Source organism: Enterobacter cloacae complex sp. IR5450 (assembly GCF_049238665.1).
GTDB classification, from domain to species: domain Bacteria; phylum Pseudomonadota; class Gammaproteobacteria; order Enterobacterales; family Enterobacteriaceae; genus Enterobacter; species Enterobacter hormaechei_C.
Window position 1 is genome coordinate 1 of record NZ_JBMKIC010000034.1, and the last position, 53,810, is coordinate 53,810.

Below are 53,810 nucleotides of genomic sequence, written 5' to 3' on the forward strand. Positions count from 1 at the left end.
AGGGACAGCTGATAGAAACAGAAGCCACTGGAGCACCTCAAAAACACCATCATACACTAAATCAGTAAGTTGGCAGCATCACCACCTCGCTGAACCTTGCCATATAAGCATCGTACTCAGCCTGGTCTTCAGGAGATAAAAAATTTGGTGGGAGGAGCATCAGAATCCTTTCATCCTAGCTTGTATACCTTCTTCGTAGGCCAGCTCGCCATTATCGGTAAAAGATGGTTTTTGATGTTTATGATAAAGCTTAATTTTTCGTCAGGCTTGATAGCGTTACCGGAGAGATTTGATCTTTTCTCTTCAACTCGCAATACTGTTTATACATACAGTACAAGAATTCGAGTGTAGCTATGTCTGTTATCCTTGAGCACATTAGCAACAAGCCTTACGAAATGGCACCTTTTTTCAGTGATTTACTAAGCTGTGGAGTGATGAGTCCGTGCGCCGGGCATGAAGATAATGAATTAAATTTGCATGAATATGTAGTCCGCAACCGCCCCTCAACCTTCTTTGTCAGGGCGGCGGGCCTCAGTATGATCAATGCCGGTATCAATGATGGAGCAATACTGGTTGTGGATCGGTCTTTAACAGCACGACACGGCTCTATCGTCGTTGCGCTGGTGGATGGAGAGTTTACGGTAAAGATCTTACACACGTATCCTGAGCTGCTTTTGATGCCTTCTAATCCAGCCTATAAGCCGATACGTGTAAATCCTGAATCCCTTGAGATATGGGGCGTCGTCACCTTTGCACTGAATCAGTTCAGCCATGTACATGCACGTTGATATTAACGGAGCCTATGCGGCATTTGAGTGTGCGATGGATCCCAAGCTGTCAAAAAAGCCGCTCATCATAGCCAGCAATAACGATTCGTCCGTCATTGCAATGAATAAACTGGCTAAAAGCGTTGGTATTAAGCGTGGGACCCCAATTTTTAAGTGCAGGGATTTGATTCAGCAACACCGGATCGAAGTCCGGAGCTCTAACTTTACTTTGTATGAAGACTACTCAAATCGCTTCCATGAAACGCTGGAAAGCTTCGCGCCTCAATCGAGTCGATATAGCATAGATGAAAATTTCATGTTATTGAAAAACATGAACAAGATAATAGATTATGAAGATTACGGCCGGTTGATCAGAAGTACACTTCTTCATAATCTGTCCCTTACCTGTGGTGTGGGTTGTTCAAGCACCAAAACCCTCGCTAAATTATGCACCTATGCGAGCAAACGATGGGCAGCTACAGGCGGGGTTGTAGTTTTGACTGATCAGGCCAGGATCAGGAAGCTCCTGAGCCTGATCAGTACCAGAGAAATATGGGGTATTGGTCGAAAGATTAGTGAACGCCTGTCGGCTTTCGGGATCATCACTGCCGGTGATTTTTATAATAGCGACGTTCGCTTTTTACGTAAAAGCTTTGGCGTTGAAATCGAGCGTACCTGGCGGGAACTGCATGGCGAACCATGTTTCCGGCTGCACGAGTCTCCTCCTGTCAGGCAACAGATTATCGTTTCCAGAAGTTTTGGTCAGCGCCTTAATGAGATAGGCAAGCTACATGAGGCAGTTTCATTTTTTACCGCCCGGGCGGCAGAGCAGCTGCGCAAGGATGGCTCGTGGACCCGTCAAATCACAGTCTTCATTCAGAGTAGCAATTATGCGCAAGGTGAAAACCGCTACAGCAATTGTGGTATCGAGCCGCTTACCGCTACACAGGACACCCGCGATCTGGTTGATGCAGCCATGACCATCCTGAACCGCATTTACAGACCCGGGATAGCGTATGCGAAAGCAGGGGTAATGCTCTCCGCTATGACTGACGGCACAGAGCAACTCAGCCTGTTTGATACTCGCCCGGCCAGGCCTGGCAGTCAGGCACTGATGAAAGTTATGGACCGGTTCAATAAAGAAAAGCGCGGAGCTCTGTTTTTACTGGGGGAAGGCATTCAACAGGATTTTCGTATGAAGCAGGCCATGCTATCACCGAGATATACGACCCGCTGGGATGAATTACTCGTTGTAAAAGCGTAGCGGCCATGACCGGCATGGCCGTACTCATCAAATGTGAAAGTAACTTTAGGCCCCGCGAGCTTTTTCGATTGCGCCCTGCAAAGTTGCTGCGTCCATAGCCCCGGGGATAAATGTGGTAGTCGCCGCATTCGGCTTTTTCATATTCATAATGATGAAACCGGGTGTGCCGGTGATCCCGAGCGCTTCGCCCAGCTGCATATTGCCGGAGATCACGTTTTCATACCGGTTTTTTTCCCTGTCAGAAAACGTGCTGTTAAACCCTGACTTTTCCACCACAGTATTAAAGTCAGTGAGTTCGAATTTGCGTTGAGAGGTCATGAAGGTATGAGCCACAGCCATCAGGTTGTTGTGGTACTTACGATAGGCTTCAGCACCGAAATTCTGATAGACGTGCAGACCCGTAGCGGCCCCCATGGCAGATACAGGTTTTGAACCGGCAAAAATCGGGAATTCTTTAAAGAAGAATTTTACATCTTTGCTCTGATTCATTACCGATTCAACAACAGGTGTAACCCGCATGCAGTAAATACACTGATAGTCGAAGAACTCGATTACCGCGACGTCGGCGTCATCAGGGCCGATGTTTGGCGTCTCCTTGGTATCCAGCAGAGCTGGCGCATATGGAATTATTCGTTCCACTGAGGCACTCACGTTCTGATTTTCCAGCGCCTTACCTGCTTCCACTAAATAATGGGGATTTTTTACCAGGTAAGTAGCGGCAATTTTGCCAATTTCTTCCTCACTGAGCACCTTCGGTTTAAAATAAGTTGCCGTGATTAACGCCGAGGCAGCGGTAGCAATAACCGCAGAAATTAAAATCGTGGCCATCGGTTTTAAATAAAATTCTTTAGACATAGCTACCTTTATGCTTTTCAGCCTGTTAGTTATTAACCTGCGATGGATTATACTGGCCCGGTAAATCGGAATTATTCGTGAAACAATGCTTTTTGGAGATTAAAGGATGATTAGGCAGGGCTTTATACTCACAACCGCAATGCTTTTGAGTGGATGCGGATATCATTTCGCAAACCAGGTAGATGCGTACGATCTAATGCCTCGTCCTGTTACAAATAAAAGGTTTCAGATAGTCCCTCCGGACGAAAGTATTCAGTCCAGAATGTTTTCAGGCCGTTTTGCTGATGGATTAGCAAAAAAAGGAGTCATTATTTCCACTCACCAGCCAGATTATGTGCTCAGGTTCCGAATCAGCAGCTCACAGGAGAACATGCAGTATAGCGAGCAGCTTCTTACTGGGGTGACAGGCTACGTTGTAGATAAAAAGACAACGAGAACTGACAAGCATGGCGAATTGCATACTGACTATGACTACAAGCCAGTCGATGGGGTAATAGGCACTGAGACGATGTCGCAGATGCACTATATGCGACAGCTGGATGTCGAGGTATACCCGTCAGCGAAAGGAGCAAAGCAGGTTCTGAAAGTGAGTATGCAAAGCAATGCACCTGTGCCGTCAGACAGCATTGCTTATTCAGCAATGATCGACGCCTTTACTGATAAATTTGATGCGCCGCTGCGTTCCGGAAATTATGTTGCAGTGATCCCCTGGAACTGAAAGCAGACGGCGGGAAGAGAATGTTCAAAAGTGACTTTTGGACACGCACATTAACGTGGCTATCGCCCTCCCCCATTAAAATCATAAAGTCGGTAAAGATCGCCCATCGTGATGGAATTGGGCTTATTAATGAACAGATACTGTAACTGTTCTTTATGTTGAGTACTGGCAGCTGCATTCATAAGCACTTCCAGGTAGAACTTGTAGCCTATGCTTCGCTCTGAATACATATACTGGAACTGCATCAGTAAAATGCCTGACATAACATACAACAGCAGCAGACTGAGTAATACAGTGCTATCAGGCTGTTCCAGTGCCATACTGACATACCCTGAACCCAGAATGCACAGAAGCCACCCCGTCATTAGAGCAGGCACCCTACGACTCAGACGTTTATAACAACGTTTTATTACGGGATCCCGGAGATACTTTTTGTCAGGTATCCCCGTTGCTCTGATGACGAAGCTACTGAGTATCGACATCTTTTTTCCTTCTGGACGCTCTCAGTCAATAAATCAGGCCAGGCGCTCATTGAAAGCTACCACGAGCTGCGAATCGGGATTTTTTACCAGTTCGGGCCGGATAACTTTTAGTTGCCTCGTTGGGGCGAGCTCATCTGTAGGCCTGATGGTGGTATTACCCGGCCCCTTGCGGGTACTGTCGGTGTTTACCTTGAGCTTTTTATTTCCCAGGTAGCTTTCCATCTTTTTAGAGATGGTGTCACCTGTGGTCGCAACACCAGAGAGTTCCTTTAGATGTTCACCTTTATCCATTTGTACCGATGACATCAGAAATCCGATTCCGGGATCGTTTTCCGTTCCACAGGCTCCGTACTGACATTGTGCAGCGAAAACGGGCTGTACACCTACAGCAACCAGCATTAACGTACTCAGTAAAGTAGATTTCATACACACCTCTTACAGTCGGAAAAGTTACTTTTGCGCAGCGCCCATTTGGGTCACCAGGTTTTCCGGGCTCAGCCACCCCGTAAATAACTGCGGTTTGCCGCTTAGTGTCACCATGGTAGGAGTACCTTGCAGCGGGATTGTTGAGGCCACCTGGAAATGCGATTTGATAATGTTTAAGCAAGCCTCATCAGGACGTCCTTCCGGGATAGTTGAAACCGGATTCATCGCTGCATCCAGAGCTTCGTTTGGCTTTGCTGAACACCAGATTTTGGCCATGTTCCCGGCTACTACCGAGTTCAGTCCTGCACGTGGGAATGCAAGAAACTTAATCGAAATACCGGCATCAAGATAAGACTTCAGATCATGATGCAGTTTTTGGCAGTATCCACAGGTTATATCGGTAAAGATAGCAAGCCGGTATTTTTCGTTTGGTGATTTGTAGTCGATGGATTTTGTTTTGGATGCGAATTCCCGGACGCCCATTAAAATGGCCTGCTCAGTGGTGTTTACCACATCTTTACCTTTCACGTGGAATAAGCTTCCGGTAAAAATGTAATCTCCGTCTTTGCTCACGTAACTTACCCCCTCCCTGGAAATCACCGTAAAAATATCTTTTACTGGCGAGGGTTCGACGTGCTCGATTGAAAGCCCAATGGCTTTGAGCTTATCCCGGGCTGCATCTGGCAGTACCATTGTATTAACCGGCTCGGCATTCATCGTGAAGGCGGTACTTAATGAAAGAAGTAATACCGATGCCTTAATAATTTTTTTCATTTCCGCTCCTTAAATCGAGCACTAATATTATCACGCCCCAAAATTCCAGAATTTTGCTTAAACGCTTAAATCAACGGGTAAAGCCGAAAGAAAGTCGATAGATATATGGGAGAATAGATAAAACGTAGATTCAGTGGAGAAATCGTTGTGTTTACACCACCAGCAGATGATGTGAAACCTATTCCCGTTCCTGATGAGATTTACACTCAGTGCATTACGGATGCCGCCCGCTACTTCGGAATTGATGCTGAACTGGTTTTTACGTTGTTTGACAATGAAGGCGGTAAGGTTGGTACTTTCAGCAGGAATACTAACGGCACTTATGATATTGGCCCAATGCAGATCAACTCATCCAATCTACCTGAAATAAAAAAGCATTTCCCGACGGTAACGTGGCGGGTTCTGGCTTACGATGCTTGCGCAAGTTTCTGGGTTGGAACATGGTGGCTCTATAGAAAAATTGTTGATCGCAAGGGCAATGTGTTTGAAGGGATTGCAGATTACAACAGCAAAACCCCAAAGGTACGTGCAAAGTACATATTTAACTTCATGGTAAAGTACAATCGCCGGATCCAGCAGCGTAACGGGATGGGTGAGCTTTATCAATGGACCCAGCAACCTCCTCGATACAATGGCCATATAGCTAAAAATGTCCCGGAGCAAAACCCGACTCCTGTTGTTAAATAAATACAACCCGATATTACAGAAGATCATCGAGTGGCTTGGGTAAACCACCACAAATATTTCACACTGACTCAGGAGTAATATATTGTCTTCTTCTGCAAGAAATTTATTTAAGATTCTCTCTTCTTTCTTGATCCAGAAAAACCCTCATCATGAAGAAGTATGTGTTCATGAAGAAACAACAGCTGGTTTATGGGCCCCTCTCCCTGATTCGCATGTCGTGCTTTTCTTAGATTTCGATGGGGTTTGCCACAGGTGTAAAAATGAAACCTTTGAGCGAATGCCACTGTTAGAGAAATTGCTGGATAACTGCCCTGCCATGGTGATTGTTATCTCCAGCTCATGGCGTGAGTGCGCTAATACAAGTTATCTGAAATCTCTGTTCCGGGTGCCTTATAGAGACAAAATCATAGGTGCAACCGGTTCGGTATATTTAAAACACGGACAGACTGGTGTGCGGGCTGCCGAGTGTGAGGACTTTGTCTTTTCACATCGAGTTAAAGCATTTATCTGCCTTGATGACGACGAATCATTATTTCCGGCCGGTTATCCGCATTTGCACAAAACCGATTATTACACGGGCCTCACCGAATCTGACCTTGCAGCTCTTAACGCAAGGTACCATCAGCTCATGGGACGCTGATGAACAAAGTAACTTTCCTTTTACCCTGTCACTGCTGATCTCGTACGCCCATCCACTTTAGGATTGATTGTTTTATACCATACGCAATAATGTCTCATATGAATTCGACAAGAAAGGGACATTATGCTGCATCACTGTCAGGCTAAGTCACTGGATGACATATACCTTGAGGATATTCCCCACATCATACATCCGGCCACGGCGGTACATGACCTCGAAGATACCGCCCTGCCAAACCGGATTATTCAGGAATGGAATTTACCGCAGGGATATACACAGTTTGTCAGCCGGTATCACCAGTTCCACCATCAACGCCCCTGGCTCGCTTACCGCGATACGCTTGACGACATCAGATACGGTAAGATCGTTCTGCTTAGAAAAGACATAACCGGCAATGCCGGGCCGGGGGTTATATCAAATGGCAACCTACGCAATGACCTGCCCCTGTCCCTCTTTACCCGTCTGCGCGATATCATCTCTCGTCAGTTGAAACGCCCGGGGTATTACGTTCGATCAACGACACCAGCACAGCACGCCCAATCAACAAAAACCATTAATTCCAAAGCGGCTGGTCGTCTTCTCGCAGCTGGCGGGCTTTATAATGGAAATGTGGAGGGATTTCGACATACGGCTGAACAACTTGGCGGCGAAGCTGTTGAAGGCTATGACCAGGTATTGAACGAAACAACTTCAGGTATGCTGGTTGCAGCGGCTTCACTTCTGGTTATCCGAAATCCAAGGTCTGCGGATGAATTGACAAGTTATCTCGGCAAGTACAAAAAAGCACACGTTTTGCTCGATGATATGAATGTTAGCGAATTGAACTACATGCGCCGAGACAGAGCTGAATATTTAGCTCTCCGTGGACAATTCAACAATACTGTACGCCCTAACTTCCTTAAATCACTTTCAGACCACCCAGATGCCCTGGCTACGTTTGAACCTAACGATTTGATGAAACTTGCAACAGGCAAGGTCCCCTCTGGGTGGCAGGTTCACCACAAGATCCCTCTTGATGATGGTGGCACAAACGCTATAGACAACCTGGTACTTATTCAGAATTCACCATACCATTCAGCACTGTCGAAAGCACAATCCATCATTACGAAGGATCTACCGTATAATTCAAGCACCAAAGTTCTATGGCCATCGCCGAACGGTGTTATCTACCCGGTAGGAAAGTAAGAGGCGCTCATGAAAGATTTAACTCAACTACTCAGCAGCTTAAAGAGGTTGATGGTTGCAGATCACTACCCTTTAGCCAGCCCGGTAGCCCCGGAAGTCTTGAAAGACTTAATCTGCAATCCGCCTCCAGTGGAGTGGGCAGATCACAAAAAGAGCGCCTATATAGATATACAGAAACTCATTAAAACCAGGCTTGATTATGCCCAAGTGTTTAATGCTATGGATGGTTTTGAGTACAACGGACTTACGTTTTATAACCTTGTTCAGGCAGAGAACGAAAATCTATTGTGGTCAAATATTTACATACGCAACTTTGAAGCACGAGACAATGAAATCTACGTTGACCCAAATCTCACTGATAAGGTGTTAATCGGAGAAGATGGCATGTCACTTTTCGCTTATAGTTTTGCAGACGACTGCTTTCAGATAAGAGACAAAGCATCTACTGATTATGTTATTGAATCTCATACAGAGTTTGATAGATTTTTGTCTTCACTGATTCAAACCGTCAGTTGAATGTTCCGCAAGAGCGGTACTTCTGAAAAAAAGGCCGCAAACACATACTTTGCGGCCTTAATTGTTTAGCAGTAATTTACAATCTATTGATAGTCATTTCAGGAGGTTATATTCAACCTCCCTTATTTTTTATTTTCATTAAGCCACTGATCCGCTTTATCGACACGTGACTGGTAAGGCTCATTTGTGTTGCTCAGCTCTGACTTCATGTACTGAATGAATTCATCTGCTTTCTGAGGCCCAAAGCGTGGGTCATCCGTCAATTGCTGCCGGATAGCCCTTTCAGAGTTCTGCGCTGCATTCGCATAAGTCGAAACGCCGTCGCTGCTAATACTCTGATACCGGTCACTTACAGCTGCGACGCCATCAGACATCTGCATGTGATTAAGGACTTTACCCTGGAGAGAATCAGGCATATTTGCAGGGTTAGAGGCATCATTTGCTATCGATGTCTGGGTTTGAAGGATGCCCGCTCCCGTAAGCATCTCATTTACCGGTTTCGCCCCAACGCTGGTTAGCGTATCCGAAACAAATTGCTGGCCCCCGAGTAGCGCACCAGAAATCGCGCCCCGCTCAGTGTTGGCCTCTATCTTTTCCCCAACCAAGCGATCTGTGACGGTCTGAGTGCGGTTACCAACGAGACCACCGCCCGACCCACCTTCTCCCAGGTTTGCCCGTACGACTGACTCAAGTGAACCATCAGCTCTGTTATGAGTGTTGAAACTGCTATGGATGCTCTTAACGTCATTCATACTCCAGTTAACGTTATAGTTACCCAGTTCATTAAGGATCTTCTGGGTATCCGCTTTGAGCTGCTCTCTTTCGGCACCGGTAGCCATGGTGCTGGCACCATAGGTAAAGACAGCTTGCTGTGCCAATTCAGCTCGCTTATCGTCCCGGCTTAAGTTCGGGTTGTTGGCAACACGACTAAAGTAGTTATCAGTGTTATTAGATAAGCCACGAACTTGCCCGCTCTGATACATACTGTTCAAAGCAGTGGCTCGTTGATCCATTCCATCACCAACCACCCGACCTCCAACCTTTTCCAGATCGTTAAATGTGCCTTCTGCATTTCTGACATCCTGACCCGAATTGACGACTTTCTCTACACCCTGATTATTCAGTACAGGTCCATTCTTTTCGAGAGAATTAAGCACATTCCTTTCTTCATCAGAATAAGTGCGGCCCACGTTGTTGTTATGTATTCCCTGAATATCGCCTTTGCCCGCGTTATCAAGGTTATACGGAGTAAAGCCAGCTTCACTTTTTCCAGGGACATGCTGTGTCGCGTCCTGAGCGTTGGAGGAAAGACCGAGTTTAGCCTGCGAATCTACACTTCCACCCAGTTCCCCTACGCGTGACGCACTCATCACGCCAGACGTATTTACGCTGTCAGGAGTTCTATCCTGTGCCTGAGTGATAGTATTAATTCCTGACCCGTCACCTGAAATTCTGTCGAGCTGATTGGTGATAGGTAGCAGCTGCTGTGCATTACCACCGAAGTCGGAAACCAGACTTTTAAGCAGGCTGGAGGTTTCACGGAGATCCTGTTTATTACTTTCGGCCGTCTCTCCCCGGGCGGTATCAATCGCAATTTTTTGCTCACTGAAATCTCGGGTTGCAGCCACAAGCGCGTCAGTACGTTGAAGCTGCGATCCAAGCTGATTACTGGCCTTGAAGGTATCGTTATAGGAGTTGAATTTCTCCATAAACGCATTCTCATCCAGCCCATTCTTACGAGCAAAATTCCTTACATCATCATCACTGAAGTTTTTGTTGCGAATAGAATCGGAGAACCTGTCCAGGTTAATGCTTTGTTTAGAATCAAGGCTCATTCCACTATTGGAGCTTGCGTTAGTCGAAACCGATGTAGAAATATTTTGCGCCATCGTCTGTGTCGCCTGGTTCATTTTCGACGATGCTTCTTTAAACGCATTAGTATTGGATATCTGATCGCTGCTTACCTGAGACGCCGCTTTACTGAACTGGTCAGTTAACGCAGAATCCTGGCTAAGCTGATTCGTGATTGCTTTTGAAAGGTCATTTGAAAGCGAGTCACTGCCTGTATTGGTCTTAGATGCACCGCTACTCAATTGCCCTGCTACAGCCGCTTTCAGCCCGGCTCCATTGCCAGTTCCAACACCTCCATTAAGCCCAGCGTTGAGAATAACATTTGAAGCAATGCTGGCCATCTGAGACGCACTCACCCCATGTTTCGTTGCAATACCTTCTGCTACAGAGGCACCAATCTTATCCGAGATCTGCTTCATTGTTTGCAGGTTGGTTGAGAACTGCTGGCTCGACTGTCCTGACCTTCCAATTTCGCTCATCTGACTGTAACCAGCCTGGAATGAATTACTTGCCGCACTCATAACTGATGAGGTTACAGCTGATCCTTGTCCCTGGCTGTTAGCGATACTTGAACCAGCATTCCACATTCCAAGACGGAAATTACTTGAATCAACTGCGCCGCCATCGCTGTATCCCTGACCGGTACTGGTTAAGGCGGTTCGTGTCACGTCACCAAATGAAGATTTACCGCTGTTAGGGCCATCCCATACTTTGGGCGTTACATGACCAGTATCCACCGGCGCATCGGGGGTCACTCCCTTAACCGCATTCATCATCGGGTGAATCGACTGTGTCATCAGGAATAATGTGAGTACCGGAATCAGAGCATAGAGGGCGGAAGCAACAGACAGGTATGAACTGTATGTTTCCGCAAGCCCTGGGAGTCCCATCCACGTGACGGCATTATTCTGGCTGTTGAGGGTGCTCCAGGTATCCAAGTCGGCCGTCGCGACTTTCTTCACATACGCGTTGACCATTACTGCCGTAAGCGGCCACATATTCACGAAGAGGATAAGTTGCAAATATTTCGCCGCAGCGGCAACACCATTACCACCTAACGCCAGCAGCATAAGCAAAGCAAATGGAGCAACCATATAAGCAAACATTTCAAGGAATGCGATTGCTGCTCCCGACAGTTGTAACCACAACTGGCCCTGTGAAGCCATTGTGTTGGTTCGCTTCAGAGAAGCCTCAAACAACTGCATATCGGAAGCCAGACCGAGTGGGGTCTTATATTTGCTTGCGCCATTTCTGAGCTCATTCATAATGAACAGGTTCAGGGTGGCGTCATACGAACCAATAGCCTTACCGTACATACCATTTGCTGACGCCATAACATCAGTAAAGCTTGCGCCGGTAGGTGCACCATTTGCTTCGTCTGGAGTAAGGATGCCGTTTGTCTGTCCTATAAGGGAAATAGTCTGGCGAGCTTCAGCTGTACTGGTAACCTGTTTCACAGTTGACCAGACCTCATCACACGTACCAGATTTTGAACCGTTAGCGCCAACAATACTGGCAGAGGCATTCTTCAGTGCGCCTTTCATCGCCTGATTAATCCGGTCCATGCTATCTGCCAGATTAGCTGAGAAAATATCGTTAAAAATAGTTTCTTTACCGGCAATATTTGCGCTTGAGTTTTGGGTAGCCTTCAGGCAGTTGTATGCAAGAGACTGAACGGTAGCACATACGTTCATTGGCCCTAGCCCGCTGGCCGGTTCAGGAAATGCGGAACAGTAGCCCTGGCTATCGCCGCCCCATTGCAAAAACTTCACGAATCGGATCATCGGACCGAGGGTGATGTCATCGTCCAGAGTTGTTGCAGACAGGTCCACCGGAGAAAGCGGATCAAACGCTGTTTTATAATCCTTCAGCAAACCCTGGCTTAAGTTAGTGGTGACGGTTGCCATCGCAGCAATAAAAATTGGAATTCCGTCGACGTTTCTGACCTCTCCCGACTTTACAGATTCAATAGTTACATCCACTCGAACCATTGCCATCATGAAAAGGATCAACCCCAAAAACCAGGAGAAAAACGGTAATTCATTTTTGGTCGGAGCCTGAAGCCATAGCCACGTTTTATAGAATAGGCTCACACCTGCTACAACGGCGGCCGTGGTCAGGAACTCTTTTACACCAGTATATTGAGAAAAGATCAGGGCAATACCGGTAAAAGCCGACCAGACAAAATCAATATCACCCAGGGTATATATGTTGTAATCCATGTCAGACCTCAGTTACGTGTGCCACGAATACTTTCAGTGAAAGCCTTCCGTTGCAGGCGACGGTTATCCCAGGTTGAAATGACGTCCGAGCTGGTACCGACCTGGCTGTGCGATAGCTCATAGGCGGCTTTAACCTGTTTTGAGAGATTGTCTGTTAATCGGTTGAGATCATCCCTTTTACCCGACAGCGACTCACTCGGTATGCTCATGGTTGAAATTTTGGCCTCAACCTGGCGCAACATGTTGATTACGAGGCTCGTCGCAGCAATAGTGCTGATGTCCTGAATGTATGCGTACCCTTCCGGTGCTTCGAATGTTTGCAAAGAGTCGATAATGGTCGGGATGCCGATATAGGAGATAATGCGTAATTCATCATCTGAAACACGAACGTCGTTGATGATTTTTTTCTGTACGTTTAAAAGAAGATCAGAAATGGTATCCTTCAATCCCTTAAAACCACCGTCATTAACTTCTGACATGACAAGGCACTGAGCCTTTCGTGGGGATGATGGATCTGGTGCCGGAGAACACTTGAGCATTTTAATTGATCCGCCAGCTGGTGGCCCCATGATGTAATCCGTGACAGTCATGGTAGACGGGCGGACTTCCATTCCCGCTTTTTCGCCTTTGCTATCCCAGTTGATAATGACAGTACCTACGAGAGACATAAGTTGTTCTGCCAGTTTATAACCGGATAACTCCGTTACCCCTCCGATGTTCATCGTTCCCTTATCAATATCCATGAACGACATATAGAAGAGGTTACCACTGAATTTTTCAGCGAACTCTTCGGGATCCTTTGCTTTAACCTGAGAAGTGACAGCTTCAGGTGACTTTGTCATCGATGAGCCAAAATCAGGAATAAGACCATTAATCGATCCCAGAATTGAGGCTGGTCCAGAGCTAACTGAGTTAGCGAACTGGCTTGGCGTACCCACGTTTTCAGAAAGGAAAGAGTAAGTTGCATTGCATGAATCTTTCGCAAATTTATTTAGCGCTTGCAGTTTGTTTTGGATGTCATTAATCGTTGCAGCACAGTCAGCACAAATAGCTGAAACAGCAACGTTAAAAGCATAGATAGCCGCACCCTGGGCAATACCACGGGCCACCTGCACAAGCTGGTCCCCGTTGATCATGCTGAAGGACCCAAGAAAAACGTCAATACCGTTACAACCGACAGAAGCTTTTGGAAACGACATGGAAACAAGGTTGGTATTAACGTTTGTTGTTCGGTAAGACATTGACCCGCCAACTATGCCTGTACGGGTTGCTGTGGAAAAGGTGGCCGGGCTGGTAGACGTCATCATGCCATTGAAAATGTTACGCATTGCGTTGTCTGCATTTGCAGTCGGGGCTAAAATTGCAGCACAAACAGAAAGAGACAAAAGTAACTTTTTGAAGTTGAAAACGGCATTACTGCGCATAAGTGCCTCCAAAACTGCCGCCAGCATTGAGATAATTGACCGGATCGGCCGTAGGCATGTCATAGCCTTCGAGTTTTTGGTCCATTATTTTTTGAAGTAGGAATGGGTCTGATTCCATTTCGGATTTATTAACGGTAATAACGCCATCATCGCCGATGGTATATTGCCTTTTAATATCTAGAGTTGACTGGAACGAAGCGTCATCGATCAGATTCATGCCCTTCGCGGCAAGTATAATAGTGTTCTTTAATTCATCAGCGGAGATCATGCCTTCACTAATGCGCTGAGCTGATGTCCCATCCTTTGAAACCAGGAAAATTGTAGGTACCTCTCGAATTTTAAATTGATCAATAATTTGTGCGTTGGGGATGTTAAAATCCTGAAAAAGGCCATTATGCAATGGCCTTCCATCCATACTGATTGGAAGAATATCTACCGAATAATAGTTCTGCATAAATTGAAGTATTTGGCTTTCTTCGTGGCAAAACTGGCAAGTACTCTGGAAAAAGAAAAATAAACCTGACTTAGTAAAGATATCTTTCATTACCGTTTGCTGATTTTTTTCAACAACAGTGCGGTGAGCATCCAGTGCCACCTTTTCCACTGGTTGCCTGCGTTTTTCAGACATCATCGGGTTTTTAAGAAAATAATCTTTTGATTTGTCAGAAAAACGCGTACTGATATCCAGCATTAACCTTTGCGCCGTGTAATAACGTGATAGATTTTCTGCGGTAGGGTTATCCATTGCCTGCGTTAACAGTCGAGGCATATTCTCTTTTAGCCATTTTGAATTTAAATCTACCATTTCCTCTTTTGAAGGCGAGCTAGCAGCACCGGTTGGTGGCAAAACCTCTTCTTCTTCAGCTTCGCTTTTTTTAGCAGGATCGTCATACCAGAAGAAACCCTTCTTATAAGCCTGGCCAGATACAAAGGGCGTATCTTTTATTAGGGGTTGCTCAGGGCTGGCGTGGGCACCAGTAATTACCAAAGACATAAGCAAAACCATCTTTGAAGGCGCTAATGCAATACGAGTCATAGACCGTTCTCCTTTTCTGATGCGGTTATGATGGCATACAAAAAAAAGGTTAGAGCTCGTATAGCATGGTCGTTTTTATGTTGAAAAGGACGGAAAAGGAGTGCTGACTAAGAAGATAGTCTCGGTGATGGAAAGATCATCCATCTTGCACGTTGTCAAAAATCCGGTGTAACAAAAACATGGTTTTATCGAATATCTAAAAGCAAATATTGCTTTGAAAACAGGTGTATTTAGAGCTGAAAAAAATCATCACAAGTAATGCTGTTTCTATATTTCAAAAAAGGAATAGCTAAGGATCAAAGAAGCGAACTTAGACAAGAATATAAAATATATTAATTGAAAGCGATTAAGAAGTCGTCATGCATAGAAGGTTTTGAGAACCTAAGTAGTTTTACGTTTTCAACAGAAAAAAAGGTGCACATTTTTGGAACGAAGAAAAACTGAATAAAGAAAAATCAAATTATATCTTTACTTGTCAAGAGTTGATATTTAAGTTGTAACTAATATTTGATTGTAAAGCAAACAACAGAATTTGACTTAAGTCAATATTTAGATTCAGACAAGGCAAGTTTCGCGATATCTTTTTTAAATTTAATCTAATTCTTCTTGAGAATACCTCTCTATGGCTGAAGCAGTTGAAGATAATCTGCAACGTGGACAATGAGCATCATTTGTCACTGGCACAATGTATGGGCGTTTACATTTTTCGCAGGCACCTAGTTCTTCAATTTCTTTCATAGAAGTAAGGATTTCTATTATTTTATTAACTTCCGGTGCGCATACAAAGTATCCCAGATTATGAAGGACACTCATTATTCGGTTGAAGTCAATTTGCCGAAAACTCGCTTCCGGATTTATTGGATCAAAACCAAAATAGTTAACTGCGACATCAATAACAGCAGAAAAGGCTCGGCGGTTATCTGTGCGTTTGCTCCAGCCCCGGATACCTTTTTTGAGTTTTGTTTTTGCACCAGGCTCAAAATCGATATTTTCAGCAACATGATTACCGTACAAAATTCGTATTGTATTTTTATTTGCCCCAAGCGACATAGTTCTTGCTGCTCGCAATAGAGCATTAGCTTTTGTTTGATCGACCTTTGCCATATCAATAATCCTTTAACATAACTTTATTTGTTAAAGTGTTGAACACATCCTGACGGTGACTGGTGAACATAGTGTCATAACGTAATAGTTCCATCAAATCATCACTAACTTTTCCTAACCGGATGTCAGCAGACAATTCATAAGCCCAGGCAAAAACTTTCGTTTTAAGTGAAACACTCTCTTCAATATGCCCTTGTGAGAAAGCAATTGTACGTGGGAAAAGAACGACATCGTTAATTGTTTTTAACGATGAATAACCAATGTCTTTAATAGCATCAGCTGTAGTTGGTTTTAAACCAAAGAAAATACTTACAAACTCTGGTGCGAGCATTGAGATAAAGAACACCTGCATAAAGTAGTCATTCTGTATATCAACACATTTAGAACGCAACTCATGAATCTTCTTGGGATTATAGATATCCACTGTACCATTCAGAAAAGTCACTTTTTCACCGGCATCGTAAATACCATAGTCAATATCATTTGTATCATATTCACGAATTACATTGGAATCACCGTCCAAGACCGCAGAAAAAAACCTCTCCCATGTAATTTCCTTTCCGAGTGTACGCGGAACCAAAAAACTACCTGGACGTGTTTCCACTTCAAAAGCTAAATCAGCGGCTGTACTAAATCCTTTCCCAAATAGGCGACGCTGGAGAAGAGGAGTCCCAGTTTGATATGCAGAAGATCCATGCACAGGCAATAACATTAAAAATGCACGGTAACTACGAATAAGCGAAATCTCAGTGCGGAAAAGTTTACCGAGTAAGCTACGAGTTAAATTATCAGATTCTGACATGTGCTGATTGTCCTTGCGCCATTACAATTGTTCAAATCTTCAACATGGATTTTTTGTTAGGTGTTCGGTAGGGTGAAAAGTAACTTTTAGTATTTTCTTAAGGCTTGAATAAGCCTTAAATCTATCCCTTCAACCACACCGCTTACTTGTAACACTTTTTAACCAAACTAACCAGAATTTTATCAAAAATTCCTGCGCATGCTAACGAAATGTGAAGCGATTAAAAAAAAACCTAAATCCAGCCCCTCCCAACGTTGGATTAGAATAACGACGTCTTTCACTGACCGTCATAAACTGACATTTTTACTTTTCATCAACCTCATGCTTACATAGGATCACTAAACAAAGAAAAGTGACCCTATGAATGCCTCACATAGGGTCACTTATGTTTGAAAAGTGACCCTATGTAATGTCGTCATAGGGTCACTTTTTATAAAAGTGTCACTATGGACAAAGTTCCATAGGGTCATTTTTTTTGGAAAAGTGGCACTAGATATATGTATAACTTTAATAGAGCAATGCACATTATCAAAAGCAATAATCCACAATGGTCATTCTGTCAAAAGTAACTTTAGGGGGTAGCGATGGAAGTGAGGCTAAACTCGCTGTTACTGTTTCTGAAGGCCCCTCCCGAATGGGGGAAACAGCGAGTGCATTACATCTGTTCAATTCCCTCATCAAAGAGCATTCAAAAATCTTCTGTTCGTGAAAAAAAACGGAAATTTCCTCCGGTATAGTAATTTCACATCAGGAGGCGTCATGAGTAATTCAAATCTTATAAGTTCTATAGAGCTAACACGTAAAAATTTACGTGCTCAGATTGAAGGTTTGCGTGTTGAGGCTGAAGATCTCATTACAAAATACTGGATCAAGTGGAAGGAACGAAACCACCAAGAGATTAACCTTACCCGACATAGCAAAGTTCCAAAGAGGGAGTACCTGGGTTCTTACGCACCAAAAGTTGAGCTAATTGGTAATGCCAGAAAAGTAACGATCACTTGGCATCAGTTCAGCCCTTATAAAACAAGAGCGCCTAGCCACATGTCAAAACGGGTGCAACCAATGAAAAGTGGAAAATATTCTAAGAACTGTTTTGTAAACCATGCCAGCTGGGAATACGAAATGATTTCTGAAACGGAAGCATTGCTGGAGCCTTACAGAGAAATGCTTGAGCTCTATCATTCAGCATATATCGAACTTGGACGAAAAATCCGTCAATACTCAAAAACTAAGGTGGCACAATGAACGACGCAATTATCACGGACAATGAGCGTATTAACATTGAACCAAAAGATGTAATGGTAAAAGGTTCAAATAAAAAGCAAGGCGTAAACGCTCAAACTTCTACTCAACGTAGACCAGAGCACCAGGGTATGGCCAAAGTTATTATTAACCCCGGCACCCCAGACTTTAACCGGTTTTTAACTGCCAGAAATGGAGCAGTCATCAGAGGTTTTGATGATGTGAGTATCGCTATTTCCTCTCTCTTTAAAACGGTTGATGCAGTTAAACATCCTGACCTTGTTCAGGCTATTCAGGATTGGTTCAACGAGCTGCATGAAGAAAACAATAAGATGAAAGAAAATCTTGTTGCTTATATTAAGTCAATTGAGTTCGACAAGAATGACTCATTCATGTCATCAACTCAGTTTGTACCTTTCAGTTTTGAACCAGTACAACTCAACTTCAATAACCACAACACCATGAGGTTTTACAAGTACATCTTCGAGATGAACCAGCTCATGAACACAATGTATGAGTACAACTCATTGGGTTTACTGGCTGTAAGCGACTATCCGGTTATGTCTCACAACATTATAAAGAGTATTAATTTATATGTTGAGAATGTGAAAAAGACTCTGAATGTTTCTCGCCGTAAGGATGGGCCATACAGTCCAGCAGAGTTCATCACCAAAGTAATGCAATATAAAAGTGTGCAGGCATACATTGCAGCCGAACTGTCAGGCAAACGTCGATAAGGTATGATGATGAATTTCAGGGCGCTGTATTTATGTATTAAACGGATTTTGGGGATATTCTCATCTCAGGAGAATGATGCAACCTCTGTAATGATTGAGGATATATCAAGCCTCTCTCCTTTTGCGCAGATTCTAGGAGATCAGAAGTACACTGTTCCTGATCATCCAAATCCAGAAGTCCTGAAATTCATCGAGTATCCAACTCGTCCGACGGGCATACAGACATTTAATGAACAGTCAATCCTGTCTCTGTATCGGGAAAAGCTGCACTCAATTTCAATGATGTTAGCTATCAGCGATAGCGACATCAGGGACGATGCATATACATTTACTAATTTAGTTTTAAAGCCCTTGGTTGAATATGTTCGCTGGATACATCTTTTGCCAGCTTCCGAAAATCATCATCATAATGGTATTGGTGGGTTACTTTCTCACAGCCTGGAAGTGGCCATACTCTCTTTAAAAAATGCGCATCACTCAGAACTGAGACCAATCGGATATCAAGATGAAGAAGTAGTCCGTAGAAAAGTATATCTCTATGCTGCGTTTATCTGTGGTTTAGTCCATGATGCCGGAAAGGTTTACGATCTCGACATTGTAAGCCTGAATTTAGCTAGTCCGATCATTTGGACGCCAAGCTCACAAAGTCTTCTTGACTGGGCACGTGAAAATGACGTGGTTGAATACGAAATCCACTGGCGAAAGCGTATTCATAATCAACATAATATCTGGTCCAGCGTTTTCCTTGAGCGAATCCTAAACCCGGTATGTCTTGCATTTTTGGATCGGGTAAATAAAGAACGTGTTTATTCAAAAATGATCACCGCCCTAAACGTTTATACTGATGGGAATGACTTTTTGTCTAAATGCGTGAGGACCGCTGATTTCTATTCTACTGGTACAGACCTTAATGTTTTACGTGACCCTATCATGGGTCTGCGTTCTAATGATGCAGCAGCAAGGGCCATTAGTACCATCAAGCACAACTTTACCAGTATCAATATCAACAATTACAATGCTAAGCCTATGCACATCATTATCGTAAATGGTGAGGTATACCTTAACGAGAACGCATTCCTTGATTTTGTTCTCAATGATTTCGAATTACATAAATATAACTTCCCTCAGGGAGAGGCTGGTAAGACCGTATTGGTAGAATCCCTAGTTCAACGTGGTTACGTCGAGCCCTATGATGATGAGCGTGTCGTTCACTACTTCATTCCGGGTATCTATTCGGAAAACGAAATATCAAACATCTTTAGAAATGGGATAGGGAAACTAGAATTCTATAACCTTCTTAAGCTAAGGTGGATTGGTTTAATCTTTGATTCCTATAAAATCCCTGACTCAGTGCCGGGTCTTTTTAGCGTTAATGCCAATAAAGACTTTATTTACATTGACGAGCAAAAAACAGTTACTGAATACAGAAGACCAGTGCCCGGTCGGGACGTTATAACTAAAATTACTGATACTGTTGAGACGGCTGTTCTTAAGGTTAATGATTTAGGCCGCTCCTCTGCCTCTATTGATGTTGATATACATTCTAAGAAAAATGAAGGCTCATCCGACGATTTTGAGAAGAAAGCCGAAAGTGATAATGAAATTGATAATGACACGCAGATAGTTAAATCTGAGGGTGAGGAAGCAGCTGATCCTGTCATTCCTGATATAGAAGAAAGTGAAGATGAATCGGCAAAGGACACGGAATCCCATGTCCTGGTCAACCAACTTCATGAACTCCTTTTAAGCGCTCCACTTTCCAATGACTATATAGTGTGTGTTGATGCTGTCCCCTACCTCAACATAGATACCACTATGGCATTGCTGCCGGGATTAGATGAAAAAGCATTCAGTGAAGAGCCCTATTTCCAACTGACATTCAGAGAAGGCTCTCTCGATGGAATGTGGATAGTAAGGGACATTGACGATCTGCGTTTAGTCCAGCTCGGCGATAACTGCGCCGGGTTCCAGCTCACCTATCATGAGCCAAGAAGGCCAACAACTTTAAAGTCACTTTTCAATACTTCTATGTATCAGGCATTAGTGATTAATGATGAGTCTTCTGTTGAAAACTCTGCCCCACGTCCAAAGCAAACGCTTGAGCTGCCTCCCCCACGTGTAAATGCAGTCGAAGAACATTCTGGCGACGTGGAATATCATGGAACCGATAGTGCATCCGCGACTGGTCCGCTGAAAACTGAGGCTGTGGAATATGAACATTATCAACATCTTTTTGAGAAAGAAGATGAAGAGCATGAGATCATTGATTATACCGATTTCTCACAGCTTAGTGTTTCTCGGCCAGAAGTCGGTAGTTGTGCAACAAGCTCTTCGGTCCATAATGAAAAGCTTCTCTCCGAGCCGTCAGAATTACCAGAACTTAACCGAGAACAGAACGCTGATCCCCAGGGTACGAATGAACGCTCTATGGATGTTTCTGTAGGACAAGAAAACTCAGAACCAGATACTGAGGGTAACTGCCCACCACCAGCTGAAGTTGTGTATTCCCAGACCGAAGCAGCCGCAACCAGTGTGATGGCAAGTGAAGAGCCCGCCTTACCTCCTGTACTTGAAGAATCAAATGGAGAGCATGCGCCCACAGACGCTAAGGGGCATCATCTTTCGCCAGCACTGGCCAGACTGTTCGCCCCAACAGCACCGGTAGAAAAACAAAATCCCAAGCGCAACCGGAATAAATCATCGGACAAAGCAGAAGTACAAAAACCAGCATCACCTGTTTCTGGTCACAATCTGAACAGTAAAGTCTTTGCATCTACTGAATCAGACCAAAATGGTGAATTCTCGCTTATAAGCGAAGGTGACGTTACAGAGCTTGAATTTGTAGAAATTGCGTTAGTACTGCATCAAATTCTGTCCAAAATGGAGGTGGCGTTTAAAAGAAAGCGCAAAAACAGATTTATGGTAAGTACTCCTAATACTCTCTATCTGACCCAATCTTGCGTGGAAAAATTTGGGTCGCAGTTAGAGGCTCAAGATCTTTTCAATAAGCTTCCTCAGTACCTCGTTAATTCTGGTGCTGTGATCAATACAAAATGCCATGCATTTAACATGCCTACTTTGCTGGCCGCATCAGACCGGGCGAAAGTGGACATTGAACGAATTATCAATAACCTGAAAGAGGCTGGGAACCTATAATGTCAGATTCGAAGAGGACTAACCTCCATGCACAAGAGAATTTTTATCGGCCTATTCTTGAGTATCGTAGTGCCTCAATACTTTTGATTTGTTCGGTTTCTATGCTTTATATGGGACTTTCTTCAGACGGACTGGACATCGCCCCAATAGTTCTGTTCACCTCAATATTGCTTTTTTTGCTGTGCCTTTATCGTTGCAAAACAGCAGCGCCATTTTTGATGGCTCATTGGCGTGTATTCAAGCGACATTTCATGTTCGTTAGTCTTGATTCACTGCGTGTAATTAACAAAAGTAACTTTTTCTCCAATGAGCGAAAGTATCGTCAACTGGTTCAGGATTATCAAAATAAAAATAAGGATATACCCGAGCGAAAGTCCTATTTTTGTGATGGGTTTGAGTGGGGTCCGGAACATGCGGATCGGGCATATCAAATAGCTAACCTCTCCAGTGATAAACGTGAGATCGAGTTGCCATTCGTCTTCAACCCAATTAAGAGACATTTTGACGCAATGGCTCGTAAGATGGGCGGCAGCAATGCAATTTTTGCTGTGGAACGTAGGGAACCCATATTTGTAACTGAAGACAATTGGTTTGGTCATACTCTGATAACCGGAAACGTGGGTACCGGGAAAACGGTGCTACAGCGTTTACTAAGCATTAGCATGCTTCATCTTGGTCATGTTGTTGTTGTCATAGATCCAAAGAACGATGCAGAGTGGCGAGAATCTCTAATGGAAGAGGCTAAGACCCTCGGTCTTCCTTTCTATAAATTTCATCCTGGCCAGCCAGCATCTTCGGTCTGTATTGATGTCTGCAACACCTATACTAATGTTTCTGACCTAACATCTCGTCTTTTGAGCTTGGTGACAGTTCCCGGTGAGGTTAACCCATTCGTTCAGTATGCCAAGGCTCTCGTTTCCAATGTGATTTCCGGGCTTTCTTACATAGAGAAAAAGCCTTCTATTTATCTGATTCACAAGAACATGAAAAGCCACATGTCTATTGTGAATCTTACAGTCAAGGTAATGGAGTCATGTTACGCGAGATATTATGGTTACGATGTCTGGACCGAAAAAGTTAAGTACGTCGCTAACGATACCTTGCCGGTACGTTTCAAGCGTCTCGCTGAATGGTTTACGGCTCATTTCATGAATTACGAGGGGTCCGAACAAATAGACTGGTTAGATACTGTTTCCCAGCTTATTGATTACTCAATGTCCGACCCAGAGCATATGGCTAAAATGACCGCAGGTATTATGCCTGTTTTCGATATGCTCATTGAAAAACCTTTAAATGAGCTTTTATCTCCTAACCCGAACTCAGTATCATCAAGAGAAATTGTAACAAGCGAAGGGATGTTCAGCACTGGCGGGGTGCTATACATTTCGCTTGATGGCCTTTCAAACCCCGATACAGCAGCTGCTATTTCTCAATTAATAATGTCAGATCTGACCTCCTGTGCCGGTAGTCGCTACAACGCTCAAGATGGTGATATGTCAGCTAATTCCAGGATAAGTATTTTTGTTGATGAGGCACACTCAGCCATTAACAACCCTATGATTAACCTTCTGGCGCAGGGTCGTGCAGCGAAAATTGCACTGTTTATTTGCACCCAAACCATCTCCGACTTTATTGCTGCGGCAAGTGTTGAAACTGCCAATCGAATTACGGGGCTCTGCAACAATTATATAAGCTTGCGAGTCAACGATACTCCTACTCAGACGCTTGTTGTAGAGAACTTTGGTAAGAGTGCGATAAGCACAAATATGGTCACTTATACGACCGGTTCAGAAACATCTTTGCCGCATAATAACTTCTCAGGTTCAATCTCAGAAAGAAAGCAGACAACTTTAGAAGAGAGTATTCCAAAGGATCTCTTGGGTCAGGTCCCTATGTTTCACATAGTTGCCAGGCTTCAAGATGGCAGGAAGGTTGTAGGCCAAATCCCTATTGCTGTTGCTGAGAAACAAATGAAGCCAAACACAACTCTGTCGGAAATGCTTTTCAAGAAGGCCGGAAAAGTTACTTTGCGTCAAAATCTCGATATCAAAAATCTTAATAAATTTCTAAGGAAGTTGCATTGATGGATGAAAAAATTGTCCTGACGCGCCAGCAAATTTTAAGCTCTGCACTAAAAGTCAGCAAATGTCGCTCGCTCGTAAAAAGGCGCTTTCAGTCTTTGGGTTTAAAGTACGCAGATTCTCAGGAAGTTCGAGATCGGCTAACTATGATAGAAAAAAACGCGTTTCATCATTTGGGAAAATTTTGTCAGAGCAACGATATCGATTCCCTATTCTCCATGGCAAATACCCTGTCTGAGCTTTTCCTTTTAAAGGGAGAGTTGATCACGACTGATCCCTTTGGGGACCGTGAAACCAGCTACTGGTCGGTACCACAAGGATCATGCCATGAATGGATTCAATCACTGACCACCAGCGAAGGTCCTGAACGTAAATTCGTTAGTTTCCGTATTTCTTTCGATAACAATGACGTACGGTGTGATCTTGTAAAAAAGAATGCCCGTATGCTTGGTTGTTATCTTTTGCCTTATTTCGTCGATTTAACACGCACGGTGGGCGCATTCATTAATTTGCCAGGTAGTGTCTCTTTTAAACAAGTACAGCGCATCAAACCCCAGATTCATCCAGAAACAACACATAGTCATATAGTTACTATTGAGGACTCTCCCTTTCTTTCTCGGTTAAAATTTAAAATCATTACTGCCATAGATCAGCTTCCTGACCCTAATGGCCTTTATACAAACACCTTTAACAGCATTATTGACCGTGCACTGCTGACTCATCTCAAAACCGAACAGGAAAAAATAGATAGTCCAAGAGTCTGCAAAAATGTGATTTCGGCTTTTGCCGACTCAACTCTTTCTCTGCCGGTGTTTAACATCGGCCTAAACGAGCAGTACAGATACTGGACGCCGTGGGGCATCAACTTTATAGAATTTTCCCGCCAGGCCGCAAAAGCAAGGACCGCTGTATTTGTTCCTGATGTGGGACAGATCGAGTGGAAAAGCGCAGAGCATAAAGAACTGGCGGAGTTAAGCCTCATCGACCAAATCATACCTAAACAGTACCACTGGCTCCTGGGTATCCCGACGATGTGGCGTAACAACTATTGCAATCACGATCAGAGGCTAGCTCTTTTTCGTGAATGGAGGGAAAGCAATGGCTGCGGATAATACAAGCAGGGCAGCAGTGCTCAGAACAATGCTTTTTTTTGGCATGGTCATTTATTTTGGTTACAGCTTGGCTTTCCAGAATACTGAGGAGCTCAAATATCAGATTACTCAGGAGGTTAATGCAAGCCGGTCCATCATATCAAATGACCGTTGGAAGTCTGTCATTGCAAATAGTGAAGCGACTTTAAATTGGTTGGTACATGACTATAAGTTAATTGACTATCTGAATACTATTCTGATCCCTGACACCAAAAAACCAGCCAGAGGTATTAACATTGTTGCTGAAAAATTTACCTCTATTAATTACACTATGGCCAAAAACATACCCCTCTTACTTTATCAGTCCATTTTCCGGTGGAACTTAATCCTGGGGTGGCTAATCGTTTTTCTGCCCTATCTATTTGCCATGCTAGCAGATGGAATGTACCAGTGGAAATTGAAGAGGTACGTATTTGGTAAGGTTACAGTTCAGTTTTATCGTATTTGGTTTCGAGCATTTTGGGTGATCAGTGCTTTAACGATGGTCTACCTGGTCATGCCAAATATGTCACTATTTAACAATATCGCTCAACTTTTCCCACCAGTCGCTTTATTGATACTGGGAATTGCATTGAATCGCTTGTGGTCTAACTTTCAAAAACTCATGTAAAGGTGGTCAGATGTTAAGCAGTAAAAAAAGGAAGTCCCCTACAAATATCAAAGAATCGCTCAATGATAACGCTGACCGTTTTTATAAGATGTTTCGCATTCATACCACGGCAAAAGTTGCTATGTCGCTAATTGCCATGACCGCTGTAGGGTTTTCTTTCTACAATCTTTACGAACAATGGCAGGACGCTGAAGGGAAGAAAGACCATATAGCTGTAATACGGATTTCTGGCGAGATGGGTACCGGCTCGGAAACGGGCGATGGAACAGTGATCGCAACAGCTCTTGCCAAAGCTTACAATAATCCCCATGCCAAAGCAGTTATTATCGAGGCAGAGTCAGGTGGTGGTGGTCCCTCTGACGCCATCATTATTTACCGCCAGATAAACGCGCTTAAAAACCACCAGCCACAGATTGAACGCGTATCAGATGCCGGTGGCTCTCTTTCATCTGTAGCCGCTGACAAGAGTAACAAAACCGGGAGCACAGAACGTGGCGATGAAGCACGGTCGAAGCAAAACTCCCTCGAAGTACTCTCCAGCGGTACCGGTCGTTTTTTCTCTGATATCGCAGACTCATATAAACCAATCATCGTTAGTGTGAAAGGCATATGCGCATCCGCATGCTATTACGCGGTATCGCCCGCTGATGCAATTTATGCCGACAGTAATGCCCTGATCGGTTCTATCGGTGTGCGTATGGACCACTGGAATCTGTCAGAGATCATGAGCACAGTAGGCGTCAAGAATGAGCCCCTTACGGCCGGTGAGTTCAAAGATGCTCTTGACCCCTTCCACCCATTGTCCGATTCAACGAGGGAGTTCATGCAGAAGGAGATCCTGAACACGATGCATGAAAAATTTATAACTGATGTTGAACTTGGACGGGGTAAAAAGCTTCTCTCGCGTCATGATGCCGATGCTGTTTCTCTCTATTCAGGCCGTGTATGGCCAACACCTCAGGCAGTTAAGTACGGCCTGGTGGATGGAGATCTTACGTCAGTAGAGATCCGTACACGTCTTTCAAAAATGTACTCCACTGACACGTTCAAAAACTACAATGAGCCTCATCGTAATCTCCGTTCTGCACTCGGCATGCTGATGAGCCTGTCTTCAAATATTGAGAGCCTTACCGGTACCACTACCCGCTTAGTAGAATCTGTTAATGCCACCAGCTACCCCTCTGTGAGGTAACATGGATGCTTTCAATCTGCTGTGGAGCATTACGGGGGTAGCTTTCATTATCCTTATTTTCGTCGTGTTGCTGTGTCTGTTGGGATTTATGACCTCTGCCATAGCGGAACGGCGGACTGCAAAGGCAATTGAATCTGGGCTTCCTGAAGAAGCTCAGGGGCTACTTAGTGATCTCACCTTTCAGTTGTCGGCTCATAGCACTACGCAGGTTGATCACATTCTCGTAGCCCCACATGGTATATACGTCATAGAGCAGAAAAACTACGTAGGCAAGCTCTACGGTACTCTGGAGGAAAGCCACTGGCGGAAATGGACTCAGTCCCGAACCCTCAAGTTGCAGAACCCGTTTAAGCAAAACCAGGGGCACATCAGGGCTATTCAGTCTGCTCTTAAGGCTAGAGAACTGGAATGTATCAATGTCGTCATCATAAACGGACGTTGTAAGTTTGATGGCATCAAGCCGGAATGGTTATGTATGGGGATGGACGATTTTATCCATAAAGTCAAACAACGACGAGGGCTACGGTTGTTCACACCGGAGTCTGTTCAGCACATCTGTTCGGTGTTGAAGTCAACAAGGAAGTCGCCAGGGCTCTATACGGACCTTACTCATATTCATAACATAACGACAAAGTACAAAGCCCCGATGAAATTCGAGCAACGAGTAACATACATTCTGCTCAACTTTATCCATTATCTGTGGGCAAGTCTGTTCACTAAGCAGAAGCCTTAGCGCTCTATCATTGGTAAGGCTGTAAAATGTCTGCAAAAGGCCCCATCGGTAAATTGTTGGGGCTTTTTCTTTGCGTAGTTCTGATACGGTTTATCCTGTGGAGCATTATGGCCACCAGCCAGCTGGTGACTGGCCAACGCTTTGTATGACGTAGCCTACTCAGGGCAGGCTATTTTAGAGGGACCGATTTTTATCCGGGCTAATTTAGAAAGAGATAATTTGAACTTAGGCGGGCTGACCACCAGCAGAGAGGTAAATCACTAGCCGGTGATATTGACAGAAGTCGTCAGGGGTTTAACGCCGGAATATTTTGCCAGGCCTCCTGCAAGGTCTGCAAGACTTCTACAAGTGATAGTGACGGCCACAGGACTGTTTCCGTCATTATCACTCCAGGTGGCTCGCACTCTACTGGTACCAGAATTAAAACAACACGAGTTCCTTTTACCTGGTAGGCAAGGTTTACTGCCGGTTGGCGGTAGGAGGCCAGTACACCCTCACCATATTGAGCAGGGTTACTTGCCCAGTTCCGCACCATTGCATACACCTGAGGCATATACCGACTATCCAGATCCCCTTTGGGCCGTCTGAACGGCACGATTTCTTCTGAGCGGTAGGTGGTCGTTGTTGTATTGGTTGTCATCTTTGTCACCTCCCCTGTTCGTCCATTTAGAGTTTTAAGCTGCTTTACACATCACACTCAACTGATTATTTAAGCTGGTCATCGTCTCTGGCCAGCATAGCCCAACCATTCGCCTGGTTTTCGCGGGAGTAAGGATTCATTTCAAAATAACTATCTACCGCGTCGCTGTCCGCAACAGAACTGTTGTTAGCTCTCTTTGAACCCTGAACCACTACAGCATCAACCTCTGCGGCTTTCCCGTTGCGCTGTACCAGGATTTTAACCGTATTGGGCTTACGTCTTGCGAGCAGTTTGTTGGCGATAAAAAGCACAACAATCCAGGCCAAAAGCACGTATAAAAATGTATTCATAATGCCCTCCTTTGTATGTGATTATTATACCTGCTTCCATTGCAGGCCAAACAGGTTCGGTGCATGAAAAATAGACTTCTCTCCGGCGTATAGCAATCTACTTACTGATCTGTTTTCGTATCAAACTGTATGGCATAACCGAGGGGCGTACGTGGTGAGTCAGAAAGTTACTTTTCCGTAATAGTTAATTTCAGATCCTTCTTCCAGTTACGCTTCAGTATAAAACCGATACCCTCTAATTCAGCATCCTTCACGTTTAATACGCTTCACTTTAAGGCAGGGCTTTTCGGTTGAAATGAATTCTTTTTCCGGTTGCTGGACATGGGTTTCATCCTGATAGTTAAAGTTGCAGGCTATCAGTCACCACCACCACCTCCGTCACCTCCTCCACCGCCACCATCACAACCACCAGCTATGCTATTTTCACCATTACAATCACCTCCGAGGGGGTTCAAATGGCTGCTCCCCTGTAGATGGTGTCCTTGCCAGATCGAACCCGAACCAGCGCCTCCTGAGCGTCTTTGCTTGCCCTGAGGCAATTGTGCAGGCTCACCAGCACCGGCGGTACCAAAAATGTCCCGGGCAATTTTATAAAGAAGGTAAAAAGGTACGCCCAGCATCATAAAAAAGATTACTGAAAATATTACACGTTCCATTGATGATCTCCTGTCTTGTGAGAGACCAGTTATATCAGGGTGATTCAGTATTTCCGTTTAGAAAAGAGTACTAATTTGGCCCTGTTCGCTCTTAATTTGCCATCCGGGAAAAAGTCATAGGGATAGGCCTGCCAGAGTCAATAACTTCCAGTGATCTGGAGGAGACCCCGGCTCTCTGAGCCCTCATGGATGGTACGGCTTTACCCCTTGTAAACAGATTCACGTTCCGCAGGACAAACATCGACTACTGACGTCTCATATTTGCTGACGCTAATCCGACGTCTCATTGCCGTCTGCTTGTTTTCTTTAAAGGGTGTATTAGACGAATATCAAATCGGAATGGTAGGGGATGTGTGGGCACCATGCCCGGCCCTCTTTGAGCATCTGAGAGATTGGAGACCTAGCCGGGTAAGATAGCTACTTTCTTACGGGTTACCCTTCAAATCCAAAGACGAAACGGACGCTGCCGTTCTCCACGTGGAGACGCTTTACTTCTTCGACAAATTCCTGGATCACCTCTCCGGCGTTATCGGGTGGTATGGCTGACAAAATTTCTTCCGAAGTCAGCCATGAGTATGAATGTTCACCGAATAAATCATCATCTTCGGACGGTATATCATCAGGTAATCCGCGTAATGCGTGGATAAAAACTGCTGATGTGCTCGCCCTTTCACGATCTACATCAAATCCGAGCCAGGCAAAGTGGAGATATGATCGGTCCCCTTTATAATTGCTTGATAAATTAATCCATTTACCAGGCTTTTCTTCCCTTTGAAATCGCCAGCAGATATCAACGCCCATTAAGAAACTCCATTACTATCGTTCGTATGAGATAACTATCATTTCAGAATACTATGACTTCTTCCCGTATAGAACTAATCGCTCACGCCATTTAGCTACTTACTTTTTTTACGTACGCTTGCAGCGCAGTACCTTGAGAGAAGTAAGTAAGACTGGGCGAAGCCAACCGGTTCCGCCACCTCGCTCACCGGCTTTTAGGCGTAAGCACTGAAGTCAGCCTCCATGCTAACTGGCGAGCCTGCGAAAGTCAGACTCGTTGTTATAAAGCGGCATATCGTAAGCAGTGTCTGAAATGAACATTCGGATCTGCTCAAGCGTCATGCCACAATGAAAACGGGTTACGCTCACATTGGCCCGGGGGAAGTCAGCACAAAATGCATTCAAAACATTCTCATGGACAATACCAATGTTGATTAACGCAGCTGGCCCGTTGTCACGGAAAGATACGACACGGAATCCCCCATACCAGCCTGACTGGGAGAAAAATGAAAATGCACTCGTTGCCAGACCATTAGACAGGTCATAGCGCAATTTCCCGCTCAGAGACTGGCTGTCTCTGCTGTACACGCGATTAATGAAAATGCCGGGACCAACTTCTACCGGCTGCTTGTTGCTTGCTAAACACGGAAAGCCCACCAGCGAAACCTCCCTTTCTCCTAACCAGTTTACCTGATACCCGGCAGTGAGAAAGTCAGTCAGTTCTACGCCAGAAAGAGCATTAATGGCCGCAATATCGGTATCCAAAATATTTACGTTTTTCATATTCATCTCATCTATATTCTAAAGTGCGTTTTTTGTCTATCAGCCCGAGGATTGAAAATTTGAATATTTAATGTGACAGAAAAATACCTGTCACCTTTTCAAAAACTGCCTGCAATTGAATATCGAGAGAGTCCATTTTAAAATCCACCAGCTCAGCTTTATTATCGCAAACCGAATAAAAATAGGAGTCAAATGCGTCTGTATCTTCATCTTTAAAAATACGGAAGGAATTAATTTTATTATGCCCTTCAAATTCGGCATGAATACCATAGCGAACCGAGCCGTCATCGAACTGAACAACCCGTCGTACAGAATTAATCCGGACGTACTGTTTTAAGGCCCTCGCGAAATCGGCATTTAACGCCAACGCTCGTAAGATTGAATCAGCGGTTTCATTCTGCTTTTTACGATCATATTCAAACATCCCACAGCCGGTGTTACGAAAGACCGGCTGAAGAGCATTAACCAGGTTGAAGGAATCCACGTTTCTGTCGTTTCTGTACATGAGATATCTCCTGCCCCTCCGCTATACGAAGGGGCTTGATAGGGTTACTGCCAGGCTGCGATCACTTCTTCGCACTGGAAATGAGATAAGCACTGCTGGAGTAAAAGGGCCAGCACCGCTGTGTTAGGGACGCGATTGTTACACCACGCGTTGAATAGCAGCTGCCATGGACCGGCATAATACCCGGCCAGTTTCTTTTTTTGTTTATCTGTGCAGCAGCTGGAAATGGCCTGCTGATAAAGGCTTTCATTCTCGGCACCAGAGCGTTGTTGCAGTGCCTGATAAATATAGGAGTAGACAGAATCGGAGCAATTAGATGCATAGGCCAGATTGGTTTTCATAATACCTCCTGTGTTTTTGGGTATTATATAAAACTCCGACCTACTGGCTAATAACCCACACTGTAATTTCTTTTAAAAACACAATAAATTTTCAAAATTGGACCAGTGTGGATTTAAGCGAGCAGTTTAAATCTTTATGAACTAGCTTTCAAAGAGGTTGGTTTTTCGGGAAGTTTTTTGCCAGACCAGCATGTTGTTTTTTTTTCTGTAGTGCAGATTAGCTGGTACCTGCCCCTTCTTACCTCTTTGAGCAATGACTGTTTGAAATATGGTAAGCCCAGTTCAAAAACCCAGTAACGACCGTCTGCAAAAACGACTGAATTTTCAACGCCATCCGAAGCCACCAAGGATGCATCATTAAGTAGACGTTCTTCATAATGAAATGGTAATGAAAATGTCAGATATAACGCACAAAGTACAAAGATTCCTGTGAGACTAACTGCCAGTGAACCACAATAACCAGAATAAACATTTAAATTTCTTTTGATAAATTTCTCATGCAAGATTACAAGCAGACAGAATACACAAGCTACCAGCCCAAATCCTACATGCAGATAAAACTGTCTTATTTCATCATTCCAGACGATGTTGTCCCATTTCGTGCTTAAGATTGAACCCAACAAGGAGATAATAAAAGCGGCAATTTGAGAACTGATAAAGTAGGAGAAAGCTGACTTTGAAGTTATTTTTTTCATAGAAACAGGAACCTCTTTACCTCGTTCCTGATCAGAGAAAAGACACAAAACGCACCATGCGCAAAAAACTGCAAGTCCAGATGCAATAATCTCGCGTAAAAACATATTAAACGTTTCCGATAATGAATAAGTAATTACCATATCCTCTCCGTAAGTCTACATATAATTCAGACGTGACAAATAATTAAAGGCATTGCTATTCTATCATTATGCATTGCGTTTAAAATCATTTCTAATTCAGCAGAGTAGCGATACAGGCATTTCGCTATCCTAAAATCTGGTAGCTTTCCATTTCCTTGCTGAGATAAATCAAAATAATTCTATTTATTGCCTATTCGGATGCTGCAAAACCTTATAAATCCGGATGTATATCACTTAACAGTGAACCATTCGGTGACTTGCTCTCCGTGAGGTCCACCGGGTTTATCCAGTAGGGAACATTCTGCTTTTACCGTTTACTGCATACGCGAGCAGGAATTCTGTTGCAGTTCTGCATTTGCCTGCTTTTCCAGTGCTGTCATAACCCGGCGGAGCATCGCCAGAGCCTGAACAGGCGAGCTCCCAAACTGCACTTTCACTTCATCCGTATCATGATCCTGAATCAGGTCGAGGATGTTCACTTCGATCCCTGCCCCGTTTTCATCTTTTGCCGTGCACTGAATACTTACCCGGGTCACCGAATCCGTCAGGACTGGCAGTGGGTTAGTCTTGTCTACGTTGATAAAAGCCTTCTTCATTGCCCTGTTTCCCCTTGTCCTGAAAAAGTTACCGACCCGTCCGGATGGAGGGGTCGGTCAGAAAATCATGCCTGTCCCTTATTCATCTTCTCAGCATGCTTACGCAGGTACTCTTTCAGGTCAGCATGAGCATTGATGATATCGTTCATTTCATCATTGGTCAGAACAAGCGTGTAAGTATCAGTGCTGACAGATTCACCTTCTTTAAGCTTGGCTTCTTCAGCAATACGTTCAAAAATCGGGATCGCGGTGTCGGCAATGACGGTCACGGTCTTTTTGTTCAGAACGCTGGACATGGATGGTGCTTTACCTGCCGGGTTCTGTTTAGGAGCGCTGTCCTTTGGAGCCGGAGCTGGTTCCTGTACCGGTGGCGTAACCAGCGTCTCTGTATTGCTTTCATCATTCAGTTGATCCGGTACCGGGGTGTTAACGGTAGCATTACCTGCCGGTTGCTCATCACCGGAGTTTTCCGGAGTCTGCGGATCTGCCATGCGCTCTTCTACCTTGGCAGCTTTGACGAATTTCAGCGTGTTTTTCGTCGCTTTACCATAGATGGAGATCGCCTTGTTGATGTTATCTACCGCATCCTCACCGCTGTACATATACTCGTCCAGCGCAACGTACATGCTCACCTGATCGCTCACAAGCATGGTCTGTAGTTCAGAAGGCAGGTCCAGTACGCGAACCATCTGGCGAAGATGCTGCTCTGATTTACCACGTTTTTTTGCCAGTTCCGCAAAGGTCTTAGGCTCTTCTTTATCTTCAACAAGACGCTTAATTGAAAGCGCTTCAGCTACGACAGACAGCGCCAGGTTGGAGTTGCCGGTCAGGGTGAAGAGTTCTGCTTTTGAAGCGCTACCGCGAAACTCTTCGCAGCGAATACGAGTAATGCGTTCACGCCCTTCTGCTTCCAGCTGGCGGTTTGCAATAGCGATGGAACGGATACGGCAAGCCCCCTGACGCAGTACAGGTACGCCATTAACCATCTGAACAACGATAGGCGTCACGCTGAACGGGTCTTCCATGTAGGCATCGGCCAGGCTGTTCAGGTGTTCCACAACGTGAGGCATTGAATAGTAGAGCTCGCCCATACCGGCCGTGCGGGTGTTAAAGCCTTCCTGCTCTACAACAACCGAAGGGTCAATGATAAGGCCGTTACCTTTACGGGCACCGTTACCAGTGCGTTCCAGGTAACCACGAAGGCTGATTTCGTTGCTGTTGTTTTTTACTTCAGTTTCGATTGCGGACATTTTTGTTCTCTCTTTTGGTTGGTTGTTTAACTGCGCTACAACACAACAATACCAGGTTCGACATTTTTTCTAATAGGTTGCACAGAAGAAAAAGTAACTTTTCTTAAAAAAAATTCCTGAGACAATACTACTCGATCCGTCCGTTTTAAATCTTCACAACAGTGGGCCGTTTTTACGTTTAAGCAAAATAGCTGGTTCAGAAGGTGAGTCGGAGAGAAAAGTTACTTTTCCGGTTGTCTGGGCCAGTGATGAGAGAGTGGCAGGACAGGAATGGCTAAACCGGTGCGGGTCTCTTGTAAGTCGCAGGGGATTGAGGAGATATAGAGGTAAACCGGTACGTTCAGTTTTTGGATTGAGCCGGGCTTTTGGCCCGGGCTTAAGGAAGCGGAAATTTGAACGAACTGGCAGGTAATGATTTATGCCGCCGACAGCTGGCCGTCAGTGCTTTGCTGTTCTGGTTTGACAGTTGGGGGATAACCGGCAGTTAGCCGCTGGCATTCCGCATCACAGAAAGCCCTGAGGTTGCTGAAGACGGACTCCATGAAATCAGCATGAGCATACGAGTCTACAGGACGTGTCTTGTTATCTTTCATCTTGTTCTCCTCAATCATTATTAAAACCAGCGGATTTAGTTCCTGGCGCTCCATCTGCTGACCGGCTTTCCCAGAGAGCAGCGATGTGTCGGGTTCTGTTTCTCATTTTATCGTTTTCATCGGGCCCATCCGGCCGTATAAGAGACCGATTTGGCATGTTTAAGAAACGTACTGGCGACATTAAAAGCTGAGGTTGGCTTTGGAATAAAAGGATACTTTTCCCGTTTGTCAGGTCTTTCGCTACCGCTGCACGATGATTCTGTCAGGCATTCTGCGCCCTCCTTGGCTGTACATCTTGAAACAAGCGGTGGGATGTTCCCTTCCCCCTGCTCACCGCAGAATAATTGGCAAGTCCCGACGGTCGTTCCGTACGAGCCGGGTCCAAATAATGAATAAATACAACGCCACTTCAATTGTATTGACAATAGAAGTTAGGAGGATCATAGTGTCATTCATGGTGCGGCTTTCGCACCACCGCCCCGGCGGTACCGGGCAGAACTGGAGTACCTCATGAAACTTTCCCGTCAGACGACTTCTGATACTTCTGTTGATGGCCGTTCACGCGCATATGCCTGGGGCCGTGTCCATTATTTCATTATCGAACATGCACCAATGGCTGAGCTGGTCGCTATTGACGAGCTGCTGGAAAAAGCTGGCTGGAGCAATGACGGCTGTCCGAACTATGAGAAAGATGACGAGTTTGGTAATGCTGGTTACAGCTGTGGTTACTGGATCGATATTGACAGCGTGGGAAGCTTCAAGGCTGACTACAAACGTCTTAAGGGTGAGATTAGTGCGCATATCGCCTCAAAGGCGGCAGAGGTGGAGATCCGCGTACTGGACTCGATGTCCGACAAAGAATGTAAAGATGTTGCCTCGGTGGCATGTACTGTTCGCCGTGACTTACGTACGCAGTCCGAATCGCTTCATTCACTGCGTACTATCGTAACGGTTGATCATTACAATCCCTATGTGATCACCAGCCGCCCGCTGAGCATTTCCGCCTGGACACTTATCCACGACTGTCTGAAAACCGGCACCATCAATGACGTCTGTTCACGGTTGAGTTCATTAATCCTGCACTCTGAAGCCGCGATTGCCCGTTGTAAGGGAAGCTCCGACTACTCTTCGGAACACGCTCAGCTATCGTTTTTTGCTGGTAACGACTATGTCACCAGACGCACCCTTGTTGATGCAGCTCACGAAGAGGCTCTGCGAATGAACCGCCGCTTTGATGAACGTATTGCAATGAACGCGGATTCTGATGCCAGAAGGCTCCAGTGCGAATTCAACCTGAGCAACCATGTCGTACAGCGTCGGACCGTTGAATCTGCTCATATCCAGGCAATCAACGAAGACGTCACCCGTTCACAGGCGGAACCACGCTGCCCTGGAAAGCTTCTTCTGAAAATGACCAGTCATGAGGAAGTGCGGGACTCACTGAGCACCTGTTAGTCCAGCGACACCCCCTGCGGCTCTACTACCGGGCCGCAGTCTGCTCCGGCCAGATGGTGCCAGTGGCGTAATGAATTTGTTTAATAAGGCTGAGTATGATGAATAAAGAACAACTAATCGACAAACTGGAACGCGTGGTATGTGGTCAGTACTCCTACGAAATGCAGGAGCTTGCGTATTCGGCCCTCTGCTGCATTAAAGGCACCCCGGACGACTGCGCTAAGTTCCCTGTTACGCGTCCGCTGCCTGACACCTTAGTGGACGTATGGGACGAGATCGGGCAATACCTTGGCACAGGCAAAGCCATTGAAACTCGCAGTTGCGGCGTTTCGCTTCTGCTTCATGGACACTGCTACGATTCAAATCATGTGCTGTACTGGCGCAATGCTGGCGCACTTCCAGCAGCTTGCGATACGCCACTGGCTGGTGGGTCTCGCAAACTGTTCACCTGCTCAGCCTGTGGAGTGGACGGTCTGGATGAACCACCTGAAACCAGTTGCCACTGCTGCACAGAGGGGGCCCACTGGATTGAGAGCAGGCTCTTCACCTCCGGGCAGGCAGACCCTGAAGAATTTAGACCCGTGGCGGTCGTGAAAGAGTGTGCAGGCTCAACGCCGGATGATCGGCTCATCTGGAGCGTGATTGAACAGCTCAACGGCGAACTGGCGGAAGGCGATAAACTATTTAAGCAACGCTGACAGATCACGTCAGCATTTATATCAGACGAACTCCAGAATAATTTAAAGCAACCATGAACATGAAAAAGCCCAAAGCTGCATTACAGAATGCCATGAAAGAAGATGTGCCAGCTGTGACACAGATTCAGATGCGATCTACGGTTTCCAGAAAGGTTCGCTATGTAAAACAGGCAAATCGAGAGGGTCTGAAATTATCTGAGTGGATGTCGCGGCATCTCGACGCTGTCTGTGATACCGCAGATGAGATTCATAAAGGCAAACGCTCAACTCCGGTTGCGCCTGGGAAGATTCCCCCTGAGGTATACCAGGTGATATACGATCAGTGCGGCGGGTTCGTGGAGTGTGATGCTAATGCCCAGGTAATCTGGGAAGCCTGCCGTGATGCCATTCTTAACGGAGACAAAGGGTAAACGGCAGGTATCGCCTGTCATTTTTACCCTTGTGAGGAAAATCCTGATGAACCATGAGAGCCGAACTGTATACCTGAACACGGCCATTGAGGCCCTGTTGAAAGCTGAGGCGGCTCTGAACGAGCTGGCATTAGCCTATGTACTCAAACCAGGTGAAAAGGCAAGCGCATGCCATCCCCGAACCGGTACGCTTTCCACAGCTTCCCAGGTAAGAAAACTTCGCCGTGTTCTAGAAAAAAACAAGTTATGACGGCCCTTATACGCTGGCATAATGTACCGTGCTTCGCTCATCCCAGCAGTATGGGTTTTAAACTCTTCCATTTTTAAGAGTACGGGAAGAGCCTTATTATTGTCGCATACCCTACGGATGCATTGCAGTTCAAACCGCTGTTCGGTGCAATTATTGCTGTATCCGGCGGATTTGAAAATGACAGAAATAGTGATGTAAAGCTCCGCCATTAAAGAAATGCCCCGTAGTTTGGCGAATCAACTTTCTGAATTATCTCGATGAACACCATTTAAGGAAATCGAATGTGTGATTTTTGCAGGGCTGACGAAAATTACTTTCATATGGCAGAATGCGTGTATGACCAACTGGTTAAAGAGTATCCCGTAATGTGGCTGCGGGATTCAACCCGGATCGGGGCCTGCTACCTCTGTCGAGAACTGCTGTCGCCGGAGGGGATGGTCCTGGCGATGCAGAGCGCTTTCCCTGCGAAGGGATGGCGGCTGCGTATTTGGTACAATGAAACCATTGACGAAGAGATAGAACCGCAGCGTGGAGACTGTATTGAGCTGTCCTCCAGGGCGGACGCTCTGCTGTCCTTCATGTCGTTCCAGGAAAAGGTTTAGCGCTGCGGCCCCCCTCACAAAAAGGCGCTTTCCGCGACAAATCTGGTACGACCGGACAACGTTGAGTCAATTCTTGCTTCCCCGCAGAAGAATCCCTATGAAGTAAAGTAGAGGTAGGCATTACGCCCACCAGCAAACCTGATAACTGTTCTTTGCGTAACATCCTCAAACTTCTGGTGCCTTCGTAGACTGCGATGCGAATGCCCATGAGCTGAATTCACCGTATCATTTGACCGGATGCAGCGAGAACAGAAATGACAATGTTTGAACGATTTGCCAGACGGCCATAAAACTCTACTGGGTACAGAATAAGGACTGACCGCAATGGCTACGTTCTATGAGCTACCGACCAGTGAGAAGTCCATTGTTTCCGGTACGTGCCCGGACGAGCACCGGTGAAATTTTTCCCGACTGGATTACGCTAAGGCTTTTGAACGGTTTGCGTGAAGTGGGACTCTTTGGGTCTGGTTCTTGATTTATACAAAAGGCTATATGCCACAAGACGGGAGGAAAAAAGGGTTTCCCCGACTGGAGAAACCCTTTCAAAAGGTGCCGATGGCATACTAATCCACACCCCGAAAAGAGGGGGTTGCCCCCCTCTTTGTCAGCTACTTACCGGATTCGTAGGCCAGGATAGCAGATACCTCCCTTGTTCCGTCTTTCATCCGCAACTCGCAAAGCGAGTTTCGTGTGAGCCAGGTGAATATCAACAGCGTTAAACAAACTATTAATATGCACAAAACAATGGGTTGGTTCGGCATTTTCATGGCCTTCTTCTCCTGTCAACGCAAAGCAGAAGTGTCACCATCGGTGCGAAACAGAGATGTCATGCTTTGGTTCAGAGAATGCGTTTGACCGCCTCGCTATATACTTCCGAGCGTTCTCTTTTCCCAACAGAAATCACGAAAACGACAACTTTCTCGTCTATAACCTGGTATACAAGGCGATAGCCTGAAGACCGGAGCTTAATCTTGTAACAATCAGGCATACCACGGAGCTTGTTTGCTTCAATCCGGGGTGACTCAAGTACTTCAACCAGCTTCTTTTTCAACTGTTCACGTACCGTCGAGCCCAGCTTTCGCCATTCCTTTAGTGCCCGCTCGTCAAAATCCAGAAAATACGCCATCAGAGTTCATCCAGCGTCACACGTACTGGCTTAGGATTACGAAGTCGTTCTTTCACTATCTCCACAAGTTCAGCATCTTCATCACTCAGGAGTGTCTGTTTGAACGGCAAGCGTTCATTGTCAGCGATATACTCGAGCATGAGACGAAGCGCTTCAGAAGGAGTTACGCCCATTTTTTCAAGCGCGGCGTAAGAACGCGCTTTAAGTTCATCGTCAATACGTAGGTTAATGCTACCCATGTCTTACACCCCTTGTAATTACAAATGTCATTACAAGTATCGCACTACAACATGCTTAGGGCAAGTCACGAAGTAAGTCAGAAAGTAGTCGTAAGAACGGTGATCACTGTCCGCTTTGTGCCAGAAGCGGACTTTTTAAAAATATTGCGTGCCCAACAATTGGGCGCAGGTCACATCAAGTACCCTCAGAATTATAGAGAATACCTGAAATTTTTGTAGAGCGAGGTTTGTTACCCTGCCCGACCAGCGACATGTGGTTAGTTTAGTGATCAGAAATGTCGAGCGTTTGGTCGTTCATTGACGCGGGATCTTCCAACGGTTCCACATGAGTGGTGATATGGATAAAAGGCAGTGCGGTGCGGATATCATTCTCTATACGCTCGGCCCAGTCGTGCCCATATTGAACAGTCCATCGCCCAGGAACTAGGATGTGCATTGTCATAAACGCCCGCCCGCCAGCCTGGCGTGTACGTAGTGCATGGAAATCAAGCCCCTGTTCACGATATCCTGCCAGCAGTGACTCGATTTTTTTGAGTTCTTCCGTGGGTAGCGATACGTCCATCAGACCTGCAGCTGAACGACTCATAAGCTGATAACCAGTCCAAACGATGTTGGCTGCGACCAGCAATGCAACGATCGGATCGACCCAAAACCAGCCGGTCAGATAAACCAGTCCGACACCAAAAATGACACCGACCGACGTCCAGACATCGGTCAGCAGGTGATGAGCATCTGCCTCAAGAGTGATAGAGTTGTGCTGCCTGCCAGCCCTTAACAAAATGCGAGCCGTCACAAAATTAAGGATTGATGCGACTGTTGAAACCAGTAATCCGAGACCAATCTCCTCAAGCGGCTGTGGAGTTAACATCCGCTCAACTGCGGTATAGGCGATACTGGCTGCCGCCAATAGGATCAGAAATCCTTCGAAAGCACTCGAGAAATATTCGGCTTTGCCGTGCCCATATGCATGGTTCTCATCGGCCGGAAGCGCAGCCAAGGTCAGCATCCAGAGCGCCATTAGGGCTCCTGCGAGGTTAACTACGGATTCGATGGCATCAGATAGCAGACCGACCGAACCGGTCATTTTCCACGCCACACCTTTGAGTCCGATAGTGGCAATAGCCGTGGCAATGGAAAGCCAAGCGTAGTGCGTCAGCGGACGAGGTAACCCTTTTGTTTTAGTCATTATTAACTTCCTAAAATAGGACGACTAACTCACATTTCTATCCATGATAGATAATTAAACAATCATTTCGCCATGAATATTTTTTCGTTTTTATTAAATTTAATTAAAAAGTCTCTGCAAGTGCTGTTTCATCTTCTAGTAAACTAAATTTTATTTTTAGGGTTTTCTTCAACTTGAAGTAATATTATCTCACAACAGATTAGTCACTTAGGTTAACTGAGCGGCTTTTATATTTTTCAATTAAAATATGCAAAACTCCCATTGCACCATGTGCATAAAAATAGACCTCAATGAAAGTAGTAAAGAACTTATGCCAGTGGATTACTGTTTCAGCCAGATTTGACTGCATGGTATTCAACAAGAACCATAGGCCACCTGAAAGTGCTACAATTAGCAATGCTAGAACTCCAAATCCTTGGATTGTACTGGCAATACCTCCCGAATGTGCATCGGGCAGTCGGAAACTAGTCAACGTTTTTATATCTTGCTTAATACCACTAAAGTCAAGCCCTACCCATGAAAAATAATAAGTAAAACCTCTTTGAGTAAGCATCCAACTTAACATAATAAAACCACAAATAATCAGTCCTAACCCTGAAATAATGTGCATCCAGGTTATAACTCCTTCAAGACTATGTTCACCAATTGCTTCGGTCTCTGTCAGATTAGAGTTAATAATTTGTGATAATATTAGAAATGCCACAATGATGTGAAGAATACGAAAAAAAGGAGCGTAATCATGGGGTAATAGATTCCAGAGTCGCAATTTCATTAATGAGTCCTTAGTAAATTTATCGATGATCTTAATCATACAAAAGAATTATTAGGATAACCTTAATTCTTAAAATTGCAGCAGGCATTAGTTCACCTCTGATATGGCCACTTGCGAAATGGGAATGGTAACTGTTATTACTATGTGTTTACTTGCTGTTCTTGTTACGCAGCCCCTTAAACACATTACTTTCAAATATGATTTCCTGCTGGGTTTAAATATGTGTCTTTCTATAGTGCGGCAACCTATTTTTACACCAACTCATGAATTAAATAAGAATCATAAATTAAATGAGAGGTTTAATTCTCTTGCTTAACGCGATGATATTAAATGGAAATTTTAATTTTTGTAATTTATTAAACAGTTAGAATGAGACATGGTAAATACGATCTTCCTTTAGATAATTCTGATAGCACTTTTTCTACTGGGCAGTCTGCAATGTCCGCTTCACGCCCTGAGACATTCGACAAGCTTTTTATGGCTTCAGTAAGGGCGAGTGTCTCGCTTCGAGAGCCAGCAAATATTTCGCTTCGTCATAACAGGTTCTGGCCTTCCAGCAGCGGTAAATGATCCTTATCCATTTGAACGCCAGTGCCCGGATCGCAGACTGATGAGATTTGCCCTTTTCTCTAAGGCCCTGATAATACAGTTTGGCCCAGTATGATGAATTAACCGTCTTGGCAGCCCATTCAACAAAGGTCTGCCTGACGAACTTGGCACATTGCCATCGCCAGTGAACCCATGATTTTTGGCCGCTTCGTTCGGTCACCGGTGCTATACCTGCGTAGTTTTGAATTTCTTCAGCGCTGTTAAACCGGTCACGATTATCACCAAGTGCAGCAAGCATCCGTGGGCCCATGCACGGTCCCATGCCCGGAAGTGATTTGAACAGCCCCGCATCTGGCAATGTGTCAAACAGCGTTTCGATTCGTTCGTCATAGGTTTTGATGATTTCACTCACGACTTTAATTTGTGTCGCCAGTGCTGCTGCCATCAAAGCATTAGCCTCTATAACACTCGGGTCTGTAGTCAATGGGATCGCATTATCAATACTCGCAACACGTTGCTCGGTAAGGGCCATAGCGCGACCACCTTTGGCATTCAGAAAGTTGCGGATCGTGTCGCGTCTGGCTCGTTTCAGTTGTTGCAGACTGGGCCACCGGATAATCAGCTCACACAACAGTAAGCTACCCCGATGTGAGAACCACTCCAGTGGCTGAGGATAATACTGTTTAAGCGTGTTGATTATCCGGTTCACAAAGCGTCGTTTATCTTCAACCAACTGACGACGTTGCTCAACCAGTTGCTGAAGTAAGCGAATATCCGCATTGTCGGGTTCAATAGCTTTTATCTTCTGGGGGTAACGCAGCATTAACTCTAATGCCAGCTCGGCATCCTGCGGATCATCTTTAGCGCCGCTGGGCGAGAAGGCTTGCCGATAACGAGCCAGGGACAATGCGTGGACGGGGAAAACGGTGATAAAGGGGTATTTTTGAAGAGCATATACCACGGGGCCCTTCTTCAGTTCGAGAGCTATTGCGATTCTACCTTTTACTTTCTGGTGTAACTCAGTAAGCCAGGCATCAAGCGCTTCTGCTGTATGTTCAATCACATCGAATACGCGTTCACCGTTTTTAAACTGAACACAGACATCGTGTTTTTTATCAGCCCAGTCCAGACCAACGTGCGCAGCAAATTGATTAGTCACAGTCATCACCAACTCCTTTTTATCGGGGATTGGTATGCATTCCACGCTCTTCGAAAGAAATATAGCCAGCAGTTTATCTGCATGCCCTGAGTATTCGTTAGCGAACGTGGAGCACCTACTGGCTCGAAAGAAAAGCGGCGATCATCACATGATTCTCGCTCAATATTCGTAACCAGTAAGCGCATACCCTGAATCACTTCAAAGTGTAATTCTCAGGGTACGAATGACTATATCTCGCTCTTAGCGGACATTAGCATAGGCTATTTACCATAACGCCGCATTACGCGTACCGCTCAGACGGCCTGAGCGCGTTTCTGACGTGTCCCCGTTAAAAACAGTAACAAACCACCCGAAAATGCACGCCAGAAACGCTACGTAAGAATCTATCCTATGACTGGATATGCACTCAACTGAATAACGCCTGGTTTCAGTCCATTTTATCGGGATCAGCCTTCTTTCTGGGTAATTTAGGGGGCTTCACTTGCTGATTACTTTGCGTGCGGCGCGTGAGCCAAGGATGGTCAGCTTTAGGTTTTACGTAGAATTTTGAGCGTAAATCAAAACGGGCATTATCCACACGTTCATGGACACTTTTTTCATCATCCAGTGGTATAGGCTCCGGGCCATCAACATATTTTTCCCATCCCAACGCTTTCCCATCATACAGAACCTTAATTTCACCGTTAAAGCTTTCGCATACCGTGACAACCGAATGCCGAAGTCGATATCCCCGGCCTTCACTGCGAATCTGAAACGCACTGCTTTTGTACTGGAAAGTGAGATTTTTGGAGAGAACGCGCTTCGCCTGGAGGCTGAAGATATAACCCAGTTCCTCTTCAGAATGGTGTACATCAAGATGGGCGTTATCAGCAATACGAGGCGGCGTAGCAAACCGGTTGTTATAGGCTTCAATAAAGGTCGGCAACCATGCGTTTGCTGTTTCAATATCACTGATACCCTGAAGCCGCATTTCTTTGACCAGCCTGTCCTGCAGTGTCTGATTGGCACGCTCTACCCGCCCTTTTGCCTGCGGGCTGTTGGCATGGATTGGCTCGATGCCCAGTGTCTTTATCGCACGTGTGAACTGAGTCAACTCTCCTTCCCGCTCCGGGTTATTTACTCTGAATATACTGTGTCTGTCAGAATAGAGAGCCAGTGGTACGCCATGATCATTAAGGTAACCCCGGAGGGTTTCCATGTAAGCCCGGGTTGTTTCTGCAGGAGCGAATCGTAGCGCCATCAGAGCGCTGGTAGCATCATCGATAAAGACTATCAGTGTGCATTTGGGGCCCCGACCTTCAAACCAGTCATGAGGCGAGCCATCAATCTGGATGAGTTCACCGTAGGATGGGCGCCGCATCCGGCGCTGATAAATTCGGGCAAACTTACGACGACGTTCGCGCCATATGCCCTCCTCTACCATCCACTTCCTGAGAGTTTCAATGGATAAACACAAGCCGTGTATCTCGCGCAATTTTTCGCACGCAAGCGTAGGTCCAAAATCAGCGTAGCGGCCTTTGAGGAGTGAAATTACTGTTGCTCTGAATTCGGTAGAAAAGGAATTATTGGGACGCTTTCCACGTCGGCGGGAAACTAGACCAGAAGGCCCTTCATTTCTATACCGTTGCACCAGACGTTTAACCTGCCGAATAGAAATGCCAATGCGTGCCGCAGCTTGTTCCTGAGTAATATGGCGATTAAGTGACTCCTGAATAATGTGAAGTCGGTCGAGTTCCTTATGACTCATCGTAACAGTCTCTTTGATCATGAAAAATCCCCCAGAGAATTGTCTGGGGACATTTTAGAATGGTTCAAAGGGGACATTACAGCTTGGTGTTAACAATGGCCTTCTTCTCCTTGCATTTAAGCAGGCAAGAGGCTACTCTGAATGTGACTAGCATACAGGGGCCTCGGGTTGTACTGACCCCAAAAAGTTGGACAGTTAAACACGAGGCACATAGGTCTGGGTTCGATATTCAATTGGACTCAGACCTTTTAATTTCAGGCTAATTCTTCTGCTGTTGTAGTAGTCAATATATTCCGTAACAGCATCCTTCAGTTCGCTTATATTACTGAACTCGTCAAGATAAAAACACTCCGACTTTAAGGTTCCAAAGAAACATTCCACGACTGCATTATCCAGACAATTGCCTTTTCTGGACATGCTCTGTGTAATGCCTTGTTCTTTAAGGATGTTTTGATACCTTCTCATACGATACTGCCATCCCTGGTCAGAGTGCAGAATAGGATGCTCGTGAGGCTTAAGCTTTTTGAATGCCTGATCGAGCATATTCTCGACCATGTTCATCACAGGTCTTTCCGACAGGCTGTAAGAAATAACTTCGTTGTTGAAGAGATCTATTACTGGAGACAAATACAGCTTTCGCCCATTGACTGCAAATTCAGTAACGTCGGTAACCCACTTCTCGTTTGGCCGTGTAGCCTTGAAATCCCTTTGGAGAACATTGGGGGCGGTTTGCCCTACCTCTCCTCTGTAGGAGCTGTATCGCTTGACCTTAATCGCTGCCTTAAGCGAGAGGGTTCCCATCAGGCGCTGAACGGCTTTATGGTTAATCCGTTCCCCGTCTCGATGGAGAGACAACGTTACCCTACGGTATCCGTAACGACCTTTATTCTCGTGATAAATCTCACCAATACGCTTTTTAACATCCGCATACTTATCAGGCTTGCTGAGAGCCTTTAGATGGTAATAAAACGTACTGCGCGGTATCTCCGCTGCCTTGAGAAGCTCATCAAGAGGGTAAAACTGCCTTAGCTCGTTGAGTACTTTCACTTTTTCGCGGGATGAGCTAAGGCTTTCAGCTTTTTTAGATACGTAAGCCGCATTTCAAGGAATCGAACTTGTCTTTCAAGATCCTCAATACGTCGGTCTTTCGACAGCTCCAATGCTAACGCCGCTTTTTCTGGATCAACTGACATTGTAATGTTTCTTTTGGTGCCGATCTTGAGTGCGCGTAAACCAGCTTCTCCGTGCTCCTCATAGACTTTCAGCCACTTGGCTACAGAACCACTACCAGCAAGCATAAAGTGAGCAGCAGCCTGATTGAGGGACATCTGCTGCTCGGTCACGGCTTTCACGACCTTAATGCGCAACTCTGGATCAGCACTAACGCCTTTAGGTTTGGGAATTAAACCTTTTTCTCCATGTTTTTCATAGAGGGCAACCCACGTCCTGACCTGGGTTCGAGGCACACCAAAACGTGCAGAGATGATCCTGTAACCATCATCAGTTGTGAAGTAGTGATTCACGACTTCAAGGCGCTTTTCGAAGGGGTATTTTGGCTTTGACATATCAGGGACTATTCCATTTCATCGTCCAACAAAATGGGTGCAGTACAGGTTAATTGAAAAATTACTCGGGGCTTTCTGCTTTTACCACAGTCAAACAGTGTTACCGCTGGCTGGGGCAAAAGCCTCCAGCACCAGCGTTATTATACCACCCTGCCCTGATCAGCCAAACACCCCGCCTACATAAATTACTGATTTTTCATTTATTTGACATGATTCACTTCCGGTTGTCGGCGAAAGTCATTTTATACTAAAGAAAAGGGTAACGGGCAGCTGCTGGGTCGGAACATACAGTGCAGTTCCTGCCCGTTTAATTTCCGGATGCAATGGTAGGATCAGGAGGCACTGCTTCCGTTGATTAGGGAAATCTTATGTGCCTGAATACGGCTGTATTCGAGATGGGATGCAATATTACAGATGCGCTCCAGTCGATCATGCAGCCTCGTGTAGGTCAGTCGATGAATACCGGACATTTCATCAAGTAGCCAGCGCTTGATGTAAGGGTTACAGGAAAGCCGGGCAAGATCGTCGTCATCCACTTCGTCAAAGAACCAGTACTGCTCCATCGGGACTACCTGAAATATCCACGGCCGGGGATAGTCCCCTGTGACAACCAAAAACCATGCAAGAAAGCATAGACACAGCTCAACGACCATAAGCATCGAAAATTGCGAATAACTTAGACCGGGCACATAGGGTGAACTATCCGCAACATACCCCCTGAGCAATTCCGCCACAAGGTAGCCCAATAGCGTCAAGGCCAGCATCAGGGTCAGGATTAATCCCCCATTAAACGCTACCGAAGCCTTTTGAACCCGATCAGGTGCTGTCCGGCTGCGATAGTTGGTCACTACTCTTTCTACAAGTGCCCTTATGGCAGCCTGTTCTTTACTGACATCAGCTCCGGAAAAACCGGACGGGCTTTTATTTAATTCAGTCATACCCCACTCCTGTTATGTGCTCTACTTAACAAACACGTAGATCATACAGAGCTCACGGACGCACTCCTGCCAGATAAAGGAGGGAATTTGGCTGTAAGACGGTTAGCCAACAGTTCAGGTTATGCGTGGGATCCGCCCAGTCAGAAAGGATTCCGTTAATAACAGGCAAGGTTAAAGGCAGATGGACGGTGAAATTGTGGGTGCTAAAAGGGGGTATTACTCTTTTTCCTGCATAGCGGTTTTTTCAGCCCGGGTGGCCAGACGAACATTTCCGAAAGGCTCACGGACAAGCAGTGGCTTCTCCTTCTTCCAGCCCCTGATAGCCGTTTCTCCAAACCGACGTGGTGCATTGCCGTTCCAGCGAGCAATCACATGGTTATCATGAATTTCAATAATGACAACGGGGTGGACAATGACCGTTGAAATGGTGGTATTTCCCATTTTGGTACGGGTTACAGACCAAACCTGCATCCCGGATTCCAGCTGGCTGATTTTCATATTATATCCTTAAGCCATCACGAACTGCGCCACAAACAATTAATGTGGCGCAATTTACCATAAACAATAAACATCAGATACCCGTGAAAAGATTTCCCTTTATTTTAAAATTCTTCTGGAGAAAAAATGATATTTCCAGAAGAGGTCAGCGAAATTCAGAAACGGCCATCACAATGGTGCTGCGCTGACGCTGGCGTTCTGCCTTGCGCTGCCTGCGGCGATAGATCTGTTTTGCGCTGACGTAAGGGCAGTCCTCACGGGTATACCAGCAGCAGCCGCAAGGTTCGGGCCGGGGTTTTCCGGCAAGTCCAAATGGTTTCATCAAGTCACCTTTTTAATGTTTTTAATGGAAAGATACTTACCTAACCCATTGTTTTATAGGAAATAACGTTGTTGCATAAACAGATACAGATAACCCTCAGGAGAAAACATGCAAAGGTTATCAGTGATAACCGCGTCCAGATACCGAGTGTCAGTCTGTAAACGTTTTATCACCAGAAAATGTGCTGCCGCAGCCTTAATGCCAGAACTACCGTTTACAACATTATGTATACCCGCTTTGAATAACGAACGAGCATGAATTACCTTTTCCCGGGCCGCTTCGATCTCAGCATTAATAACGCATTGCCGCGCCTGGATGACTGCCTCTCCGGTTAAATCGCGGAAATTCATTAGAGATGTGATCATGATTGACTCTCCAGATTATGTGGAATCATTATAACAACTGGCACCACGCCACAAATAACCTGAGATAAATTCTTTGAAATATTCCTATATATAAGGAATTACAGTCGGAAAAGAAACAATGAAATAGCGCCGACCGCTTAAAATCGATAAATTAAAATGGACGGCACTGGAATGAAAAACTGAAAGTAGTAAGACCGTAATTATCCTTCACGGATGTAAGCTTTAAAAGAGGAGTACTGGCAAAGCTTTGCCAAGTACTTCGGCGGTTGTGTCTACGATTTTACGGATGTCATCGATCTGCGAAGGCTTATTCAACACCACCGTAAAAAGCTCTCCTTCGTTATCAGCCTGCTCGCAGTTTCCGTATCGGCTCCCGTCGTACAGCTGCACAATACGTGACATAGAAGACTTTGTTTGTTTCATGGCTTTGCACCTGCTTTTAGGCAGTTTGGTTACTGGTTATCAGAAGCTGGTTTCATGCGCTTCCGGCTGGGACACGAACTGGTATTTGACGCCGCCAGGCACACCTACTGCTTCGGCAATAGAGTCGCAAAGCCGCGATAAATCATTTAGTGTCATCGGATATTCAATATCTACTGAATATAAAGCACCTGCATTTTCAGCATCTTCGATGTTTTTATACTGGGCACTAAATATAGCAATGGTCTGAATTTCGTGGTTATGCATGAACCGGTCCTTATTAAATTATAAAAGCCACCCGAGAGTGGCCTGAGTGGAAACTTAAATCTGTGAAGTATATTTGAGAGATTTTTTGCGATCCAGATGCCGGGCAACAATGGTTCCGATAACAAGTAGCGTGATGACCGCACTGAAGAAGGTGCTGTCAGGGACGCCCTGGAAAAAATCACTGAAACTGTAAACAATAAAAATCAATGCGCAAAAATAGAAAACGATACGAACATAAGGGGTAAAAAACATTTTCATCGGTTGCCTTCCATTCAGGGAGAATTCTCAGTAATTACATCACACCTGAAGAGAAACTATTTTCGTATAAATGAGCATTTTCGACATATCAGAGGGGGGTTTTACTCATAAATGAGGTAGTAAGGGTCACACTTGAGATGAAAGTTACTTTCCTGGCTGCGAACGAACTATCTCAAATGTTAGAGGTGTGCGTTCGCCTTAAGAGCTTCATGCCCTGAGGAGCTCAACTTGAGCCGATAGTATAAACCTGGCTCCAGATGCCTTACTGGCTGGCATAACTCCACGAGGCCCAGCCGGAACAGGACCGGAGAGCTCCTGCACGTCACATCATCAGGATTCCCCATAAACGTACGCCGTTCTCTGGCCCGTCTGAAATTGCCAGAGATATCATAGATCGTGCCGGATGCCATCCGTCTTAACACGTAAATCTGCGCCCTTGTAAGCTTCTGGGCGGAACTGCTTAAACCTGACATACCTTCCCGGCCTTATATAAAACAATCCGCCAGCAGCTCGACTGGCGGACAATGTTTGACTGGAAACAGCAAGGACATACTATTTGCTGACAAGTTTGATATTGGTTTCACTCATTCGAAGTCGAAACTCCTGAAAACCCTGCTCTACCGCTAACTCCAGCCACTCAACGGGAATGGTATAGCTACAATCAGACCCACCCAAAGCGGCATCACAAGCGTAATCCCAGTCCTCATCCAGTTTTGGATTCATCCCCTGGGCGTAAGCCACAGTATCGCGGGATGCGGGAGAGCCCTCAAGCTCAGCATTAGTGATCAGGTATACACCATGACTGTGCGCGAGAAGCACTTTTGGCACCAGATGTGTGCTGGCAATTTTTGAGGATGAGGGAAAGAAAACCCTACCAGCTTTACGCGCCTCTTCTTCAGTCTGTCCCTCAGCGTTAAGGAGGGCTCCCCCCGGATAGCATGCCGGGTCATAGATCTGATCTGGGGTGACCGAAAACGTTTTTGCGGTGCGAATTTCTTCGATCAGTTTATTGATATCTGCCATTTCAAATACGAGAGTGGTCACAGGCTTACTCTCCCTCTTCAGTGGACAACATCAGATACTTTGTTGCCAGCAGAAGCTCTCCCACATCCTTGAGGGACAATTCAGCTTTGCCTTCTACGGCAAGCTGCAAGCGCTGTCGAATTGCATGAACAGAATCTGAAGATAAAGATGCCATTTTGCGCAAAACGGCATTAGCCTTTTCTACAGCAGGATACAGAATTTCTGAGTTGGTATTATCTTCGTCATTATCAAAGATAATTTCAGAATCCATATTGATGTTATCTTCAAGCCAGCTTGAAAGCACTTCAAGTAATGACATCACCTTTTCAATTTGCATATCGCCTCCTCTGTTAACATGAAACAAATATAACAAAGTGGCTTACCCGGCTAATAACCTGAGCAGAAAGTTTTCGAACTTAGTTTGAAAACAAGTTTTCTGCTCAGGTTAATGTTAAAGTCGCTGGGTAAAAGATAAAAGGCACTGAAGATGATTTAAGCATCAAACAGACTAAATAGGATTCCGTCTTTTATAACGCTTTTAAAATAGAATGAATGAAATATAAATTTTGCGTTTAAGAATGAACGCTGTAGAGGATGATTTATCCTGTGATATGCAGTTTGTGGCCTTTAAAAAGGCTTTATTATGGACTTGAATTGCAAAGAGAGCACCGACATTTTTCTGGGGGCTCCCGCAGAGAAAAAGCTGTGAGGTTATGAAGACGTATAGGAGGTATTCGGCGAAATACTGTATGGCCACAGGAGAGCTTCAGCACCCATATCCTGCCGCCTCGCTCGCCTGTGGTGATTTCAATATGTTCTACGTCATACCACGTAGTTGTATTTCTCACTTTGTTTATGCTTCCTGACACCGCGTGAACGCAATCTTCGTCTGGATGCGTTCATAGATGGAAAACTGCCTTTCAATGGAATCGGCATTAGACAGTAATTCATGAAGCTCAGCAGAATCTGTATCAGGAACGATAGCGACAGAAACTCCATATTTACGCCCAGTTCTGATCAGGTGCGCAAGTTTTTCCTTCTCTGATTCTGTGAGCATTGCCAGATCCCTTCCGGATACCTGCTCGATAAATGGACCAAGGTTTTTCGGAAAAAAGGGTTCGGCATCAGAATTATGTACCGGGAGCGTTTGCGGCTTATCGAAGCTATTGGACATGAAAAGAACCTTTATAGTTAGAGAGGTGGAGACTGAATGCGTAGCCCATTAAAATTAGTAGTGCCACACTCGAATGCTAATCATACTTTATGATGGCTATGGTAGGAATGGCCGTCAACTTAAACCGCCAGAAGCGAGCCATTCACCGTTAAAGTAACTTTCCCGTATGATGTTCTTTTTATGGAATGAGTTGTTCACACTCCTCTTTAAGAGCCGCCCTGGAACGAGATCGACAGACTTTGCTTAATGAAGAGCGTAATTGATGTTCATCAACCCCATCAGCGACAAACTGACCAATTTTCTTTTCAAGACGCTGCATTGCCTCATAAAGCTTGGCATCAGTATTATTTTTAAGAAACCTCAGTATATAATCAGCAATAATTTGAACAGGAGTAAAGTTACACATCATGTATCCTTAATAAGTTGTGTAAAAATAAAACCATAAAAAACATAATCAGAAGTAGATTATTATACTTGAGTAAGCTTTTCAGCTAACAAGCTGGAGAAGCAGATTCCGGTAAATTACTACATATTTGATAAAAGTTACTGAATAAAAAAGCCCAGCGTACCGGGCTTTCATTCAATTTGATTCTAAGAATCTGACTCGCCGCCTGATTTTTATACCAAGAAGAGCGAACAAAACGCCAACGAATGCGACGGGACTACCTACTTTAAGACAATTAACCGACGCTTTTGAAAAGGTATGTGATTTAGACATACGTTTTTGCTCATAACGAATCGCAAGTGGTGAGACGGATTTATCTAAAGCTGTCTTTTCCAATGCATAACGAACTTTCACGGGAATATTTGACTGTAATACACCAGACATATACGCCCTAACAACATTCTGTGTTAACTTCACATCTGGCTTGCCGAGTTTTATATGTAGTTGCGCCTTTAAATAGTTTACAGATACCTCTTCGCCTGAGGGCCAATTACTATCATTTAAATATGCGACAAGTTTATCGTATTTTTCATGTTTTACATATTTCTTGATAACCTTTACAGTCGAAGCTGAAGTGGCATCAGTCTCTTCCGAACCTAAAGCAGATGTAAAAACTGACAAGCCGATAAGAAAAGCGCCAGCAATTAGAAGCATCGGGAATATCTCACCTATTTCCTCCCCCTTTAAAATTTTAAAGGCAGTTGAAGAAACTACTAATAGCCCCATAATCCCTAATAGCAACTTAGAATATGTAGTTAGGAAGCCTCCAAATGCATCGCCAAAATCCGAAACCACTAACTTATCTTCACCTTCAGATGAATTGAAGAATGACAAGGGCACATCAATATCAAAGTCCAGAACTGAAGGTGAGAGGTGTAATGACAGCAACCACAAGCAAAGACCAAAAATCATTATCAGCAGGCCCGCACCAAATATCGCGAAACCTGAATTTCTAATCTTTATAGACCGGTGAAAAAGAAATGACAGTTCACGGGAAAAATCGTCACTACTCTTAAGGTTACGCACCATGATCTACCCCTTTTTGTGTCAGTCGGGTGCGCAAATTCTCACGCATGGCAAGAACCTGTTTTTCTGTTTCCCTGAGCTTAATAGCCCCTTCTCTCTGGATTTTAACAACATCGCCAACCGTCTGGATAAGCGTATCCTGCACCTCTTTAAGGGTGCTTATATCAATAACCAGCCGTTGGTTTGCTTTCATAGTTTCTACTGCATTGCGATGCAGTAATTTTGCATTACTACGGAGTAACTCATTGTGGCACTGTTGCAAATAGTCGGTGGTGATAAACTTATCATCCCCTTTTGCTGATGGAGCTGCACATGAACCCATTCAAAGGCC

61 protein-coding genes and 1 pseudogene are annotated in these 53,810 nt (G+C 45.0%); 21 read left to right on the plus strand and 41 right to left on the minus strand.

Annotated features, from left to right (window positions below; genetic code table 11):
* Positions 1-353 precede the first annotated feature (353 nt).
* Both umuD and umuC read left to right on the plus strand, forming a co-directional pair.
* Positions 354-788 (plus strand): translesion error-prone DNA polymerase V autoproteolytic subunit, encoded by a 435-nt coding sequence (gene umuD, locus ACOTYB_RS20220; protein ID WP_000111290.1) that lies wholly within the window; start codon positions 354-356, stop codon positions 786-788.
* Positions 778-2,031 carry a translesion error-prone DNA polymerase V subunit UmuC gene (umuC, locus tag ACOTYB_RS20225; protein WP_001371894.1) on the plus strand — a complete coding sequence of 418 codons (1,254 nt, stop codon included), beginning with the start codon at positions 778-780 and terminating at the stop codon, positions 2,029-2,031. Before umuD ends, umuC begins: the two co-directional genes overlap by 11 nt.
* A gap of 45 nt (positions 2,032-2,076) precedes the next feature.
* Here umuC and ACOTYB_RS20230 read toward each other — a convergent pair whose 3' ends face one another.
* The gene (locus ACOTYB_RS20230) at positions 2,077-2,886 is read right to left on the minus strand and encodes a DsbA family protein (protein ID WP_000031378.1); all 810 of its coding nucleotides are present in this window, start codon (positions 2,884-2,886) and stop codon (positions 2,077-2,079) included.
* Positions 2,887-3,148: 262 nt separating this feature from the next.
* Between ACOTYB_RS20230 and ACOTYB_RS20235 the strand changes: the two genes are divergently transcribed.
* Complete coding sequence (locus ACOTYB_RS20235; RefSeq protein ID WP_223230168.1) at positions 3,149-3,604, plus strand: hypothetical protein; 456 nt, start codon at positions 3,149-3,151, stop codon at positions 3,602-3,604.
* A gap of 59 nt (positions 3,605-3,663) precedes the next feature.
* Here ACOTYB_RS20235 and ACOTYB_RS20240 read toward each other — a convergent pair whose 3' ends face one another.
* The 3 genes from ACOTYB_RS20240 to ACOTYB_RS20250 all read right to left on the minus strand — a co-directional run bounded on the left by ACOTYB_RS20240 (position 3,664) and on the right by ACOTYB_RS20250 (position 5,286).
* A complete protein-coding gene (locus tag ACOTYB_RS20240) occupies positions 3,664-3,924 on the minus strand; it encodes a hypothetical protein (protein WP_001439466.1) in 261 nt (86 codons plus the stop codon).
* 195 nt (positions 3,925-4,119) lie between these two features.
* Complete coding sequence (locus ACOTYB_RS20245; RefSeq protein ID WP_000843243.1) at positions 4,120-4,512, minus strand: hypothetical protein; 393 nt, start codon at positions 4,510-4,512, stop codon at positions 4,120-4,122.
* Positions 4,513-4,536: 24 nt separating this feature from the next.
* A complete protein-coding gene (locus tag ACOTYB_RS20250; RefSeq protein WP_000720274.1) occupies positions 4,537-5,286 on the minus strand; it encodes a thioredoxin fold domain-containing protein in 750 nt (249 codons plus the stop codon).
* A gap of 147 nt (positions 5,287-5,433) precedes the next feature.
* Here ACOTYB_RS20250 and ACOTYB_RS20255 point away from each other — a divergent pair, with 147 nt between their 5' ends.
* From ACOTYB_RS20255 to ACOTYB_RS20270, 4 genes are all read left to right on the plus strand, one after another.
* Positions 5,434-5,973 (plus strand): lytic transglycosylase domain-containing protein, encoded by a 540-nt coding sequence (locus ACOTYB_RS20255; protein ID WP_000494968.1) that lies wholly within the window; start codon positions 5,434-5,436, stop codon positions 5,971-5,973.
* A gap of 82 nt (positions 5,974-6,055) precedes the next feature.
* Complete coding sequence (locus tag ACOTYB_RS20260) at positions 6,056-6,613, plus strand: HAD domain-containing protein (protein WP_001371950.1); 558 nt, start codon at positions 6,056-6,058, stop codon at positions 6,611-6,613.
* Positions 6,614-6,736: 123 nt separating this feature from the next.
* A complete protein-coding gene (locus ACOTYB_RS20265; protein ID WP_000902297.1) occupies positions 6,737-7,798 on the plus strand; it encodes an HNH endonuclease signature motif containing protein in 1,062 nt (353 codons plus the stop codon).
* Positions 7,799-7,807: 9 nt separating this feature from the next.
* Positions 7,808-8,314, plus strand: coding sequence for a YrhA family protein (locus ACOTYB_RS20270; protein ID WP_000654195.1), 507 nt, complete (start codon positions 7,808-7,810; stop codon positions 8,312-8,314).
* Positions 8,315-8,436: 122 nt separating this feature from the next.
* Here the strand turns inward: ACOTYB_RS20270 and ACOTYB_RS20275 are convergent, their stop codons facing one another.
* From ACOTYB_RS20275 to ACOTYB_RS20295, 5 genes are all read right to left on the minus strand, one after another.
* Positions 8,437-12,387, minus strand: coding sequence for a conjugal transfer protein TraG N-terminal domain-containing protein (locus ACOTYB_RS20275; RefSeq protein WP_000386160.1), 3,951 nt, complete (start codon positions 12,385-12,387; stop codon positions 8,437-8,439).
* 8 nt (positions 12,388-12,395) lie between these two features.
* Positions 12,396-13,811, minus strand: a complete 1,416-nt coding sequence (gene trhH / locus ACOTYB_RS20280; RefSeq protein WP_001257292.1) for an IncHI-type conjugal transfer protein TrhH — start codon at positions 13,809-13,811, stop codon at positions 12,396-12,398.
* The gene (locus ACOTYB_RS20285) at positions 13,801-14,847 is read right to left on the minus strand and encodes a thioredoxin family protein (RefSeq protein ID WP_000196727.1); all 1,047 of its coding nucleotides are present in this window, start codon (positions 14,845-14,847) and stop codon (positions 13,801-13,803) included. The genes trhH and ACOTYB_RS20285 overlap by 11 nt, the downstream gene beginning before the upstream one ends.
* A gap of 591 nt (positions 14,848-15,438) precedes the next feature.
* Positions 15,439-15,951, minus strand: a complete 513-nt coding sequence (locus ACOTYB_RS20290) for a hypothetical protein (RefSeq protein WP_001140952.1) — start codon at positions 15,949-15,951, stop codon at positions 15,439-15,441.
* Position 15,952: 1 nt separating this feature from the next.
* Complete coding sequence (locus tag ACOTYB_RS20295; RefSeq protein ID WP_000004208.1) at positions 15,953-16,753, minus strand: hypothetical protein; 801 nt, start codon at positions 16,751-16,753, stop codon at positions 15,953-15,955.
* Between the two features lie 759 nt (positions 16,754-17,512).
* Between ACOTYB_RS20295 and mobI the strand changes: the two genes are divergently transcribed.
* The 8 genes from mobI to ACOTYB_RS20335 are packed head-to-tail and all read left to right on the plus strand — an operon-like array spanning position 17,513 to position 27,655.
* Complete coding sequence (mobI, locus tag ACOTYB_RS20300) at positions 17,513-17,998, plus strand: conjugative transfer protein MobI(A/C) (RefSeq protein WP_000071885.1); 486 nt, start codon at positions 17,513-17,515, stop codon at positions 17,996-17,998.
* Complete coding sequence (locus ACOTYB_RS20305) at positions 17,995-18,732, plus strand: hypothetical protein (RefSeq protein ID WP_000995978.1); 738 nt, start codon at positions 17,995-17,997, stop codon at positions 18,730-18,732. The genes mobI and ACOTYB_RS20305 overlap by 4 nt, the downstream gene beginning before the upstream one ends.
* Before the next feature lie 9 nt (positions 18,733-18,741).
* Positions 18,742-21,888 (plus strand): MobH family relaxase, encoded by a 3,147-nt coding sequence (mobH, locus tag ACOTYB_RS20310; RefSeq protein WP_001011152.1) that lies wholly within the window; start codon positions 18,742-18,744, stop codon positions 21,886-21,888.
* The gene (gene traD, locus ACOTYB_RS20315) at positions 21,888-23,972 is read left to right on the plus strand and encodes a conjugative transfer system coupling protein TraD (protein WP_001284073.1); all 2,085 of its coding nucleotides are present in this window, start codon (positions 21,888-21,890) and stop codon (positions 23,970-23,972) included. Before mobH ends, traD begins: the two co-directional genes overlap by 1 nt.
* Complete coding sequence (locus ACOTYB_RS20320) at positions 23,972-25,081, plus strand: hypothetical protein (RefSeq protein ID WP_000343600.1); 1,110 nt, start codon at positions 23,972-23,974, stop codon at positions 25,079-25,081. The genes traD and ACOTYB_RS20320 overlap by 1 nt, the downstream gene beginning before the upstream one ends.
* Positions 25,068-25,730 carry a DUF4400 domain-containing protein gene (locus ACOTYB_RS20325; protein ID WP_000718549.1) on the plus strand — a complete coding sequence of 221 codons (663 nt, stop codon included), beginning with the start codon at positions 25,068-25,070 and terminating at the stop codon, positions 25,728-25,730. Before ACOTYB_RS20320 ends, ACOTYB_RS20325 begins: the two co-directional genes overlap by 14 nt.
* 10 nt (positions 25,731-25,740) lie before the next feature.
* Positions 25,741-26,922 (plus strand): S49 family peptidase, encoded by a 1,182-nt coding sequence (locus tag ACOTYB_RS20330; protein ID WP_000952985.1) that lies wholly within the window; start codon positions 25,741-25,743, stop codon positions 26,920-26,922.
* Position 26,923: 1 nt separating this feature from the next.
* Positions 26,924-27,655 carry a nuclease-related domain-containing protein gene (locus ACOTYB_RS20335; protein ID WP_000338612.1) on the plus strand — a complete coding sequence of 244 codons (732 nt, stop codon included), beginning with the start codon at positions 26,924-26,926 and terminating at the stop codon, positions 27,653-27,655.
* 286 nt (positions 27,656-27,941) lie between these two features.
* On the opposite strand, the gene ACOTYB_RS20340 is transcribed toward ACOTYB_RS20335, so the two are convergent.
* The 11 genes from ACOTYB_RS20340 to ACOTYB_RS20390 form a co-directional block, all read right to left on the minus strand.
* Complete coding sequence (locus ACOTYB_RS20340; RefSeq protein WP_000210769.1) at positions 27,942-28,295, minus strand: hypothetical protein; 354 nt, start codon at positions 28,293-28,295, stop codon at positions 27,942-27,944.
* 65 nt (positions 28,296-28,360) lie between these two features.
* The gene (locus tag ACOTYB_RS20345; protein ID WP_001091367.1) at positions 28,361-28,645 is read right to left on the minus strand and encodes a hypothetical protein; all 285 of its coding nucleotides are present in this window, start codon (positions 28,643-28,645) and stop codon (positions 28,361-28,363) included.
* Between the two features lie 356 nt (positions 28,646-29,001).
* Positions 29,002-29,301, minus strand: a complete 300-nt coding sequence (locus ACOTYB_RS20350; protein ID WP_000442693.1) for a hypothetical protein — start codon at positions 29,299-29,301, stop codon at positions 29,002-29,004.
* Positions 29,302-29,733: 432 nt separating this feature from the next.
* On the minus strand, positions 29,734-30,102 hold the full coding sequence (locus ACOTYB_RS20355; protein WP_000537761.1) for a hypothetical protein: 369 nt from the start codon (positions 30,100-30,102) through the stop codon (positions 29,734-29,736).
* Positions 30,103-30,327: 225 nt separating this feature from the next.
* Positions 30,328-30,864: a hypothetical protein gene (locus tag ACOTYB_RS20360; RefSeq protein WP_000800251.1), complete on the minus strand. Its 537-nt coding sequence runs from the start codon at positions 30,862-30,864 to the stop codon at positions 30,328-30,330.
* 67 nt (positions 30,865-30,931) lie between these two features.
* Complete coding sequence (locus ACOTYB_RS20365; RefSeq protein ID WP_000286108.1) at positions 30,932-31,369, minus strand: hypothetical protein; 438 nt, start codon at positions 31,367-31,369, stop codon at positions 30,932-30,934.
* A gap of 44 nt (positions 31,370-31,413) precedes the next feature.
* Complete coding sequence (locus ACOTYB_RS20370; RefSeq protein ID WP_000856246.1) at positions 31,414-31,710, minus strand: hypothetical protein; 297 nt, start codon at positions 31,708-31,710, stop codon at positions 31,414-31,416.
* Positions 31,711-31,844: 134 nt separating this feature from the next.
* On the minus strand, positions 31,845-32,546 hold the full coding sequence (locus ACOTYB_RS20375) for a hypothetical protein (protein WP_004248818.1): 702 nt from the start codon (positions 32,544-32,546) through the stop codon (positions 31,845-31,847).
* Positions 32,547-32,860: 314 nt separating this feature from the next.
* Positions 32,861-33,142 carry a hypothetical protein gene (locus ACOTYB_RS20380; protein ID WP_000708863.1) on the minus strand — a complete coding sequence of 94 codons (282 nt, stop codon included), beginning with the start codon at positions 33,140-33,142 and terminating at the stop codon, positions 32,861-32,863.
* A 65-nt stretch (positions 33,143-33,207) separates the two neighbouring features.
* Positions 33,208-34,392 (minus strand): hypothetical protein, encoded by a 1,185-nt coding sequence (locus ACOTYB_RS20385; RefSeq protein WP_001272971.1) that lies wholly within the window; start codon positions 34,390-34,392, stop codon positions 33,208-33,210.
* A 416-nt stretch (positions 34,393-34,808) separates the two neighbouring features.
* Entirely contained in the window at positions 34,809-34,985 is a 177-nt protein-coding gene (locus ACOTYB_RS20390; RefSeq protein WP_001371930.1) for a hypothetical protein, read from the minus strand.
* Between the two features lie 510 nt (positions 34,986-35,495).
* Between ACOTYB_RS20390 and ACOTYB_RS20395 the strand changes: the two genes are divergently transcribed.
* The 5 genes from ACOTYB_RS20395 to ACOTYB_RS20415 all read left to right on the plus strand — a co-directional run bounded on the left by ACOTYB_RS20395 (position 35,496) and on the right by ACOTYB_RS20415 (position 38,400).
* Positions 35,496-36,440 carry a DUF5417 domain-containing protein gene (locus ACOTYB_RS20395; RefSeq protein ID WP_000778029.1) on the plus strand — a complete coding sequence of 315 codons (945 nt, stop codon included), beginning with the start codon at positions 35,496-35,498 and terminating at the stop codon, positions 36,438-36,440.
* Between the two features lie 95 nt (positions 36,441-36,535).
* Positions 36,536-37,138: a hypothetical protein gene (locus ACOTYB_RS20400; protein WP_012695474.1), complete on the plus strand. Its 603-nt coding sequence runs from the start codon at positions 36,536-36,538 to the stop codon at positions 37,136-37,138.
* Between the two features lie 59 nt (positions 37,139-37,197).
* Positions 37,198-37,548: a hypothetical protein gene (locus ACOTYB_RS20405; protein WP_000743059.1), complete on the plus strand. Its 351-nt coding sequence runs from the start codon at positions 37,198-37,200 to the stop codon at positions 37,546-37,548.
* A 46-nt stretch (positions 37,549-37,594) separates the two neighbouring features.
* The gene (locus ACOTYB_RS20410; protein WP_001015183.1) at positions 37,595-37,798 is read left to right on the plus strand and encodes a hypothetical protein; all 204 of its coding nucleotides are present in this window, start codon (positions 37,595-37,597) and stop codon (positions 37,796-37,798) included.
* A 281-nt stretch (positions 37,799-38,079) separates the two neighbouring features.
* A complete protein-coding gene (locus tag ACOTYB_RS20415) occupies positions 38,080-38,400 on the plus strand; it encodes a hypothetical protein (protein WP_000332796.1) in 321 nt (106 codons plus the stop codon).
* A 608-nt stretch (positions 38,401-39,008) separates the two neighbouring features.
* On the opposite strand, the gene ACOTYB_RS20420 is transcribed toward ACOTYB_RS20415, so the two are convergent.
* From ACOTYB_RS20420 to relB, 3 genes are all read right to left on the minus strand, one after another.
* The gene (locus ACOTYB_RS20420; protein ID WP_001447866.1) at positions 39,009-39,167 is read right to left on the minus strand and encodes a type I toxin-antitoxin system Hok family toxin; all 159 of its coding nucleotides are present in this window, start codon (positions 39,165-39,167) and stop codon (positions 39,009-39,011) included.
* Between the two features lie 71 nt (positions 39,168-39,238).
* Positions 39,239-39,526 (minus strand): type II toxin-antitoxin system mRNA interferase RelE, encoded by a 288-nt coding sequence (gene relE / locus ACOTYB_RS20425; protein WP_000323025.1) that lies wholly within the window; start codon positions 39,524-39,526, stop codon positions 39,239-39,241.
* The gene (relB, locus tag ACOTYB_RS20430; RefSeq protein ID WP_000534858.1) at positions 39,526-39,765 is read right to left on the minus strand and encodes a type II toxin-antitoxin system antitoxin RelB; all 240 of its coding nucleotides are present in this window, start codon (positions 39,763-39,765) and stop codon (positions 39,526-39,528) included. The genes relE and relB overlap by 1 nt, the downstream gene beginning before the upstream one ends.
* Before the next feature lie 24 nt (positions 39,766-39,789).
* Between relB and ACOTYB_RS20435 the strand changes: the two are divergent.
* Positions 39,790-39,906 (plus strand): annotated as a pseudogene (locus ACOTYB_RS20435) (hypothetical protein); the annotation flags it as partial.
* Between the two features lie 121 nt (positions 39,907-40,027).
* On the opposite strand, the gene ACOTYB_RS20440 reads toward ACOTYB_RS20435, so the two are convergent.
* From ACOTYB_RS20440 to ACOTYB_RS20525, 18 genes are all read right to left on the minus strand, one after another.
* Entirely contained in the window at positions 40,028-40,951 is a 924-nt protein-coding gene (locus ACOTYB_RS20440) for a cation diffusion facilitator family transporter (RefSeq protein ID WP_000167917.1), read from the minus strand.
* Positions 40,952-41,150: 199 nt separating this feature from the next.
* A complete protein-coding gene (locus ACOTYB_RS20445; protein WP_001515348.1) occupies positions 41,151-41,723 on the minus strand; it encodes a cytochrome b/b6 domain-containing protein in 573 nt (190 codons plus the stop codon).
* A 475-nt stretch (positions 41,724-42,198) separates the two neighbouring features.
* Positions 42,199-43,437, minus strand: coding sequence for an IS110-like element ISEsa2 family transposase (locus ACOTYB_RS20450; RefSeq protein ID WP_000219087.1), 1,239 nt, complete (start codon positions 43,435-43,437; stop codon positions 42,199-42,201).
* Positions 43,438-43,858: 421 nt separating this feature from the next.
* Entirely contained in the window at positions 43,859-45,199 is a 1,341-nt protein-coding gene (locus tag ACOTYB_RS20455; protein ID WP_000589001.1) for an ISNCY family transposase, read from the minus strand.
* 174 nt (positions 45,200-45,373) lie between these two features.
* Positions 45,374-46,743 (minus strand): IS3-like element ISKpn8 family transposase gene (locus ACOTYB_RS20460; RefSeq protein ID WP_085949440.1). Its coding sequence is split into 2 segments (ribosomal slippage): positions 45,374-46,263 and positions 46,263-46,743, totalling 1,371 coding nucleotides; the frame shifts between segments, so codons are not numbered across the junction.
* A 332-nt stretch (positions 46,744-47,075) separates the two neighbouring features.
* Positions 47,076-47,681, minus strand: coding sequence for a hypothetical protein (locus tag ACOTYB_RS20465; RefSeq protein ID WP_000137794.1), 606 nt, complete (start codon positions 47,679-47,681; stop codon positions 47,076-47,078).
* Between the two features lie 216 nt (positions 47,682-47,897).
* On the minus strand, positions 47,898-48,179 hold the full coding sequence (locus ACOTYB_RS20470; protein ID WP_000703842.1) for a hypothetical protein: 282 nt from the start codon (positions 48,177-48,179) through the stop codon (positions 47,898-47,900).
* A 145-nt stretch (positions 48,180-48,324) separates the two neighbouring features.
* The gene (locus ACOTYB_RS20475) at positions 48,325-48,501 is read right to left on the minus strand and encodes a hypothetical protein (RefSeq protein ID WP_000802040.1); all 177 of its coding nucleotides are present in this window, start codon (positions 48,499-48,501) and stop codon (positions 48,325-48,327) included.
* A gap of 53 nt (positions 48,502-48,554) precedes the next feature.
* Positions 48,555-48,866, minus strand: coding sequence for a hypothetical protein (locus tag ACOTYB_RS20480; protein ID WP_000633161.1), 312 nt, complete (start codon positions 48,864-48,866; stop codon positions 48,555-48,557).
* A 222-nt stretch (positions 48,867-49,088) separates the two neighbouring features.
* Entirely contained in the window at positions 49,089-49,289 is a 201-nt protein-coding gene (locus ACOTYB_RS20485) for a hypothetical protein (protein WP_000814953.1), read from the minus strand.
* Between the two features lie 39 nt (positions 49,290-49,328).
* Positions 49,329-49,553, minus strand: coding sequence for a hypothetical protein (locus ACOTYB_RS20490; protein WP_000551490.1), 225 nt, complete (start codon positions 49,551-49,553; stop codon positions 49,329-49,331).
* Between the two features lie 54 nt (positions 49,554-49,607).
* The gene (locus ACOTYB_RS20495; protein ID WP_000781547.1) at positions 49,608-49,811 is read right to left on the minus strand and encodes a hypothetical protein; all 204 of its coding nucleotides are present in this window, start codon (positions 49,809-49,811) and stop codon (positions 49,608-49,610) included.
* 552 nt (positions 49,812-50,363) lie between these two features.
* Positions 50,364-50,855, minus strand: coding sequence for a DUF3085 domain-containing protein (locus ACOTYB_RS20500; RefSeq protein WP_001371932.1), 492 nt, complete (start codon positions 50,853-50,855; stop codon positions 50,364-50,366).
* Positions 50,856-50,859: 4 nt separating this feature from the next.
* Positions 50,860-51,171, minus strand: coding sequence for a DUF957 domain-containing protein (locus ACOTYB_RS20505; protein ID WP_001165367.1), 312 nt, complete (start codon positions 51,169-51,171; stop codon positions 50,860-50,862).
* Positions 51,172-51,687: 516 nt separating this feature from the next.
* Positions 51,688-52,008: a hypothetical protein gene (locus tag ACOTYB_RS20510; RefSeq protein ID WP_000071366.1), complete on the minus strand. Its 321-nt coding sequence runs from the start codon at positions 52,006-52,008 to the stop codon at positions 51,688-51,690.
* A 178-nt stretch (positions 52,009-52,186) separates the two neighbouring features.
* Positions 52,187-52,414, minus strand: a complete 228-nt coding sequence (locus ACOTYB_RS20515; RefSeq protein ID WP_000336109.1) for a hypothetical protein — start codon at positions 52,412-52,414, stop codon at positions 52,187-52,189.
* A 174-nt stretch (positions 52,415-52,588) separates the two neighbouring features.
* Positions 52,589-53,482, minus strand: a complete 894-nt coding sequence (locus ACOTYB_RS20520) for a hypothetical protein (protein WP_000252081.1) — start codon at positions 53,480-53,482, stop codon at positions 52,589-52,591.
* Positions 53,472-53,801: a toxic anion resistance protein gene (locus tag ACOTYB_RS20525; RefSeq protein WP_004248813.1), complete on the minus strand. Its 330-nt coding sequence runs from the start codon at positions 53,799-53,801 to the stop codon at positions 53,472-53,474. The genes ACOTYB_RS20520 and ACOTYB_RS20525 overlap by 11 nt, the downstream gene beginning before the upstream one ends.
* Positions 53,802-53,810 lie beyond the last annotated feature (9 nt).

Excerpts from the sequence above, each read along its gene's own strand:
- ACOTYB_RS20270 (WP_000654195.1), top strand. The coding sequence starts at position 7,808 with ATGAAAGATTTAACTCAACTACTCAGCAGCTTAAAGAGGTTGATGGTT.
- ACOTYB_RS20510 (WP_000071366.1), bottom strand. The coding sequence starts at position 52,008 with ATGTCCAATAGCTTCGATAAGCCGCAAACGCTCCCGGTACATAATTCT.
- ACOTYB_RS20440 (WP_000167917.1), bottom strand. The coding sequence starts at position 40,951 with ATGACTAAAACAAAAGGGTTACCTCGTCCGCTGACGCACTACGCTTGG.
- ACOTYB_RS20265 (WP_000902297.1), top strand. The coding sequence starts at position 6,737 with ATGCTGCATCACTGTCAGGCTAAGTCACTGGATGACATATACCTTGAG.
- ACOTYB_RS20345 (WP_001091367.1), bottom strand. The coding sequence starts at position 28,645 with ATGAATACATTTTTATACGTGCTTTTGGCCTGGATTGTTGTGCTTTTT.
- ACOTYB_RS20470 (WP_000703842.1), bottom strand. The coding sequence starts at position 48,179 with ATGAAAATCAGCCAGCTGGAATCCGGGATGCAGGTTTGGTCTGTAACC.
- ACOTYB_RS20415 (WP_000332796.1), top strand. The coding sequence starts at position 38,080 with ATGTGTGATTTTTGCAGGGCTGACGAAAATTACTTTCATATGGCAGAA.
- ACOTYB_RS20285 (WP_000196727.1), bottom strand. The coding sequence starts at position 14,847 with ATGACTCGTATTGCATTAGCGCCTTCAAAGATGGTTTTGCTTATGTCT.
- ACOTYB_RS20275 (WP_000386160.1), bottom strand. The coding sequence starts at position 12,387 with ATGGATTACAACATATATACCCTGGGTGATATTGATTTTGTCTGGTCG.
- ACOTYB_RS20230 (WP_000031378.1), bottom strand. The coding sequence starts at position 2,886 with ATGTCTAAAGAATTTTATTTAAAACCGATGGCCACGATTTTAATTTCT.
- ACOTYB_RS20375 (WP_004248818.1), bottom strand. The coding sequence starts at position 32,546 with ATGGTAATTACTTATTCATTATCGGAAACGTTTAATATGTTTTTACGC.
- ACOTYB_RS20350 (WP_000442693.1), bottom strand. The coding sequence starts at position 29,301 with ATGGAACGTGTAATATTTTCAGTAATCTTTTTTATGATGCTGGGCGTA.
- relB (WP_000534858.1), bottom strand. The coding sequence starts at position 39,765 with ATGGGTAGCATTAACCTACGTATTGACGATGAACTTAAAGCGCGTTCT.
- ACOTYB_RS20450 (WP_000219087.1), bottom strand. The coding sequence starts at position 43,437 with ATGACTGTGACTAATCAATTTGCTGCGCACGTTGGTCTGGACTGGGCT.
- ACOTYB_RS20380 (WP_000708863.1), bottom strand. The coding sequence starts at position 33,142 with ATGAAGAAGGCTTTTATCAACGTAGACAAGACTAACCCACTGCCAGTC.
- ACOTYB_RS20520 (WP_000252081.1), bottom strand. The coding sequence starts at position 53,482 with ATGGTGCGTAACCTTAAGAGTAGTGACGATTTTTCCCGTGAACTGTCA.
- ACOTYB_RS20505 (WP_001165367.1), bottom strand. The coding sequence starts at position 51,171 with ATGCAAATTGAAAAGGTGATGTCATTACTTGAAGTGCTTTCAAGCTGG.
- ACOTYB_RS20330 (WP_000952985.1), top strand. The coding sequence starts at position 25,741 with ATGTTAAGCAGTAAAAAAAGGAAGTCCCCTACAAATATCAAAGAATCG.
- ACOTYB_RS20295 (WP_000004208.1), bottom strand. The coding sequence starts at position 16,753 with ATGTCAGAATCTGATAATTTAACTCGTAGCTTACTCGGTAAACTTTTC.
- mobI (WP_000071885.1), top strand. The coding sequence starts at position 17,513 with ATGAGTAATTCAAATCTTATAAGTTCTATAGAGCTAACACGTAAAAAT.
- trhH (WP_001257292.1), bottom strand. The coding sequence starts at position 13,811 with ATGCGCAGTAATGCCGTTTTCAACTTCAAAAAGTTACTTTTGTCTCTT.
- ACOTYB_RS20355 (WP_000537761.1), bottom strand. The coding sequence starts at position 30,102 with ATGGGCGTTGATATCTGCTGGCGATTTCAAAGGGAAGAAAAGCCTGGT.
- umuC (WP_001371894.1), top strand. The coding sequence starts at position 778 with ATGCACGTTGATATTAACGGAGCCTATGCGGCATTTGAGTGTGCGATG.
- ACOTYB_RS20515 (WP_000336109.1), bottom strand. The coding sequence starts at position 52,414 with ATGTGTAACTTTACTCCTGTTCAAATTATTGCTGATTATATACTGAGG.
- ACOTYB_RS20525 (WP_004248813.1), bottom strand. The coding sequence starts at position 53,801 with ATGGGTTCATGTGCAGCTCCATCAGCAAAAGGGGATGATAAGTTTATC.
- ACOTYB_RS20305 (WP_000995978.1), top strand. The coding sequence starts at position 17,995 with ATGAACGACGCAATTATCACGGACAATGAGCGTATTAACATTGAACCA.
- ACOTYB_RS20325 (WP_000718549.1), top strand. The coding sequence starts at position 25,068 with ATGGCTGCGGATAATACAAGCAGGGCAGCAGTGCTCAGAACAATGCTT.
- ACOTYB_RS20365 (WP_000286108.1), bottom strand. The coding sequence starts at position 31,369 with ATGTACAGAAACGACAGAAACGTGGATTCCTTCAACCTGGTTAATGCT.
- ACOTYB_RS20335 (WP_000338612.1), top strand. The coding sequence starts at position 26,924 with ATGGATGCTTTCAATCTGCTGTGGAGCATTACGGGGGTAGCTTTCATT.
- ACOTYB_RS20385 (WP_001272971.1), bottom strand. The coding sequence starts at position 34,392 with ATGTCCGCAATCGAAACTGAAGTAAAAAACAACAGCAACGAAATCAGC.
- ACOTYB_RS20480 (WP_000633161.1), bottom strand. The coding sequence starts at position 48,866 with ATGATCACATCTCTAATGAATTTCCGCGATTTAACCGGAGAGGCAGTC.
- ACOTYB_RS20290 (WP_001140952.1), bottom strand. The coding sequence starts at position 15,951 with ATGGCAAAGGTCGATCAAACAAAAGCTAATGCTCTATTGCGAGCAGCA.
- ACOTYB_RS20245 (WP_000843243.1), bottom strand. The coding sequence starts at position 4,512 with ATGAAATCTACTTTACTGAGTACGTTAATGCTGGTTGCTGTAGGTGTA.
- mobH (WP_001011152.1), top strand. The coding sequence starts at position 18,742 with ATGAATTTCAGGGCGCTGTATTTATGTATTAAACGGATTTTGGGGATA.
- ACOTYB_RS20235 (WP_223230168.1), top strand. The coding sequence starts at position 3,149 with ATGTTTTCAGGCCGTTTTGCTGATGGATTAGCAAAAAAAGGAGTCATT.
- ACOTYB_RS20420 (WP_001447866.1), bottom strand. The coding sequence starts at position 39,167 with ATGAAAATGCCGAACCAACCCATTGTTTTGTGCATATTAATAGTTTGT.
- ACOTYB_RS20370 (WP_000856246.1), bottom strand. The coding sequence starts at position 31,710 with ATGAAAACCAATCTGGCCTATGCATCTAATTGCTCCGATTCTGTCTAC.
- ACOTYB_RS20485 (WP_000814953.1), bottom strand. The coding sequence starts at position 49,289 with ATGAAACAAACAAAGTCTTCTATGTCACGTATTGTGCAGCTGTACGAC.
- ACOTYB_RS20400 (WP_012695474.1), top strand. The coding sequence starts at position 36,536 with ATGATGAATAAAGAACAACTAATCGACAAACTGGAACGCGTGGTATGT.
- traD (WP_001284073.1), top strand. The coding sequence starts at position 21,888 with ATGTCAGATTCGAAGAGGACTAACCTCCATGCACAAGAGAATTTTTAT.
- ACOTYB_RS20320 (WP_000343600.1), top strand. The coding sequence starts at position 23,972 with ATGGATGAAAAAATTGTCCTGACGCGCCAGCAAATTTTAAGCTCTGCA.
- ACOTYB_RS20490 (WP_000551490.1), bottom strand. The coding sequence starts at position 49,553 with ATGCATAACCACGAAATTCAGACCATTGCTATATTTAGTGCCCAGTAT.
- ACOTYB_RS20360 (WP_000800251.1), bottom strand. The coding sequence starts at position 30,864 with ATGAAAAACGTAAATATTTTGGATACCGATATTGCGGCCATTAATGCT.
- ACOTYB_RS20410 (WP_001015183.1), top strand. The coding sequence starts at position 37,595 with ATGAACCATGAGAGCCGAACTGTATACCTGAACACGGCCATTGAGGCC.
- ACOTYB_RS20455 (WP_000589001.1), bottom strand. The coding sequence starts at position 45,199 with ATGATCAAAGAGACTGTTACGATGAGTCATAAGGAACTCGACCGACTT.
- ACOTYB_RS20390 (WP_001371930.1), bottom strand. The coding sequence starts at position 34,985 with ATGAAAGATAACAAGACACGTCCTGTAGACTCGTATGCTCATGCTGAT.
- ACOTYB_RS20340 (WP_000210769.1), bottom strand. The coding sequence starts at position 28,295 with ATGACAACCAATACAACAACGACCACCTACCGCTCAGAAGAAATCGTG.
- ACOTYB_RS20475 (WP_000802040.1), bottom strand. The coding sequence starts at position 48,501 with ATGAAACCATTTGGACTTGCCGGAAAACCCCGGCCCGAACCTTGCGGC.
- ACOTYB_RS20465 (WP_000137794.1), bottom strand. The coding sequence starts at position 47,681 with ATGACTGAATTAAATAAAAGCCCGTCCGGTTTTTCCGGAGCTGATGTC.
- ACOTYB_RS20445 (WP_001515348.1), bottom strand. The coding sequence starts at position 41,723 with ATGAAATTGCGACTCTGGAATCTATTACCCCATGATTACGCTCCTTTT.
- ACOTYB_RS20405 (WP_000743059.1), top strand. The coding sequence starts at position 37,198 with ATGAAAAAGCCCAAAGCTGCATTACAGAATGCCATGAAAGAAGATGTG.
- umuD (WP_000111290.1), top strand. The coding sequence starts at position 354 with ATGTCTGTTATCCTTGAGCACATTAGCAACAAGCCTTACGAAATGGCA.
- ACOTYB_RS20495 (WP_000781547.1), bottom strand. The coding sequence starts at position 49,811 with ATGAAAATGTTTTTTACCCCTTATGTTCGTATCGTTTTCTATTTTTGC.
- relE (WP_000323025.1), bottom strand. The coding sequence starts at position 39,526 with ATGGCGTATTTTCTGGATTTTGACGAGCGGGCACTAAAGGAATGGCGA.
- ACOTYB_RS20395 (WP_000778029.1), top strand. The coding sequence starts at position 35,496 with ATGAAACTTTCCCGTCAGACGACTTCTGATACTTCTGTTGATGGCCGT.
- ACOTYB_RS20250 (WP_000720274.1), bottom strand. The coding sequence starts at position 5,286 with ATGAAAAAAATTATTAAGGCATCGGTATTACTTCTTTCATTAAGTACC.
- ACOTYB_RS20240 (WP_001439466.1), bottom strand. The coding sequence starts at position 3,924 with ATGGCACTGGAACAGCCTGATAGCACTGTATTACTCAGTCTGCTGCTG.